This is a genomic window from Photorhabdus australis DSM 17609, from assembly GCF_000711895.1.
GTDB lineage: Bacteria > Pseudomonadota > Gammaproteobacteria > Enterobacterales > Enterobacteriaceae > Photorhabdus > Photorhabdus australis.
Window position 1 is genome coordinate 1 of record NZ_JONO01000006.1, and the last position, 57,671, is coordinate 57,671.

The window sequence follows — 57,671 nt, forward strand, 5'->3', positions numbered from 1 at the left end:
TCAAAGCTGCCTTCACGATCCCGTGGCGTGGTCAATTCAAACTCGCCATCATCGGTCAGTAACGTTTTAGAGGAATAGCCATTACGAGTATTAGAGCCTGATTTAGCTGCATTTTTTTCATGCCCTAAATGTTCAGTCAGCTCTGCATTTAATGCAGTTTCGACGGTAAGTTTAGTCAGCATTCGGGTGAACTGATTAAGGTCAGCTTCCGTTTTGATGCCTTTTGCAAATTCAGCTGCAAGTGCTTTAAGTTTTTTCTCGTCCATAATATGCCTGCTTTGTTGTTGGATGTAACATATCAAAAGCAGGCAAATACACAATTTAAATTACAGTCTCTAGCTGAATCATTGTTATTGTATGAACTTGATGAATGTTCGGGCTTTTGTCAGCAATTCTCGACTCACACCGTCTGCATCGCTATAATGTCGCGTCTAATTTTTAGAATGGTTTCGGGACGCTTCTGACATCAGGGATTCTCGGTTTTTAAATGCGACCGCCCCGGTTCTTAGAGAGTGTTGTGATTGGTACACAGAATGCGTACCTGTTGCATGGTCTCTGGAGTTGACCGAGCACTATGATTTTTTTGAGGTAAAAAGATGCAAGTTTCTGTTGAAACCACTCAAGGCCTTGGGCGTCGTGTGACAATCACCGTTCCTGCTGCCGATATCGAAAAAGCAGTTAGTAGTGAGTTGGTCAATGTAGCAAAAAAAGTTCGTATTGATGGTTTCCGTAAAGGCAAAGTGCCTATGAATATCATTAAACAACGTTATGGTGCTTCTGTTATCCAGGATGTTCTGGGTGATCTGATGCAACGTAATTTTATTAATGCAATCATCGAACAAAAGATCAATCCAGCTGGCGCTCCAAGCTATGCGCCGGAGCAGTTCAAAGATGGTGAAGACTTCACTTTTTCTGTTGAGTTCGAAGTTTATCCAGAAGTTGAGCTGAAAGATCTGGAAAACATTGAAGTTGAGAAACCTGTTGTTGAAGTAAAAGACGAAGATGTTGACGCAATGCTGGAAACTTTGCGTAAGCAGCAAGCTGACTGGAAAGAAACCGAAGAAGCAGTTAGTGCAGAAGATCGTATTACTGTTGACTTTAACGGTTCTATTGATGGCGAAGAGTTCGAAGGCGGTAAAGCATCTGACTTTGTTCTGGCTATGGGCCAGGGCCGTATGATCCCTGGTTTCGAAGAGGGGATTGTTGGGCATAAAGCAGGCGAAGAATTCACTATTGATGTGAACTTCCCAGAAGATTACCATGCTGAAAACCTGAAAGGTAAAGCCGCTAAGTTTGCTATCACTTTGAAAAAAGTGGAACAGCGTGAACTGCCAGAATTGACTGAAGAGTTCATCAAACGTTTCGGTATCACTGACGGTACAGTTGACGGTCTGCGTGCAGAAGTACGTAAGAATATGGAACGTGAATTGAAAAATGCAGTTCGTAACCGTATTAAATCTCAGGTTATCGATGGCTTGGTTAAGGCTAACGAAATTGAAGTTCCTGCGGCAGTTGTTAATAGTGAAATCGATGTTCTGCGTCGTCAATCTGCTCAGCGTTTCGGTGGCAATGAAAAACAAGCTCTGGAATTGCCTCGTGAGTTGTTTGAGGAACAAGCTAAACGTCGCGTTGTTGTTGGCCTGTTATTAGGCGAAGTTATCAGTAGCAATGAACTGAAAGCTGACGAAGAGCGTGTTAAAGGACTGATTGAGGAAATGGCTTCTGCTTATGAAGATCCTCAGGAAGTGATCGAATTCTATGGTAAAAACCAAGAATTGATGAGCAATGTTCGTAATATCGCTTTGGAAGAACAAGCTGTTGAAGTTCTTCTGGGTAAAGCAAAAGTTTCAGAAAAAGAAACTACTTTCAATGAGTTAATGAATCAGAATCAAATGGCATAAGTTTTAGCTTTGCCATGAGATAATGAATTCATTGTTTCTATAAGAATGGACCCGCAGATTTATCTGCGGGCCAATCTTGCTAAAGCTATGAAATTTTTGTATGACTTTTATTCCCAATAGATTTCAAGATGGATCGCGACGGCAAGGGAGCGAATCCCCGGGAGCATAGATAACTCTGTGACCGGGGTGAGTGAGTGCAGCCAACAAAGAGGCAACTTGAAAGATAACAGGTATATTGTTATTTTAAATATATAGTAAATATTACTTTAAATTTTGCGGTGGATTTAATATTTATTCGGTGGTGTTATTTGGAGAAATAGATTTATTGACAGCGATGTGAAAAATATCATTAAATCCAGTTGTAAGTATAATAGGAAAATGAAAATTTTTTTGTTAAATCAGTCAATAATAAAAATGGTTCTTTTTGATGACAGCCTGATTTTTATATCTAATAACCTATGGCAATCACGTAAGGCTTTATTTGCGAACCGTAATTATCACCATTTGGAATGACGGTTACACCATTTTTATCAAAATCGTAAATTTGAAAAAACATATCTCCATATGTTCGACTATTTATTTTGGCGGTAACCGATAGAGATAATGTTTTATTTGGGAATGGCATTGGAAATTTAATATATTGTCTTTCTTCTTCTCTTCCTACCCAAATACCATCAGACCATTGATAGATTAATCCCGTTCCTTCATCTTTCCACCATCCTTTTTCGGATAATTGGGCTGTTGTACCACCTGATTTACTCCATTTATCAGATTGGCAAGATAAAATAGCTCCTTCTTTATCTCGACTGATTAAACCCTTTGGAGAACACGGCGTTCCAACAACTGCAACTTTTTCTAATAACAGATATTCTTCGGTAGTAAGACGTTCTTTTGCTTTAATTTGTCCACCTGAATAAATCCCCTTATTGTTGACGCTACGTATCCAATCTTTATCTGACATATAAAAGCCACCTTCATAGGTACTGTTTATCCAGCCTTTATTGTTTTGTGTCACAAGCCAACCACTGTTACTTTTAATATCACCTTCTGATATCACATTTTTCGAAAATTGCCCCGTTTTTGCATTAACTTTATCGGCGTTGTCCAAATTATTACCATTCATATCAATAGACGTATACATACGATTTAGCTCAGGTCTATTGTTAACATTAAAACGATAAAGGCGGTCACTTTCCTGTAATGCTGTACCTAATACTTCCGATGAAAGTGCTATTGCAATATGCCCCTTTTTACAATCAATACCAAAATCTTTGGGCTGACTGCTCCAACCATTATAAGCTCCTGTCGCAATATTTTTTGCATCAATATATCCGCCTAACCCTGAAATTTGCGTTGATATCGCCCTTAAGCCTTTGTAGGTAATCTCTGAACCATTGACGCTGCATGTCAAAGCCTGAAGTTTGTTCTTAAGTTTACTGTTTTTAACTACGCCGGTTACATAGCTTTGACTAAAACTGTTTTTCTCCGAAAATCCTTTTTGAAGATAGCCTTCTTTTATCAGTAAGGAGGAAGTGATGCGAAATGGTAAGGGTTTAGTCAAGATTGTATCCGTGTTGTCAGCTATATATTGCTTAGCGGCTTCATTAAATGTGCTGGAGTGTGTAGCTGCTACACTCCATTCTTTTTCATTAAGATATTCACTGTACTTTTCAGCAGCATAAATTGTCCCTAATGAGATGATAGCCAGAGCGGCCAATACTTCCAGCGAGACAAAACCACGATGTGGCATCAATGTAGTAAGAGACTTTTTGTTCACTTTCTCAACCTCCGATAATCCACGGCAACCACGCTGCCGCGACTCCACATAAGAATGGTGCAAATGGTGCAGTTCGATAAGCTGCTTGTTCCTGCCACCGCAATGGGTCACGTATTTTTTTAATCAGCAGAAATAGCGTTCCTATCACCGCAGCGATCCCAATAATCCAAAATAAAAACAGCATAGAAAACCACATTCCTAATCCTGTTATTAGGTATACATCGCCAAGACCGAATAACTCCTGTTCTGCCCACTGGTTATAGGCCGCTCGTACATACCACAGCACGCCAAACAATATCAGTGAGGTGAATGTAGTGAAGAATAATGTGTCTGGATGTATCAAGGAACGATAAACGGTTCCTATCAGCCAGAATGTCACTGTAAAACACTGAGGCAAACAGCGACTGGCACTATCCAAAAAAATAAACAGTGATAGAAATCCGCTACAGATAATGAAGAATAAAAGATGAATTAAAGATATCTCATTCCAGGCCATCATCACGGAAAACAGAGTAAACATCGGAATGACATACTTTACAAAAGGCCAGACCGATGAAAGTGGAGATTCGTTATACATGGATAAAAAGCGTCTTGCTACATATGCAGCCAGCAGTTGCCACTGAATTGACAGAATGCCAGCCAGCACTATATAACCGAATGTTGTTTGCCAGTAATTCATCACTTTTTTTCCTGTAATGAGGGTAAATACAAGGCATATATCTTTCTGGCATAATTCATTCGCTTGCTATCATTATCTTTTTTAAATCCGGCGTTGTATGAACCAAGGCATGTCCAGTTAATTCCACATTTCTGTAGATGTTTTGCTAAAATCCAAGCGCCTATTTGTATATTCAGACACGAATTATTTAATAGATCATCTTTAGACTGAATTATTCCCAGAAGTTTTAATTCTGGAATATGCATAGAATTAATTTGCATCAGGCCATAATCGATACTAAGAATCTTGCCCTTTATATTGCGATTGATATTAATTTCTTGTGTGTTAAGGCCACTTTCCTGTGTTGCGATCGCTTTCAGTAATAAGGGATCAATTCGGTATTTTGCCCCTGCTTCATTAAAACAGAAGGCATGAGTACGAAAACAAAAAACAATAGCAGCAATCAACAATAATGCTTTTATTTTCATCTTTCCCGCCTAAAAAATAGAAAAGGGGAACTTCCCCTTTTCTGTCGGAAAAAGGGTGAATCTTTATAATTCAATTAACTGTTTGATTTAAAGATAATCGTGTTTATGCCAACTGAGCCATTGTCAGCTTTACATTGAGTACCTGCTTTTTCGGCGCTAATAGCACCAATATTATTGGTTCCTGAGATATTCACTTCATGGATCATGGCACTACCACTCAATTTAGTTACCATCATAGTGCAAGCTTCCTGAGGCACATTTTTATAGGTGATAGAAAACCCTTTATTGTTGGTTGAGCCTTGAATTTTTTCTGGTGAAACGATGACATCACCTCCCCAGCCATTGGCAATTTTGGCATTTCCTGAAGACTTATCTCCATTAATGGTCATGTTGCCGGGCACTCCACCAAACTGTACCAGAGTTCCTGTCATTTTGGCCGCACTCGTAAATGGATATTCACCTTGTGTTTTCAGCATTCCTCGTGATTGTGTGACCAGCATCTGTACATTAGATATCTCGTCATTAATTGTATTTTTGCTGAACATCCCAGATACAGCCCCTACAGACAGCACAATCGCAACTGCGATAATGGCCAGTACGCCCATCATTTCTATACTCAGGAATCCCCGGTGCAGAGGCATATTTCTCTGTTGTTCAGCTGCTTTTTCTGTATCAACCATCATTATGTGATCCTTTATGTTTACACTCATTATTTACCCCATTTGATTAACTAGATTATTCAAATCCTTCGTTGCCAGTAACAGTAGCAACATGTATGAAAACACCAACAAGAAGCACAGTGCCATTAAATACGCAGCCTTCTTCTTGACCTGTTTAATGGTTTGCTCCAGCCAGCGATCAGCATAATGTTCCAGAATATTTTCGGTGCCACTTCCCTCCGTTAATAACATCATTTGGTTAACACAATCTTTTGATGGAAAGTGGTAACCGGTACTCTTTAAAGCCAGTCCCAGATGTTGGCCCTGACTCATGTAACGCACGGTTTCGTTGATTCGAGTTTCTAGCCAGGGGCTGGCGGTTTCGCCCAACATTTTCACGGCATTTAATACCTGGATATTGACCCGCAATAATGCAGCAATGTTGAGCAAGAAATAGACACCCTGAACAGTTCGGTAAACAGACCAAGGTGGCAGGAGATCGGCAATTTTCCGATGCTGCCAATGTCCCAATGACCAATAAATCAGCCCTGAAAGCAGTAACAGAATGGAAATAATGACCACGCCATGATGAACAAAAAATTCCGAAATATCGGTCAGTTGTTTTAGTGGCCCTTGCCACTTCTCTCGCGGAACCAATTTCGCCAACTGAGGAATAAATTTGTCACACACCAGATTCATCATCAATACAACAAGGAAAAGCAAAAACGCGGGATACACTACCGCCCCTGTTAACGCTGATGTCATTTCACTTTTCCCTTGTACAATGCGGCTGGCACGACGCAAAGCATCGGCAATATTACCTGCCAACACCCCAGAACCTATTAAGGTAGCTTCCTGAACTGGAATCCAGTCCATCAGTATGGTTTCTAGCGCATCCTGACCTTGATCCAGCGCTTGAATACAATCCGTCAGTAGCACCGCAATTGGATGTTTTTTCTTGCCAAAGTCCGTTGCTACATTACGCATATCGACAAACGCCTGCCGCAGCGATTTATTGTTATCCAGCAGGAATGCCAGCATGTCGTAAAAGGCAATCCGATCTTTGGCTGAAAAAGTTTTACGGTATATCCAGCGAACAACCACAGACACCTGAACATCTACGGATGACGCATGTTCTCGCTGTTGCTTAAACACTAGTCCTCCTTCAACAGCGTGTAGCTGTCTTCATCAAGTGGGCAGATAGCATCAGCAGCCAAGGGATCGACCTCTCCGGCATTGATATAATGTAGGACATGCTGATTACGAGTGATTCCCCCTAATGAACGATGCCAGTAGGTTTTAGCAGCCGTCGGTCCATCAGTTCGATATAGTTTGTAAAACTGGGCATCTGGAGCAATTACCTCAGCCACAACAACACGTCCGATAATGCCTTTGTAGCAGTGTTCACAACCGTCGCCATGACGCATAAACACCTTTTCAGGTTGGCAGTTGCGTTCTATCAGTGTTCGCTCATCTGGGTTCAATTGAGAGACCACTGATGCGTAGGAACGCTTACAGTGCGGACAGATGCGTTGAACCAGACGTTGACTGATTAATCCCATCAATAGTTGAGGGTCGGCGATTAACTGGCCTGATACACCTTCGGTTTCCAGACGCTCAATAATGTTGATAGGGTTATTAGCATGCAGTGTGGTCATCATCAAATGCCCGGTCATTGCGGCTTTAATCGCCGCCATCGCCGAGTCATAGTCGCGAATTTCACCGTTCAGAATGGCATCTGGATCAGAGCGTAAGGCATAGGCAATGGAAAGTAACCAGGCGCGACTGACTTCCTGTACGTTCTTTTTATCCGCAATTATTGGTGTTTGAATGGCTCCGGGTATACGGCCTTCCGGGGGATCTTCAATGGTCAGTAACCGTTTCACCGGTAAACGGTTGGTGTATCCATTCATTGATAAATAGGCAGCAGATGCTGTGCGTAATGTGGTGGATTTCCCTGAACCGGTGGGACCTGACAGGATAATAATTCCTTCCGGTCGACACAGCAGCCTCTTAATGGTACTTATTTGCTGCGGTAGGAATCCCAGCGATTCAAAACTCGGCACCTGAGCACCATCATTTTTAATCAAGCGCATAACGGCATATAACCCGCCGACAGCTGGCATATGCGCGTAACGAGCGCCAAATATCCCTAGTGGTTTTACAAATGCTTCAGCGATCCGGCCATCCTGATGTTGGTTGGGGTAGAACTGTTTTTCCGTCACGTCACACATCGACAACACGATGGTTGATGCTAGTTCCCAACCTTCCTCTTTATCAATGCAATCTAGCACCTGCAATTCACCATGTACCCGTGCTTCGATATAGCAAAAATCGCTGTTATCGCGCCCTATAGTAAAATGCAAATCTGATGATCCAAGCTTAATCGCCTCCCGAAAGTAGTGTAGAACCTTGCTTTGAGTCGGTGAAAGTTGTGTCCCATTATTTTGCTGAGCGTCATTCAGTTGTACTACTTCATCTAACGAAACGGCTCTACAACGAGTCCGACCAGGGTTAGCTTTCTGTACACGACTAACATAGTTTTGTATCAAGAAATCCCCGCTACGATTTTCCGCGTAGCAAATATCCAGTATGTCACCTTCCCTTGGTGTGACGCAGATATAGCGAGCAATCTCCTGCGGCGGTGATTCAATGACAAAATTTGTCATACCATCCCTCTTTTAATTAAATGGTAAAGAGCGTTCATTTGAACCGTTAGATACTCGGACTTCGAGCGCAGTGATCGTTTTAATTTTGTATTCTGTACCTGGAATAAGTTGTCCTGTCGTGGCTTCGACCCAACTGCCATCAGGTAATCCTAAGCGGGCAATTAACCGGTTGCCTGTACCGTAGATTTCTTGAATATGAGGTAACTGCTGTATTCTGGGCATGACCGATGAATGTATTTCACTGCCAGTAATAGAAGGCATTGTAGTTGTCACATTTTCGCTGACATTTTCAGCAAGCTCTTTTTGCGCCCGAGCTCGAGCTGCTTGCGCTTCCAGGATCACTGTTTCAGCCTGAATTTGTTCCAGTTGATGCAAGGTATAGTTTGTCATCACTGGCGGTTTTGCCTCCTGTGTCGTTTCGTTTCCTGTTGTTGATGCTTTGGCAGGCAGGCATGTACTTGAGATTAGAACAACAATAAGGGATAAATACTTACTGTTTTGCATAGAGTTTTCCTTCAATTTTGTAGTTCAGTCGTCCCTGACTTAACACCAGAGTGATTTGATTGAGTCGAATACCGATATCATCTATCCCTTCAAACAATTGAGTGGGTGGGATAGTTGTATCGAGTGACAAACTAAATGTCCGCCAGGGCAATACCGATTCCTCTCCTGAGGGAGTCACAATGCGGTTATCCTCTTCCTGAAGAATGATAGGTAGTCGCATCTGTTGGGCGAATGTCGTTAACCGTTGGATTTGTACCTCCCCCTTTGGAAGTTCGCGCTTATCAGCTGGTATTTCAAATAAAATGGATTGGTTAAAACCACCAATATCGCCATTCCCCGGTAAATTGAAATAAGGATGTTCAGCAAACGTTTGTTTTACTCGATGGGCAAAATCTCCGACATTGCCGCCATCAGGTAAGGCATAGGCAAAACGGATGGAACCCTCCTGAGAACACTGTGCTTCCTTGAAGATCCAGCCAGCCAGTGATATAGGAGCGGCCTGCCAACGTGCGGCGCAGGTATCCACAAAATTTTTCAATCGCGGTTGGGTAATCCATGGAGGAATAATGACAGAACTCGCCGATATATTTTCCTGTTGTTGAGCTAATATCGCCTGACGGACAGCCTCCTGTCGAATCGCCTCCTGATAGTCACTGTAAAGCGTCCAACCGCAGTAACTGACCAGAACTACAATCCCGAATGCTGCCATGCTAAACAGCGTTTTTTTCATAGATGCTGAGTAAAAGCGGCTAGAAACAGGAAATCGACGTCCATTCAGGAATGAATCAAGATTAAATGGCTGGCTCCCGTCAATGTGCCAATCTGTCGGTGCAAAACATTGCCACCCATCTTTAGGTTCAGGGTTAAATTGCGTAAAGGTTTCTCGTGCTTGTTCGATATGGAGGCGACTGCTGACTACATCATTGATCAACACACCATCAATACTGCTGACAAAGGCAAACTTGTCCGTCTCTAATGGTACAATGGCATAGCCACTCTTAATCTGTTGAGAGGCTATCAACAAACCCAATGAGTAAAGTCCCTTTATTTTTCTAGGTAATGTCAGTGTTGATCGACGAACCAGTCCGGCCACAAACTGGGCTTGACCTTCATTGTCACGGTAACGATAAGTCACTACGTGATCGGCACCCAGCCGTCGCGCCAATCCCTTGATATTTTTGCGATCACGCGATGAAACTGGTTCCCAGGTAACGCCAGCAAGAAATGCAATATGCCCCCGAATGACAGGCGTGGCCATCATAGTGTTGTTGTGCTGTTGCATTATATTTCCTGTAAAATCACTGGCGTAATCAGGATCACTAACATTGTGTCTGCGTCTTCATTCTGTTGGCCACCGCCAAAACCAAAGAACCAAGGCTGCCCAACTCCTTCTTTCCCCGCTTTTCGGTTAGTCTGCTGGAATCCGGAAAGTACAATGGTTTGCCCTGATTTCATGTTGACGCGTTGATTGACGGTCTTCAATTTAGTGTTCAACAGTTCTACCGAACTTCCCCCACTAGTAAATGTCCTTCGGGTTGGTGGATCAGAAAGACTGATTGAAAATTGCAGTTGTAGGTTATTCGCATCCGGCATGATGTATGGCAGCAATGTCATGTTGAATCCGGTTGTAATTGTGGCTGGTTGGATAGAGGTCGATGTCCCGACATTGGCGGTAGACTCAGTAGTCACCTGCGCCACATAATCCTCTTGCTCAGCAACTTGTAGAGGCAGTGATGTCATATTGGTCGTTGCACTGGACTGTTGAGTGACTACACTGACCTTAGCTTGTTCAGAAAGCGCTTTGATAAAGCCTTTTGAACCAGCTAACTTACCATCAACAATAGACAATCCTCCTGTCATGGCGTTTTCAGCTGCTCTGGAAAATCCACTCGTTAACGTCATTCCAACACTGCCGCTGCTAAATATGGCATTCCAGTCAATACCAATTTGATCTTTATTGTGTTTTTCAATGCTCAAGACTTCCACATTCAGTACAACTTGACGGTTCAATTCTTTATTACGTTCCGCCACAAATTGTCCTACAGCATCCAGAACTTGCGGTGTATCAGTAACCGTCAAATGCCCGGACGAGAGGAACATTCGTCCAACGTTTGGAGTCAACATGGTTTTAATGGAATCCTGCAAGTCAGCATACAGAGAGGATTTAATTTCCATTGTGGTCGTCTGTGAGGTATTAGCGTCACCCGTAATGGCGTTTCCACTTTGACCACCACTGTTTCCCGCTGTTGATGTCGTACCACTGACGACTTTTGAATTGAATTCTGCTTTAGAATCCATAAACGCAATATTGAAAGATCGAGTTTCCAGGTAGTAGAGATAAATGCGTCCCTTTTCGTAACGCCATGACACCCCTAATCGGCTGGTCACGCTATCAAGCAGCCCTGATAGTGAGCCACTCCAATACAGCCCATTCAGCGTACCAGAAGGATTGGCGGGTATAGCTGGAAACGAATTTCCCATGGTAGCTAGAGGCACCATACCGTTCGCATCAGGCGGTGAAATATTGTTTGTCGGTTGTTGGGTTTTTCCTCCAGTACCACCTAATACCATTGAAACATCAGGGGTTACCGTCACCGGGATTCGACAAACACCGGCGATGCGTTGAGAGATTTCGTTGAGGGTGATATTGCCTTGCCGATTTAGTGTAATGGTGCAATCAGGTACGGACTTTTGAGTTTGGCGTTTTTCAATAATTGGAACAGGGTTAATCCACTGGCTTCTCGCTTCTCCAACCACCGGCCCTGTTGATTTCAGTTGGTTCATTTGCTCTTGTGCTCGGGCATAATCGTTATCAGCATGTTGCATATTGCTATTGATACGCTCAATACTGGCACAGCCGGATAGAACTAACGCCGCCAATATTGGCGTTAGAACAAATATTTTATTACGCATGCTTTTATCCTATTGATTAGTTCAGATAGACAACCGCGCCATCGGGAATTCTTGTCGGTACTGGTACGGTCATATCTTTGCCACTGTTGTCGATGAGGTGACGTTGCTTAACTGTGCCAAGCAACGCAGAAGATAGAGTTTGTGTTTTGAGAGCATTCATTAACCCACGCTCAGGTTTTTGCCATACATAAACACGCTGCTTAAAAATTACATGGTAGATTTCATTATTTGGCTTCATGCCGATCTGGTTAGGTTTTAATACCACCTCACTCGGTGTAGTGTTTACGTCGGGATGATCATAAAGGTAATCATTTATCGCATTGATATACTGAACAGTTTCAGTTGCTCGTTGTGTCATAATCGTTAAGGTTTCAACAACATCCTGCTGTGAATTCTGGCGATTTTCATAAAAACTTGTCAGAGTGAATATGACAAGGAAGAAGGAAAGCAGTAGATACCCCATTACTCCCCCTCATTGTTCCATAACCTGAATTAGACATTGTGGTGTATTGGTTTCTACATACAGGGGTTTTTGGGCGTTTCTATAGAGACTAAATATGCCATTGAGTGCTGATTTAAAATTACCTTTAAATTGCAACAGGGCATCTATACGATAATTAATCGGGGTTTCCCATATCACTGTCCAATTAATGGAATCTGCCGCTGAGCACACTTCTTTTACTGCCCAGGCCATAATGCCGTCCTTTAATGTCGTTCCTTTTTCAATACGCCATTGTTTCTCAACTGAGGTAACAAGGGGGGGATTCTGTGTTAAATTGCTTGGCTTTAGAGTCGTTGTGCTTTTAAGTGTATTCGATGATATAACTTCTGGCTTAAGAGCTTGCTTTGTGACTCCCATTTTTCCTGTATTTTGTGAAGCAATGACAGGTGTTTTTACGGTTATCATGGGGGGAGTTAAGGCAGCAATAGCTGTTTTATTTTCATGTCCTTTATCTAAGAAAGAGGAGGTGTTTGATTTAAACTCCTCCTCAGTCTTTTTCATCATCATATTTTTAGGTGATTTTGTGACACCTTCTACTCCAAGAATTTGTTGTTGCTCAGTAGCGACGGTTATTTCTGAAGGTACCTTGGGCGGATTATTTAAGACTTGGGTCTGACATCCAGCCAATAATAACACAGCCGCCGATCCAGCAAGAGAATAACGTTTCATGGGTATTCCTATGTCGTTGAGGATAGTGGGTTAGATTTTGTAGCTGATTGCTTAAAGCTTATTTTTTAATATTTGGTTATTGACCAGTTTATCTGCCGAAGCTTGCTTTGCTTTCGGAGTAGATACGGAACATTCAGATAAAAACACACTTGCAATATCACGGCGATCAGAAGAGATCCTTTATGTCCAGAACTACCTACAGTGATTGAAATTTCTTCTTGAATGTCATTAATAAGAGCTTGCTATTTTGATTACTAAATTGATTAATTAAAAACTGCAAAAGTACTCGGTTTGATATTATTTTTAGTTAATTAACTAATTTCACGGGCACGATGGTATTACTCTTGGTATCGGTGATGACCTACTCAATAACTATTGTTGTAGTGATTTCCCCCTTGGTTTTCGTTTTGACATGGAAAACGCCTATGAGAAAAAAACGCTAACATAAACGTTAGCGGTTAGATGATGAAAAGAAGTATCTTTTTTAAAAGAATCAGGCAACGCTATAACGGATTTCACGGTTTTCGAGAAAGCGTAAAAATGCGCATTGGCGTTCATGTACTGAAGTAATTTGCGCAATATGCTTAATTTCAGCAAGAAGTGAAGGATCAGCGCTAAGACATTCCACAGACTTATCTTGAAGATTTAATAGAACTTCTTTTGAATATTCCAATTCGTTAATAATGTGCTGTGGAACAATACAAGGTTCCCCTCCAAAACGGACAAATGCAATAGCTCCTGGAATATTAGTAATTGTTGTTGTGTGAACTTTATGGATATCAAACTGCAGAAAAAGATAATTTGGAAGCATGGGCTTCTGGGTATATCGGAAAGAATTGCAGTCCGTTCTAGGAGAGACTTTTATCAACATAGGTCGAAAGACATTGATATCTAATGCATTGACTCGCCGTGAAATTTTTTCGACATCCTGAACAGTGCAATAGAGCACATACCAGCAGTTCACTCTTTCCTCCTTAGTTTTTAGGGAAGCCGCCCCCATTTCCTATCCGCGAGGTAGGAATAGATAAATAAATTTTATGGTTGCGTGAATATCAAGTAATAATACAACAATTTACTTTATATTCAAGTTTTGCTTTCTAAGCGAACCTCACATTTTTGATTTAATCGTTATGCTATTGAAAAAGTGAGCGAGGAAAAAATGGTACCGAAACGTTTAAAAGAAGCACGATTGCACAGAGGACTGAGGCAGGTAGAGTTGGCAGAACTGCTTGAATTAGATGGTGTTGATATACGAAAAATGATCTCAAATTATGAGACTGGCCGCTATACACCATCCTTTAAAATTGTGGTTGCCATTGCTAAAAAGCTTAATTATCCGGAATGTTACTTCTACATTCAAGATGATATCTTTGCACAGAAAGTATTGAATCTTTTTTTATCGAATGCTGAAATTGAGAATCTTTACCATTTAGAAATTCAACATATAAAAGATTCAGTGTGCTCACTTTCTGACTTCCTGAAGAAAAATTTCCCTGAATCAAAATGAAGAGAGCGTGGCTTAATCCGCTCCTAATAAGGAAAGCTTTCTCCAACTGTCAGATGGTGTATGTAGGTTGATTATCATTCGTCTGATGTGAATCTCTATTTTCGATCAAGTGTTCTAAGGTATTGTTGTAATATGTCATAATCTTTCCATATGTTGGTTGCTTTATAGTTAATAGGATTGACAGCGATATGCATATGGAAGTTATCAGTATCACGATGAGTCGCAGGCAACATATTGATGCCTGCTCAGACTTAACTTACTATTTAGTTCGTGTTGACGACTATCAGAAAAATGCTTGTAAAACAAGTTCGGAATTTGGTGTTGCACTATGTTAGATATAATTGACCAGCTGGTGAAAGACAGCTTGTTTTGTATCGGTATTACGGAGATGAACTTTCTAACTCATCTGAATTTATCTGTTTAAAGAAACGAGCGGTAACCTAAAAAAATAACACTTTATCAGTAATAGGATTATATAATACTACAAATTAATAGTAAGGAAATCTGACCAGTTATCCAGTCAGATTTTATCAATTTGGTTTTACAGTTTTCCTGGTTGTACGTGCAATCGAATAATTAACTTTACAATAACGAAGTGGTTTATTTCTCGCAAATAGTATAAGTTTTTTATGACTCCATCTTCTAGTGGCTTGCCTGATTGGTCACAGGAAATAATCAGATATAATTGATTGAGAGAAAAATTAAGATATAACGGAAATGAGCAGTTTTTGTGTTCTGGTGTTAAATGTAGCAATATATTCAAATAAAAAATTTTTCATCATTGAATAGTGCTCATAAAGTAATTTGTCATTTTTCTGTTTTGCCAGGTTTTGGAAATATTTTAATGTATAATAAGTTACAGCTATTCCACACTGTTCAGAATTTAAATAACCTTTAAATTTATTTTTAAGAGAAACCACATAACCATCTGGAGGAGCTACAAAAAAACCGCCATTACTTAACTCAAATATTTCCCAAAATCCGCCTAGATATCCCTCTGCGTTTTCATCCATCCACGAATAAATATAAGTGTTACCTACAACAAATAATTCTTTAAGATGTTCGGAAAGAAATTTTTTTCTATCGAAATGCCAGGTTATTTTCTTTTTGGTTACGAGTGGAATATTTTCAATAGCGTTTTTTTTACCTACTACACTCGAGTTAATTTTTACGAAATTTTGATACATTAAAATATTTCCTTTTTCCTTTGATGACATCAATTCCAATCAATTAACAAGATTGAATAATTTATTGTTAATGAGAGGACCAAAGGAGAACTTATGACATTTTCTATGTTTTTCACCAGAAATATCAATCCATTATAAACGCAAGTGGCTAATTTTTAGCTTTTATCAAATGGAATAGTTTTTGCGTGATCTTAAACCACACCGGTAATCCTCGTTGAAAAACGGCTGAAACGAGTCCTTCTTGAACAGATAATTGTCCTGAAATTCAAAAATGAAGGTTTGGTTAATGGGGAGATGCCAGATTAGCTATTGATGGTATTCAGTGCATCTACTTTACTGACCAGATTGGTGCCAAGCGCCTACTCCCCATTCTTTGAGGGAGACCTTTTCAGGGATAAGTTGTGTAGAAGGTGATATCCTTAAACATGAGCATGGCAATCAGCTCTTTTTTTGTACGATATTTTATTGCAACAAAGTGATGGCTAAAAAAACAACGCTCTGTTAATAATCTAGCTCGTAGATTTATCTGTAGGTTTTTTTATTCTATATGAAGACGAGATTTTTCTTGAAAAAAGTGGATTTACCCCCAGATCCTTTTTCATATTATGTATATGATTGCAAAATTTTTCAGGGGTAGTCTTCCCTTGATTGGTTAACTTTGAATCATGGTCATCATCGCTTATCTCAAGTAGAATCAGTTATGAATGGCACCAACATGAATTCTATTAGGAGACGGAAATGTCATATAGCGACAAGCGGGATCAATATGTGCCTCATATGGCTTTGGTGCCGATGGTAATTGAACAGACTGCACGTGGGGAACGTTCGTTCGATATTTATTCACGTCTGTTAAAAGAGCGTATTATTTTTCTGACAGGTCAGGTTGAAGACCATATGGCAAACCTGATTGTGGCTCAGATGTTGTTTCTTGAGGCAGAAAATCCGGAAAAAGATATTTTCTTATATATAAATTCACCAGGTGGTGTAATTACTGCGGGAATGTCTATTTATGACACTATGCAGTTTATTAAACCGGATGTCAGTACTATCTGTATGGGACAAGCGTGTTCAATGGGGGCGTTTTTATTGACTGCTGGTGCAGAAGGAAAACGCTTCTGTTTGCCAAATTCCCGGGTCATGATCCATCAACCATTGGGTGGTTTCCAAGGGCAGGCTTCAGATATTGAAATTCATGCTCAGGAAATACTTAAAGTTAAAGGGCGTATGAATAGTTTGATGGCAAAGCATACGGGAAAACCTCTCGAAGAAATCGAGAAAGATACAGAACGTGATCGTTTCTTATCAGCAAGTGAAGCCGTAGAATATGGGTTGGTTGATAAGATTTTTACCCATCGCGATTAATTTATTATTCCCGGCAGCTATAATATAAATATTCGCCTTACCATTGCATTTGGTAAGGCAATGTTGCTCGGGGTAATAGCAGAAGTTTCCTGCTTTGCCAGATGAATCTGGGGTAGCAGTTGATAAAGTGAGGTTGTGACTGATGACAGATAAGCGCAAAGACGGTTCAGGAAAGCTGCTGTATTGCTCTTTCTGCGGGAAAAGCCAACATGAAGTGCGGAAATTGATTGCTGGTCCGTCAGTGTATATCTGCGATGAATGTGTGGATTTATGTAACGACATCATTCGCGAAGAAATTAAAGAGCTTGTACCACATCGTGAGCGTAGTGCATTACCAACTCCTCATGAAATCCGTCAGCATCTGGATGATTATGTGATCGGCCAGGAAACGGCGAAAAAGGTGTTGGCTGTTGCTGTTTATAACCATTACAAGCGGTTGCGTAATGGCGATGTGAGTAACGGTGTTGAATTAGGTAAAAGTAATATTCTGCTTATTGGACCGACAGGGAGTGGTAAGACTCTGCTGGCTGAAACGCTGGCCCGTTACCTTGATGTTCCTTTTACTATGGCAGATGCGACTACTCTGACTGAAGCGGGATATGTGGGGGAAGACGTAGAAAACATTATTCAGAAATTACTGCAAAAATGTGACTATGATGTGCAAAAAGCCCAGCGTGGTATTGTTTATATCGATGAAATTGACAAAATTTCACGTAAATCTGATAACCCGTCAATTACTCGAGATGTTTCCGGTGAAGGTGTACAACAAGCACTATTAAAACTGATTGAAGGTACGATTGCGGCAGTTCCGCCTCAAGGCGGGCGCAAACATCCTCAGCAGGAGTTTTTACAGGTAGATACTTCTAAAATCTTATTCATTTGTGGCGGAGCGTTTGCTGGTCTGGATAAAGTGATTGGTCAGCGTCTAAATACCAGTACTGGTATTGGTTTTGGTGCGAAGGTGGAAGGTGAGTCAGAGAAAGCGACTGAAGGTGAACTGCTTGCACAGGCTGAACCAGAAGATCTGATCAAATTTGGTTTAATTCCTGAATTTATTGGACGGTTACCTGTTGTTGCTACACTCAGTGAATTGAGTGAAGAAGCGTTGATTCAGATTCTAAAAGAACCTAAAAATGCGTTGACTAAACAGTATCAGGCATTGTTTAACCTCGAAGGCGTCGATCTGGAATTCAGAGCTGAAGCACTGACCGCTATTGCTAAGAAAGCGATGGTTCGTAAGACAGGTGCTCGTGGTTTGCGTTCAATTGTTGAAGGTGCATTGCTGGACACCATGTATGATCTGCCATCGATGGATAATGTAGGAAAAGTTGTTGTAGATGAATCTGTTGTCAATGGTCAATCTGCGCCATTACTGATTTACAGCAAGCCGGATGCTCAGGTTTCTGGTGAGTGATTGATATCAGGACAGGGAATTCACTGAATGGGATATTATTGAATAAAATGAGGGGGTTACCCTCATTTTGTTTTTATTAGCGTATCATACTATTGAATGTCAAATTCCTGTCCCCATATATTTTATATTCTATGATGTGAAACTCGTGATGACCGTGTTTCACGAGATTCCTAAAAACTGGCGAAAGCTAAACGAAGAGAGAGCTCTATGAATCCTGAGCGTTCCGAACGCATAGAAATCCCTGTATTGCCTTTGCGCGATGTGGTGGTTTACCCGCATATGGTGATCCCACTGTTTGTAGGGCGTGAAAAATCTATTCACTGCCTGGAAGCAGCAATGGATCATGACAAACAGATCATGTTGGTTGCGCAAAAAGAAGCTTCAACTGATGAGCCAGGGGTTAATGACCTTTTCTCCGTTGGTACAGTAGCTTCTATTTTACAGATGTTGAAATTGCCCGATGGTACTGTAAAAGTACTCGTTGAAGGGTTGAGACGTGCTCGTATTACGACTCTGACTGATAATGGTGAACATTTTTCTGCTCAGGCTGAGTATCTTGATTCACCAATAGTTGATGAGCGTGAGCAGGAAGTTCTGATAAGGACTGTTATTAATCAGTTTGAAGGTTACATTAAGTTAAATAAAAAAATTCCACCAGAGGTTCTGACCTCGCTACACAGTATTGAAGATGCAGCCAAACTGGCTGATACAATTGCTGCACATATGCCATTGAAACTCAATGATAAACAGACCGTTCTGGAAATGTCTGATGTTGTTGAGCGCCTTGAATATCTGATGGCAATGATGGAATCAGAAATTGATTTGTTACAGGTAGAAAAACGAATCCGTAACCGCGTGAAGAAACAAATGGAAAAAAGCCAGCGCGAGTACTACCTGAATGAACAAATGAAAGCAATTCAGAAAGAATTGGGTGAAATGGATGATGCGCCGGATGAGCATGAGACTCTCAAGCGTAAAATTGAAGCGGCAAAGATGCCAAAGGAAGCCCGAGAAAAAGCTGAAGCTGAGTTGCAAAAGTTGAAAATGATGTCGCCTATGTCAGCAGAGGCAACTGTTGTCCGTAGTTACATCGATTGGATGGTACAGGTTCCGTGGGTTAATCGTAGTAAGGTGAAAAAAGATTTGGTTAAGGCCCAGGAAACACTGGATACCGATCATTATGGCCTGGAACGAGTAAAAGAGCGTATTCTTGAATATCTGGCAGTACAAAGCCGAATCAGTAAAATTAAAGGGCCAATTTTATGTTTAGTTGGGCCGCCTGGAGTAGGTAAAACCTCTTTAGGTCAGTCTATTGCACGAGCAACAGGGCGTAAATATGTGCGTATGGCACTGGGTGGGGTTCGTGATGAAGCTGAAATCCGTGGTCACCGCCGTACCTATATTGGCTCTATGCCAGGTAAGTTAATTCAAAAAATGTCCAAAGTTGGGGTGAAAAACCCACTATTCTTGCTGGACGAAATCGACAAAATGTCATCTGATATGCGCGGTGATCCGGCTTCCGCATTACTGGAAGTTTTGGACCCGGAACAGAATGTAGCATTTAACGACCATTATCTAGAAGTTGATTATGATCTGTCGGATGTCATGTTTGTTGCTACATCCAACTCTATGAATATTCCTGCACCATTATTGGATCGTATGGAGATTATTCGTCTGTCCGGTTATACCGAAGATGAAAAACTGAATATTGCTAAACGTCATTTGTTGCCTAAACAGATTGAGCGTAATGCTCTGAAAAAAAATGAATTAGTTATCGATGACAGCGCTATCATTGGCATTATCCGTTATTACACCCGTGAAGCAGGGGTACGTAGTTTAGAGCGAGAAATTTCTAAGTTGTGCCGTAAGACCGTGAAGGCATTGCTAATGGATAAGAGTTTGAAACACATTGAAATCAATGCAGATAACCTGAAAGATTATCTGGGGGTTCAACGTGTGGACTATGGTCGTGCAGATACAGAAAACCGTATTGGTCAGGTTACAGGGCTAGCATGGACTGAAGTTGGTGGTGATTTACTGACGATTGAAACCGCGTGTGTTCCAGGAAAAGGTAAACTCACCTATACCGGTTCATTGGGTGAGGTCATGCAGGAATCAATTCAGGCCGCATTAACAGTCGTTCGTGCTCGCGCTGATAAATTGGGTATCAACTCTGATTTCTATGAGAAACGGGATATCCATGTCCATGTTCCGGAAGGTGCGACACCAAAAGATGGCCCAAGTGCAGGCATTGCTATGTGTACAGCATTAGTATCTTGTCTGACTGGCAATCCAGTTCGTGCTGATGTTGCTATGACCGGTGAAATTACCCTTCGTGGTTTGGTTCTGCCGATTGGTGGTTTGAAAGAGAAACTACTAGCTGCTCATCGAGGTGGAATTAAAACAGTCTTAATCCCGGAAGAGAATAAACGAGATCTGGAAGAAATTCCGCAGAATATTATTGTAGACCTGCAGATCCATCCAGTTAAGCGTATTGAAGATGTTTTAGCGATTACATTGCAGGACCCTGTGTTTGGAGCAGAACTGGTGTCGGTGAAGTAATACAAAATAGTACACTATCTTAATAGTTATTGTAGTTATTGGATGAAATATAAGCTGGCAAGTTAAAATTCAGGCTTGCCGGCTTTTTTGTATCGTTGACTGGAATGAACAGTCTGCTGTCTTACGATTTCTTGCTAATACTGGAAAGGATTGATATAACGGCACTGCTATCGGGTTATCCAATAGGATTCTGATACGATAGTAAAATACTATATGGGGATGATAAGAGTGAATAAATCACAACTGATCGACAAGATTGCTGCTGACTCTAATATTTCTAAAGCAGCTGCAGGGCGTGTGGTAGATGCATTCATTTCTTCTGTAACGAATGCATTGAAGGATGGCGATGATGTTGCTCTGGTAGGGTTCGGTACTTTTGCTGTTCGTGAACGTTCTGCTCGTACTGGTCGTAACCCTCAGACAGGTAAAGAGCTTAAAATTGCTGCGGCTAAAGTACCTGCTTTCCGTCCAGGTAAGAGTTTGAAAGATGCTGTTAACGGTAACACAAACTAAATATTGTTTGTCAGTGCTTGTGATGTCGTTAAAAACACAGACTGACGAGACAGATTTGGTAGGTTAAAATAGAAGCGTATCAATTGATTGGTGCGCTTTTTTTCTCTTAGCGCTTGAATTAGCGTAATATGATAGTTTCAATTTCACCAAAGCGGAGTTTTGCCTCTTTATGATGGACAACCTACGCACGGCGGCAAACAGTCCTGTGCTTAAAATCGTGCTGGCTCTCATTATCTTGTCTTTTGTACTGACAGGCGTTGGGGGCTATCTGACAAGTGGAACTGGTAGTTATGCTGCCGAAGTGAATGGCCAGACTATCAGTCGTGCTCAATTAGAGCAGGCGTTTCAGCAAGAAAGAAACATGTTGCAAGAACAACTAGGAGATAAATTCTCTGTGTTGGCAAGTAATGAACAAAGCATGAAGCAGATTCGTAGCCAGGTTTTGGAGCGTCTGATTAATAATGTATTGATTGATCAATATTCTCGGGAACTAGGTTTGTCTGCTAGCGATGAGCAGGTTAAGGATGCTATCCGAAATATTTCCTATTTTCAGATAAACGGTAAATTTGATAACAACAAATATTTGGATTTTTTGAATCGTTCGAATCTGAGTCCAGATATTGTGGCTGAGCAAACGCGTCAGAATTTAATTAATCAGCAATTAATTATGGTTTTTTCTGGTAGCGAAATCGTATTGCCTGGTGAAGTAAAACTCAATGCTGAATTGCTTCTACAACAAAGAGCTATTCGTTTGACTACCTTAGAGCTAAAAAAAGTTCATGTGCAGCAAGAGGTAACAGATAAAGATTTACAAGATTACTATAATCTGAATAAGAATAGTTTTATTGCTCCTGAAGAAGTAAAAATTAGCTATATCAGAATGGATGCGGCAGATGAAATGGATAAAGTTTCTGTCACATCAGTGGATATTGATTCTTACTATGAGCATAATCTGAAACGTTATACTCAGTCAGAGCAGAAAAAATACAGTTTGATTCAGCTTGCAACTGAAGCTGAAGCTAAAGTAGTGCTTGATGAGCTGAATAAAGGTGCTGATTTTGGTAAATTGGCGACTGAAAAATCTACAGATAAGTTTTCAGCAAAAAATAAAGGTGAGATTGGCTGGATAGAAGAGAATTCTCTCCCAGAAGAGATGAAAAAAGCTAATTTGCAAGAGAAAGGCCAAATTTCTTCCGTTATTAAGGTTCCTAATGGTTTTGCCATTTTCCATTTGGATGATATTAAACCTCAAATAATCAAACCTTTGTCTGAAGTTCGCTCTGAAGTTGAGAAGACGATTAAGCAGGAAAAAGCAGTAGATGCTTTTTATGCTCTGCAACAGAAAGTTAGTGACGCAGCTACTAGCGATAATGAATCCTTAACTTCTGCTGAGGAAGTTTCAGGCATTAAGATTGTTACAACGGGGTGGTTTGATCGTAACAATGTACCAGCAGAGATTAACTTTGGTCCTGTTATTCATGCAATTTTTGAAGGTAGTAATCTTGTTGATGGGCAAGGACCAACAGGTGCTAACTCTGATGTGATTTCTGCTGAAGGTGATCGTGCATTTGTTCTGCGTGTAGATAACTACAGGCCGGAAACAGTACAACCGTTTGAGCAAGTTAAAAAGCAGGTCACCGAACTTGTTAAACGTCAGAAAGCTGAAAAACAGCTTCAGGTTGAAAGTGAGAGATTGTTGACTGCCTTAAAAGAAGGCAAAGGTGAACAGGTTCTAAAAGACGCAGGCATTCAGTTTGGCGAACCTCAGGTTATTCAGCGCACATCTCAGAATAATGCACTGGTTGATGCAGTATTTGCTTTACCACAGCCAAAAGAAGGTAAAGTAGAGTATGGCTCAGTGAAAAATAGTTTGGATGATGTTGTTTTGATACAACTGGATAAAGTTACTCCAGGTGTTATATCGGAAGAGCAAATTAAAGGCATGACTGACGGTTACCAGAATGAGATAGGTAATGCTATGTTGGAGTCTTTACTGATTAACCTGCGTGAAAAGGCCGAAATTAATTTCGGTCATATCGAATAAAATTTGCGGGGAATATCGCAAATATCTTTGTAATTATCTTACTAATCAAGGCTGCTTTCGCGGCCTTTCGCATATCTGATACTTGTTCATTGTACTTAAATTTATCTGTGGCAATCTTTGTTTCGCCAAATAAAACATAGAGGGATTTATATGAAAAAATCAGGAGTTTTATCGGTTCTACTTGCCAGTTTGCTTTATGTGTGTGGAGGGCAATTTGCAGTTGCTGCCGAGCCAGTAAAAGATAAATTAGCTAAAGCAGTAAATACTACAAACAATTCTTCATCAGAAAAGCAGTTGCAGCAACAAGATGCTTCGAAAGTAGAAGAAAAGGGAATGGTGAATATCAATACTGCAAGTGCAGAAGAATTAGCAAAAGCACTGAGTGGTATTGGGGTAAAAAAGGCACAGGGAATTGTTGAATATCGTGAAAAGCATGGTGCATTTACTACGGTGGAACAATTACAGGAGGTTCAGGGAATAGGGCCAGTTTTCATTGAGCGAAACAGAAGTAAGTTGAGTTATTAGTGTATCATCCGGCATCCTCGGTCATAATTTACTTTGTGATTGAGGATGTTGTGATATAGATCACGAATAAATAACTTTAATTAGAGTCAATTTTTTGTTTTGCTATTGTTAAATCAATCTGGTCAGATGAGTGACGTTAACATTAAAGGCAATATTATGAGTTCAATTATAAAAGTCCATGGCTATCATATAGATTTATTTCAACATGTGAACAATGCCCGATATTTGGAATTTATGGAAAGTGCTCGTTGGGAATGGTTGCATAAATATTCTGTAGTGGAATGGATCCAGAAAAATGATGTTGGGTTTGCGGTAGTCAATATTAATATTAATTATCGTAGTTCGGCAGTGCTTGGTGATGAATTGGAAGTCGATTGCCGATTAACGGAGTTGAGAAATAGAAGTGGTGTATTTTCTCAGCAAATAATACGTAGAAAGGATAATCAACTCATTGCAGATGCGAAAACTACGTTTGTTTGGATTGATAGACAAACGCAGAAAGCACTCTCTATTGAAGGTGAACTACGCGAAATAATGGGAGCTTTGGTGAAAACAGGACAATGAGAGTGAAAGACTCCCATTGCCATTTGCATTAGGCTAGATGTGTTTTTGCTTTCATTTCAGTCATTATTTTTTCAGGCGCATCCAGATATTGTTCTAGTCCGCTAGTTCTGAGGTGGCAAGCTGCACATGTACCACAACCATTACCTTGAATGCCATTGTAACAAGTTAATGTCTGGCTACGAACGAAATCTAAATGTTGATAGTAGTCAGACAACGCCCAAGTTTCAGCTTTGCTGAGCCACATTAATGGAGTTTCAAAACGGATATCACGGGCAATGCCAAGACTAACAGCTTTATTCAGAGCCTTAACAAATTCGTCACGGCAATCAGGGTAACCGGAAAAATCAGTTTCGCATACGCCGGTAATGACTGTTTCAGCTTCAACTTGATAAGCATATATAGCGGCCAGAGTCAGGAATAAAATATTGCGCCCGGGGACGAATGTGTTGGGTATGATACTTTTTTCACTTTCATTGTAGTTGGGGACAGGGATGTTATTACGAGTTAGGCTGCTAAGAGCAAGTTCGTTAAGCAATGTGACATCCAGAATTTTATGTGCAACAACACCAAGAGAATGGCTGATATTACGTGCGACATCGATTTCAGCATGATGGCGCTGTCCATAATCAAAAGTGATGCAATGTACTTCGTCATATTGATTAATTGCCTGAATCAGGCATGTGGTGGAGTCTTGTCCACCACTGAACACAACAATAGCTCGTCTCATTGTAACATCCTCATTGAAATAAAACGGTTATGTTACTTATAACTACAGAGGTTGGGTAGTTGCTTGAGGTAAAGCGAGATATCGCCGATATTGCTTTTAACCCAATCTGGGTTGTAATAAGTATCAAGATAGCGTTCACCACTGTCACACAGTAAAGTGACTATCGATCCCTGTTCTCCACGTTCATGCATTTGGTTAGCGAGCTGGAGTACTCCCCAGATATTGGTCCCTGTAGATGCTCCAACTTTTCTGCCTAGTAATTTTTCTAGCCAATAAATCGTTGCGACACTAGCGCGATCTGGTACTTGTATCATGTTATCAATAACTGAGGAAATGAAAGAAGGTTCTGCCCGAGGACGGCCAATACCCTCAATTTTACTGCTACAATTGCTAACGATGTCACAACAATTTTGACGGTAACAGTCATAAAATACGGAATTTTCTGGATCGACAACGATCAGTTTGGTGTTGTGCCCCTGGTAACGAATATAGCGCCCTAAAGTTGCAGAAGTACCACCAGTGCCGGCACTCATAACGATGTAATCTGGTTCAGGAAATGGTTCCATTTGCATCTGGCGGAAAATACTTTCAGCAATATTGTTATTACCTCGCCAGTCTGTTGCACGTTCGGCATAAGTAAATTGATCCATATAATGACCGTTCAGCTCTTTCGCTAGTCGTTCTGATTCAGCATAAATTTGTGCTGAATGGTCGACAAAATGGCACTTACCACCATAAAACTCAATTTCCTGAATTTTACGTTTTGCCGTATATGACGGCATAACAGCAATAAAAGGTAATCCAAGTAGGCGGGCAAAATAGGCTTCAGATACAGCAGTACTACCAGATGAGGATTCAATAACTGGAGTTCCTTCCTTGATCCAACCATTGCTGAGTGCATAAAGGAATAAAGAACGGGCAAGCCGGTGTTTCAGACTACCAGTCGGGTGAGTACTTTCATCTTTCAGATATAAATGGATACCGGGAAAAGTTGGTAAATTAAGACGGATAAGATGAGTATCAGAACTGCGTTGATAGTCTGCCTGAATCTCTTTGATTGCTTTGGTAGTCCAGCTGTGTGACATAGATTACTAACTCTTGAGTAGAATATAATTGATGATGAGTAGATTAACTTTATACTGGGAGAAATGGATTATTATTTTTCTTAATATATGGGTTTTTTATGGAAAAATTTTCTATAAGAGGTGGATATGTTAGATAAAACAGACCGCAAATTGCTTAATTTGTTACAGAAAGATTGTAGTCTGTCTCTGAATGCATTGGCGGAAGCTGTTAATCTTACCTCTACACCGTGCTGGAAGCGGCTAAAACGACTTGAAGATGAAGGATATATTGTTGGCAAAGTTGCTTTGCTTGATAGTGAAAAGTTAGGATTGGGATTGACAGTAATTGTGATGATAAGAACGCAGCAGCATAACAGTAGTTGGTATGAGCAATTTGTTGCATTTATAAAGCAAATGCCAGAAGTTTTAGCTTTTTACCGTATGGCTGGTGAATGTGATTATCTAATGCATGTAGAAGTTGTGGATATGAAAAGTTATGATCTGTTCTATAAGCGTATGGTTAACGGTATCCCTGGGTTGATTGATGTTACATCTAGTTTTGCGATGGAAAAAATCAAATATACTACTGCATTACCGATACCAGAATAACTAATTGTTATTCAGTAAATTAGTTCAATTATTCTGAATATTATTCAATATTTATACTATCTATTTCGGGATATACACGTGTGAGATTATTTTCTCAATTAAGTTGGTACTTCCGCAGTGAGTGGCGTCGCTATTTTGGTGCAGTGACTCTGCTTATTATCATCTCTATTCTGCTACTAATTCCACCATATCTAGTAGGTGTAATTGTTGACGGTATTAGTACCAAATCTATGTCATCTTACCAATTGATAGTGTGGATTGGTGTTATGCTGGTCATTGCATTGATTGTCTATATCTTGCGTTATATATGGCGCTTATGGTTGTTTGGCGCGTCATATCAACTAGCGGTTAAATTGCGCAATAATTTTTATCGGCAACTTAGTTGCCAAAACCCCGAATTTTACCTGAGACACCGCACGGGGGATTTGATGGCCCGTGCCACTAATGATGTAGATCGTGTGGTGTTTGCTGCGGGGGAAGGTGTGCTTACTTTAGTGGACTCGTTGGTTATGGGTTGCGCCGTGCTGATTGTGATGAGTGTACAAATCAGTTGGCAGTTAACCCTGCTGTCTCTATTACCCATGCCTATTATGGCAATTATTATTAAACGATATGGTGATCAGCTTCATAGCCGTTTTAAGTCTGCACAAGGTGCATTTTCTGCTCTGAATAACCAAGCTCAAGAAAGTTTGACTAGTATTCGAATGATCAAGGCATTTGGTCTTGAAGATCTGCAATCAAATCAGTTTGAACGGGTTGCCGTGGAAGCTGGTCGTAAGAATATGTATGTTGCCAAAGTGGATGCCCGATTTGATCCGACAATTTTTATTGCGATCGGTATGTCAAATTTTTTGGCTATAGGTGGTGGCAGCTGGATGGTGTTGAATGGTGTTTTAACACTTGGTGAACTCACTAGCTTCGTGATGTATCTCGGTCTGATGATTTGGCCAATGTTGGCATTAGCGTGGATGTTTAATATTGTTGAGCGGGGAAGTGCTGCATACAGCCGTATCCGTAGTTTGTTGCAAGAGCCTCCAGTCATTGAGGATGGTACCCGCCATTTATCGCCGGAGCGTGGTACTTTGAATGTGGATATCAAAGCGTTTAGTTATCCGCAAAGTAACAAAACTGTTTTGAGTCAGATTAATTTCTGGTTATCTCCTGGGCAGTTACTGGGGATTTGCGGTCCAACCGGTTCAGGTAAGAGTACACTACTTGCACTGATACAGAGGCAGTTTGATGTAACTGATGGAGATATTCTTTTCCAGTCGATGAAAATTGCTGATATCCGGTTAGATGAGTGGCGAGCACGATTTGCTGTTGTTAATCAAACACCGTTTCTATTTTCAGATACAGTTGCTGGGAATATTGCTTTGGGATGTCCAGATGCAACACAGGAGCAGATCGAAGAAGTGGCCCGCCTCGCTAATATCCATGAAGATATTCTTCGTTTGTCTGAGGGATATCAGACGGAAGTGGGTGAGCGTGGTGTGATGTTATCTGGTGGACAGAAACAACGTATCTCTATTGCCAGGGCTTTACTTTTAGATGCAGAGATTTTAATTCTGGATGACTCTTTGTCAGCAGTTGATGGGCAAACTGAATACAATATTTTGCGAAATCTCAGCCAATGGAGACAACAACGCACTGTTATTATCAGTGCTCACCGTCTGTCTGCATTAACGGATGCAGATAATATTTTGGTGATGCAGCAGGGTGCTATTATACATCAAGGGCGGCATCAGCAATTGGTGGAACAGCCAGGATGGTATCGTGATATGTATCATTATCAACAACTTGAAGCAGCACTAGATAATGAGGAAGGAGTAGCAGAAGGAAATAAAGATGACTAAGGTTCGTCAATTGTGGCCATCGCTGAAACGTTTGTTAATTTATGGGAAAAATTATCGTAAACCATTGGGGATGGCAGTATTGATGCTGTGGGGGGCTGCCATTGCAGAAGTAAGCGGCCCAGTTTTAATTAGTTACTTTATCGATAATATGGTCGCGACGGGTAATATGCCTGCTGGAGTGGTCACAGGACTAGCCATAACCTTTGTGGTTTTGCAGCTAATTACAGCTACATTGCACTATTTTCAAGCTTTATTGTTTAATCAAGTGTCAGTTGATATAGTGCAACAGCTTCGTACTGATGTGATGAATGCAGCATTGCGCCAGCCTCTAAGTGCTTTTGATAATCAACCTGTTGGGCAATTGATTTCCCGCGTAACGAACGATACTGAAGTTATTAAAGATCTTTATGTCAATGTGGTTCCTGCGGTATTCCGTAGCATAGCATTAATTGGTGCGATGCTGATTGCTATGTTTATGTTGGAATGGCGCATGGCGCTGATTGCCATTCTTATTTTTCCTGTTGTGTTAATTGTCATGGCGATATATCAGCACCTGAGCACACCGATTGTTCGAAGGGTGCGTAGTTATCTTGCTAATATTAATGATGATTTTAATGAAATTATCAATGGAATGCATGTTGTTCAGCAATTCAGACAACAGGCCCGTTTTGGTGAGCGTATATTATTGACCAATCGTGCTCATTATAAAGCGAGAATGCAAGCGTTGAGATTGGATGGGCTTTTATTAAGGCCATTGCTGAGTTTATTATCGGCTATGGTGTTATGTGGTCTTCTTGTGCTGTTTGGGTTCAGTGGACCTGGAGTGATTGGTATTGGGGTATTATATGCTTTCATTAATTACTTAGGTCGGTTGAATGAACCACTCATTGAATTGACTTCTCAGCAATCGATCTTGCAACAAGCTGTAGTTTCTGGTGAGAGGATATTTGAGTTAATGGATAGTCCTCAACAAGGTTATGGCATAGATAGTCAGCCGTTATCTAGCGGTCGGATTGAAATAGAAAATGTGAGTTTTTCTTACCGAAATGACAAAGTAGTTTTACAAGATATCAATGTGCAGATTCCGGCCTTCGGTTTTGTTGCTTTGGTTGGGCATACTGGTAGCGGTAAAAGTACGTTAGCAAATTTGTTGATGGGGTATTACCCGTGGCAGAAAGGGGAAATTTACCTTGATGGACGGTCTGTATCATCCTTGTCTCATTCAGTATTACGTAACGGTGTGGCAATAGTTCAGCAGGATCCGGCTGTTCTTGCTGACTCTTTCTTTGGCAATATTACCCTTGGTAGAAATATCTCAGAAGAAAAAGTCTGGCAAGTACTGGAAACAGTGCAATTAGCTGAATTAGTACGTTCATTGCCTGATGGTCTCTATACTATCTTGGGAGAACAGGGTAATACGTTGTCAGCTGGGCAGAAGCAGTTGCTTGCTATGGCGAGAGTGTTAGTACAAACACCGCAAATTTTAATCCTTGATGAGGCGACAGCAAATATCGATTCTGGTACAGAACAAGCAATACAACAGGCTCTGAGATTAATTCGCCAGCAAACGACTTTGATTGTTATTGCTCATCGTTTGTCCACTATTGTAGAGGCTGATACTATTCTGGTGCTGCATCGTGGTGCAGTTATTGAACAGGGGCATCATCAGCGGTTATTAGCGAAACGTGGACGTTATTATCAGATGTATCAGTTACAACGAGTGGGGGAGACATTAAGTGAATGCGGGACAATTTCTGAGAAAGAGATATTGATTTAATTTGCCTTGCACTAATCTGGTGCGCTGACGGGAGAGTATATTTGTTGTTCTCCCTTCTTTCTTCTTTTTGCAGTTTTATTTTCTTTATTATTATTTGATTTTTATATATTTTTAATTCTTGGCACACCCCTTGCTATTGTATTAATTGTAAACACAATAGCCTAGTGGTAGGGGGATATATGAAGCTCATTACGACCATTGTAAAACCATTCAAACTAGAGGATATAAGAGAGTCTCTTTCTAGTCTTGGCGTTCAAGGGCTGACGATAACAGAAGTAAAAGGGTTTGGTCGTCAGAAAGGACATGCAGAGCTTTATCGTGGAGCTGAATACAGCGTCAATTTTTTGCCTAAAGTAAAGATCGATATCGCTGTTGCTGATGAATTAGTTGAGGAAGTAATTAATGCTATTCAGCAATCAGCTTTCACTGGAAAAATTGGTGACGGTAAAATTTTTGTTATTGAATTACAACAAGCTATTCGTATCAGAACAGGCGAAACTAATGATACGGCACTGTAAGCCACTGATAGAGACAATATATATGAAAAGACAATTCTCTGTGGCTGCCTGTGTTGCGGCCAGTTGTTTACCATCATTATCTCAGGCGGCAGAAGGTGTTGCCGATAAAGCAGATAATGCCTTTATGATGATTTGTACAGCACTTGTTTTGTTTATGACAATTCCGGGAATTGCTCTGTTTTATGGTGGGCTGTTGCGGAGCAAAAACGTTTTATCTCTGATGGCTCAGGTTATGGTGAGCTTTGCTCTGGTATGTGTGTTGTGGGTAATTTATGGCTACAGCTTGGCTTTTGAACCGGGAAATGGCTTTTTCGGTAGCTTTAGTCAGATGATGTTGAAGAATTTAGAACTGACTGATTTAAGTGGCAGTTTTTATCAATTAATTCATGTGGCATTTCAGGGGGCTTTTGCTTGTATTACAGTCGCCTTGGTTATTGGTGCCTTGGGTGAACGTATCCGCTTTCCAGCTTTATTAATTTTCAGTGTACTATGGTTGACATTTTCTTATCTGCCTATGGCTCATATGGTTTGGGGCGGTGGTGTGCTTTCACAAGATGGCGCGCTGGATTTTGCTGGTGGTACGGTTGTACATATTAACGCAGCTGTAGCTGGATTGGTTGGTGCTTACTTGTTGGGAAAACGTATTGGTTTTGGGAAAGAAGCATTCAAGCCACATAATTTGCCAATGGTTTTCATTGGTACAGCTGTACTTTATATTGGCTGGTTTGGTTTTAATGCAGGTTCTGCTGGTGAGGCTAATGAAATAGCTGCTTTGGCATTTTTGAATACAGTTGTGGCGACTGCGGCAGCTATTCTGTCGTGGGTTTGTGCGGAATGGTTCTTCCGTAATAGGCCATCACTTTTGGGGGCTTGTTCAGGTTGCATTGCCGGGTTAGTTGGTGTTACACCAGCTGCGGGAACGGTTGGTGTCGGTGGTGCTCTTATTATTGGCTTGATAGCAGGTTTTGCAGGGCTTTGGGGAGTGGTGGTACTGAAAAGATGGTTACGTGCTGATGATGTGTGTGATGTATTTGGTATACATGGCGTATGTGGGATAGTTGGTTGCCTTTTGACGGGAGTTTTTACAGCTAGGTCATTGGGAGGGACTGGTTATTCTGATGGGGTAACTATGTTGGAGCAAGTTAGTATCCAGGCTTTTAGCATATTAGTTTGTGTTGTCTGGTCAATAGTCGTTGCGTTTGTTGCTTTTAAAATCGCAGATCTATTGGTAGGGTTGAGGGTTTCTGTTGAAACAGAAAGAGAAGGATTGGATATTAATGCTCATGGCGAGAGTGCTTATAACTAATCTATAATAAATGGCAGCGGTAAAAGGCCATAAATGTGATATTGGCTTCTTATGGCTGCCTTTGTGACCGTATCTATCTGGTTTTCTTCCTGATCAGACCTTCCTGTACAGTTGAGGCGATAAGCACTCCTTCGCGGTTGTAAATTTGTCCACGAACAAAACCACGAGCACCAGAGGCTGATGGGCTGTCTATAGCATATAATAACCAGTCATCCAGTTTAAATGGACGATGAAACCACATAGAATGATCAATAGTTGCTATTTGGATATTTTTTTCAAGGAATCCAACACCGTGAGGCTGTAATGCTGTTGGTAGAAAGTTAAAATCAGAGGCATAGCCAAGCAAATATTGATGAATCAAAGGATTTGCAGGCATATCACCATTGCTGCGAAACCAGACATAGCGTGTAGGTTCCTCAGGAGGGCAATTAAATGGGCTGTAGTATTTTATGGGCCTCATTTCAAATGGGCATGGGAAGAGAAAAATGTTTTGCATTCTTTGTGGTAATAGATGAGATATTTTCTTCGCAATTTCATCTTGCGGGGTAAGCTCTTCAGGATATGGTACATCTGGCATTATATTCTGGTGTTCGAAACCTTCTTCATAGCTTTGGAATGAGACTGTCATATAAAAGATAGGCTTGCCATTTTGAATTGCGCTGACTCGTCGAGCGCTGAAACTTCCTCCATCACGTAAGATTTCAACGTCATAGACGATAGGTTTGCTACTGTCACCGGGACGTAAAAAATAGCTGTGAAAAGAGTTACAGATCCGGTTATAAGCAACAGTTTGTGTAGCAGCATAGAGTGCTTGACCGATAACTTGCCCTCCGAAAACTTGAGGAAAGCCTAGGTCTTTACTTTGACCCCGGTAAATACCTTCTTCAATTTTTTCTAGATTCATCAAATTGATGAGACTTTGTAATGACTTACTCATAATATGCCTTTATTTTTTACTGGATTATTTAGAGTACAACATGTGATTATTGTCCCATTAATGAATGATAAATAAATAACTAAATTGTAAATGTTTCAAGTCCTGATAGTAGCGCAATAAAGAATGTGGCATTTATTTGAGATTTATATTCATTTTTTTAATCTATAATTCAGGCGGTTTGGATTTAATAGTTTGATATTTAAATTTATTTTATTATTTATATAGATCATTTAAAAATGGAGAAGCATGTATGAAATTATGGCAGCTATCTACGGGTGTATTACTGGCAGTTGCTTTGATTGGGTGTCATAGCAAGGTTACTGAGGCAGTAAATGTCCAGGTGGAACAAATTGAAAATTCGGTAGAGCAGTATTATGTTAAAGGTAATATCAATATCTTACAGCGTATTGCATTACCGGCGGATGCTGTTCTAACAGTATCTTTATCTGATGTATCTCTGCTTGATGCTCCCTCAGTTACTTTGTCCCAAAAAAAAAGAGCGTTTAAACGGAAAACAATCACCTTTCCATTTTGTTCTACCTTATCGTCCAGGCGACATTAAGCCAAATGCGCGCATTACCGTCAGTGCTTCTGTCTCTTTACATGATCGTTTGATGTTTGTGACAGATACCGCATATGAAGTGATTAATAACGGGAAGACTAAAGATATTGAAATCATACTAAAAGCGGTTAGTTAGATAACGCATTTTCTTAAGTATTTATTCGTTATGTGTAAGAAACCATCATTCGAACCTGCTTGTCTTGCTATTTAGACAGGTATGAATGATAATGGCGCCGCTTTGAAGTCAAAGCAACAAGTCAATGGGGGCTCTGTTGGTTCTCCCGCAACGCTAACTTGTTAACTTGGTCAGGTCCGGAAGGAAGCAGCCATAGCAAGGGATGTGTGTGCCGGGATGTCGCTGGCAGGGCCCTCGCCAGTTTTATTGACAGCTAACCTGATAAGCCGATAGCACTTTACCGGCCCGGATCATTTTTTGTTTGATGAAGACTACTTTAGCGAACGTATTTCCATACCGAAGGTGGAATTCTGTCATACAGTTTATTCATGGTCAGCTCAGCCAGACGATGATCCGCAGCAGAGTAGAATAGTTCAAGTTCGTCTCCTGAAAGTTCATATTTGTTCTTTTCAATCACACGTTCCAGTGTATCAATCGTGGTGCATTTTCTTAAACGCATCAGATAATCAGTTTTAGTCATAGTCGCCTTTCTTATTTAACATATATAAAAAATTATTTAAGGAAATATTCAACCAAATCTTGCCCAGGGAACAATTTAAATCATGCAACCGTATGCTGGTTAAACGTTCATTGGTTTTTCGGTATTCTGTAAGTTTAGAAAAGCTAATCTCATCGCTTCCAAACAAAGTATATGTATCATCAAAATATTCATCAATTCAAGCGGGAAGGCTGAAATTGTCAGAATATTTGATTTTAAAGTGCCAAACGAAAGTTGATATGTACTCAATCAATTCATTTAGCTTTAAATTATCCTGAGACGTAAAGATTATTTATACAACTAGTCTCAGTGTACTCTAACACTGAAAAGTAGCATCTTGTCTTAGATTCTCACATAAGCATTTCAATTCAGCAATATCATATCATTCTAGTGAATTATTCATCCATGCCATGTTAAACTCCCTGTATATGCCATGACTTAATTTAAGTCAAAGGCTAAACATATATATGCATTATAGAAACTCTTTTTCTAGAGATTATTATTATGTGTCTATAATCGTTCTTTGGGATTATTTATCTTTTTCACAGACAATTCTAGTTTGCTTTTGGTAAAGCAAAATCAGCTCTTAACAAAAATTCATACCTTTAACACAATAAACTATAAATATCGGCCAGTATATGTGAGTTAATATGCAGGCTTATATAAAACAGTATTACCTACCCTCAGATGCTAGTAACAGCAGATTATAGCTTGATGGCTACAATAATCAACGAATATAACATCATTATTGCATAAGTCACTATGCGCTGGTATTGTTTTTTGTCATTTAATGTAAAAAAGATAAAACAATTCTTACCCAACAACTTTTCTGTTAATTTTATTAAAGCCAGTAATACTCGGATTTTTAAAGCTATTTTTTACTCATGGGTGGTGATTTTAATTAAATTTGAACGAAACTATGTAAAAGTTAAGCGGATAGGTTGGTGATCAAAATCTGCTGAATGTGAAGCAACTATTATATTTAAGAAGGCCGTTTAACGGCCTTCCGATTATAGTTAGTTGCATTAGTGAGATTCTGACGCCGGTTCAATCTCCTCTACTTTCTTACTGAAACGTCGTTTTATAACCACAAAGAATACTGGTACGAAAAAGATAGCCAGAGAGGTAGCCGCAATCATTCCTCCTAATACCCCGGTACCTACTGCGTTTTGCGAGCCGGAACCTGCCCCGTTACTCAGTACCAGAGGGATGACACCCAACATAAATGCTAATGATGTCATCAGGATTGGGCGAAGACGCATTCTTACAGCATCTAACGTAGCTTCTATCAGCCCTTTGCCTTCTTTTTCCATCAAATCTTTAGCGAACTCAACGATTAAGATAGCGTTCTTCGCTGATAAGCCAATGGTAGTTAACAGGCCAACTTTGAAGTAAACGTCGTTATCTAGACCACGGAATGTCGTTGCTAACAAAGCACCAACGATACCCAATGGCACCACCAGCATGACTGAGAATGGAATTGACCAGCTTTCATATAGCGCAGCCAGGCAGAGGAATACCACTATCAATGATAATGCATATAGAGCGGGGGCTTGATTACCTGACAGGCGTTCTTGATAGGACATGCCTGTCCAGTCAAAACCGATGCCATTTGGTAACTGGGATGCGAGTTCTTCCATCAAGGCCATTGCATCACCAGTACTTTTGCCAGGTGCTGCTTCACCCAGAATTTCCATTGATGGCAAACCGTTGTAGCGTTCCAAACGTGGTGATCCATAGGTCCATGGTTCTTTAGACATATCTGCAAAGGCAGAGAATGGAACCATTTCACCTTGTTTGTTACGGACATATAATTTATAGATGTCACTCGGTAGCATACGATAAGGAGCTTCCGACTGAATGTAAACTTTTTTGACTCGACCACGGTCGATAAAATCGTTCACATAGTGACTACCAAACATTGTACTCAGTGTCGAATTGATATCAGCGATGGAAACACCTAAAGTCTCAGCCTTTTCCTGATCAATCCTAACTCGATATTGAGGGGTATCTTCCTGACCGTTAGGACGCACACCCACTAACATATCTGGGTGTTTTTGTATCATGCCAAGCAGTTGGTTACGGGCTTCGGTTAATTTGTCATGCCCAAGGTTTGCTTTGTCAATTAATTCAAAATCAAAACCAGTTGCTGAGCCTAATTCTACAATTGCTGGTACGTTGAACGCAAAAACCATGCCTTCTTTGATTTTCTGGAAGTGAGCGCTTGCCCTGGCAACAATAGCAGGAACTTTATTCTCAGCGCCAGGACGTTCACTCCAGTCTTTCAAACTCATAAATGCCAGGCCAGTATTTTGCCCCTGACCACTGAAACCAAAGCCACTTACTGTAAATACAGAAACTACACGATCTTTTTCTTCAGTGCTGAAATAGTGATTTACTTCATCCAGAACTTTCTGCGTCTGTTCTTGTGTTGCGCCAGCAGGCAGTTGAACCATTGTCAGCAATACACCTTGATCTTCTTCAGGAAGAAAAGAGGATGGTAGACGAGTGAACATGACAGCCATACCAGCAACCAGTAATACATAAATCACCAGATAACGACCTGTATTGCGTAGAATGCGGCCGACACTGTCAGTATAGTGGTGGGTACTTTTATCAAATAAACGGTTAAACCAGCCGAAGATTCCAGTCTGTTTACCGTGACTACCTTTAGCAATTGGTTTCAGCATGGTAGCACACAGAGCAGGTGTCAGGATTAATGCAACAAGTACAGATAGTACCATTGCAGATACGATGGTGATCGAGAACTGCCGATAAATTGCACCGGTTGAACCGCCAAAGAAGGCCATTGGAACAAACACAGCAGATAGTACCATAGCAATACCAACCAAAGCGCTCTGGATTTGCCCCATTGATTTCTTAGTTGCTTCCTTAGGCGATAACCCTTCTTCTTGCATAACACGTTCAACGTTTTCTACCACGACAATGGCATCATCTACCAGTAAGCCGATGGCGAGTACCATAGCAAACATGGTTAACGTATTTATTGAATAGCCAAATGTGGCGAGTATCGCAAATGTTCCCAGTAGTACGACAGGAACTGCGATGGTAGGAATAAGCGTTGCACGGAAGTTTTGCAGGAACAGGTACATTACCACGAACACCAGCATAATTGCTTCAACTAGTGTTTTAACCACTTCTTTAATAGAGATTTTAACGAATGGGGTGGTGTCATATGGATATACGATTTTCAGTCCATGAGGGAAGAAAGGTGCCATATTTTTTAGCGCTTCTTTTACCGCTTTGGATGTATCCAGAGCGTTAGCGCCTGTTGCTAATTTGATACCGATACCAGCAGCAGGTTTACCGTTAAAGCGGCCAATGAGGTTATAACTTTCTGAGCCTAATTCCACTTTTGCTACATCTTTCAGACGAACCTGAGAACCGTCGGTATTAACGCGCAGAAGAATATTACTGAACTCTTCAGGAGAAGTTAGACGTGTTTGGGCAATAATTGAAGCATTTAGCCGTTGACCTGGAACCGGAGGGGTTCCTCCTAATTGACCGGCTGCTATCTGGTTGTTTTGCGCTTTGATTGCATTTATTACATCCAGAGTTGTCATTTTGTAGTTAATGAGCTTGTCAGGATTTAACCAGATACGCATTGCATACTGGTTACCAAACAGCATTGCATCACCTACGCCAGTTACACGGCTTAGTGGATCTTTAACGTTTGTGCCAACATAGTCAGCGATATCCTCCTGTGACATGCTTCCATCTTCAGAGGTGAATCCAGCGACCATTAGGAAGGCATTAGTGGACTTATCTACACGTATCCCTTGCTGTTGTACTTCCTGAGGTAACAGAGGCATAGCGAGTTGCAGTTTGTTCTGCACCTGCACTTGGGCAATATCAGGATTAGTACCTGCTTCAAAGGTTAACGTGATGTTCATGTTACCAGCAGAGTCACTGTCGGAAGACATATAAACCAAGTTATCGATACCATTCATATTTTGTTCGATAACTTGGGTAACTGTGTTTTGCACAGTAGTTGCATCAGCACCGGGATAAGTTGCGGAGATAGAAATCGCCGGCGGTGCGATTGTAGGGTACTGCGCCACAGGTAATTTCATAATTGCCAGCAGCCCAGCCAGCATGGTGATAATTGCGATTACCCATGCAAATATTGGCCGATCTATAAAAAACTTAGGCATGAATCACCGACTCCTTAATTAAGACTTTTTCGCAGGCTCAGTTTGGTTCGCAGCAGATTTCGCATTTAAATCCACTTCTTCTGCTTTGACCGGTATGCCAGGTTTAATCTTTTGTAAACCAGTGACGATAACCCGATCACCTATTTTCAAGCCGGAATTGACCAGCCATTTATCACCAATAGCCTGACTTACATTGATAATTCGTAGTTCGACTTTTTCGTCTTTACCAATCACCATGGCAGTAGCTTCGCCACGAGGTGTACGGGTGACTCCTTGCTGAGGAACCAGTATTGCGTCTCGGCGAATGCCATCTTCCAGTTTTGCGCGAACAAACATACCTGGTAGTAATTTTTCATTCTGATTAGGGAATATTGCACGGATGGTAATAGAACCGGTTGTTTCATCTACAGTGATATCAGAGAATTCCAGATAGCCTGTTTCACTGTATTCTTCACCGTCTTCCATGATCAGATGAACTTTAGTTTTACTATTCCCTTTCTGCACAATACCCTTAGCGATTTCATTTTTCAGGCGCAGATAATCATCACTTGACTGAGTGACATCCACATAAATTGGATCTAACTGTTGAATAGTCGTCAGTGCTGTTGGTTGGCCAACCGAGACCAGAGCACCTTCAGTTATGGTCGACTTGCCGGAACGGCCACTAATCGGTGCTGTCACTTTGGTATATGCCAAATTGATGCGGGCAGTTTCTACAGCAGCCTTTGCTGACTGCACTGCTGCATTTGCTTGTGCATAATCAGCGTTAGCTTTATCAAATTCCTGCTGACTAATATAGTTTGTTCCTAACAGTGAATTATAGCGGTTTACTGTCAGGCGCATAATCTCTGCATTAGCCTGAGCTTTCGCCAAATCAGCTTTAGCACTGTCATAGGTAGCCTGATAAGTCGCAGGGTCTATTTGATATAAGGAAGTTCCTGCTTTTACATCGCTTCCTTCTTCATAGTTTCGTTTCAGAATTATACCGCTTACTTGCGGACGCACTTCTGCAATACGGAAGGCTGATGTTCTACCTGGCAATTCAGTCGTGACCATCAGAGGTTCAGTTTTCAGCGTCACGATACCGACTTCAGGGGCTTGTTGGTTCCCAGCTGCTTGCTGAGAGTCTTTGTCGTTACATCCTGAAAGAGCTAAGCTGCCTGAGAGTACCAGCACTGCAGCCAGAGGCAAAACTCCCCTGTTTATTCGCATAAGTAAACCTCGATATTTTTAAATGTTGATCTTTCAATCCGTAAAACCATTACTCCATTGATAACAGCATGCTATAATACAAACATACATGAATGTATGTAAATCAACTTCAGGCTAAAAACAGAGTATATGGCACGAAAAACTAAACAACAGGCTGAGGAGACCCGGCAACAGATTATAGACGCGGCTATAAAAGAGTTCTCTGAACGCGGTGTCTCGGCTACTTCACTGACAGATATTGCCACAGCGGCTGGGGTAACCCGAGGGGCAATTTACTGGCACTTTAAAAATAAAGTAGACCTGTTTTCTGAAGCTTGTAAAATATCAGACTCTAAGATTGATGAATTAGAAAAAGAGTATCAAGCAAAATATTCTAATAATCCACTCCTGATTTTAAGAACTTTAATAATTCATATTTTGACGTCGGTTGTTGACGACCCGAAAAGTCGACTATTGATGGAGATTTTTTTCCACAAATGTGAATTTGTTGGTGAAATGTCTGCTTTGGTAGAAGCGCGACAGGAATTATGTATTGCAGACTATGTTCGTATTGAAGGGTCACTTTCTGACTGTATTGCATCAGGTCAACTTCCTTATAATCTGAATCTAAGGCGAGCCGCTATCATGTTAAGAGGGTTGATAACTGGTTTACTGGAGAATTGGTTGTTTGCACCAGATAGTTTTGATATTCAGAAAGAAGCTGAATCGTTAACGGATAGCTTTATCGATGTGCTTAAATATAGTGAGTATATGAAAATTGTTGAAAAATAAAGAATCAGAATTATAAAGGAATTCTATTCTGGTAATTGCAAATAACGTGACTAATGGTCAAAAGTCATTATCTTGTGCTCTTCGTTTATCTATAAAAAGAACAATACCCAGAAACTAGGCCGAAATTATATTTAAAATATTAGATACTGTTGCTATTGGTCTTAAGGGCGTTCACCTTAAGGTAAAGTGATAACCTAAAGTAAATGCTGATGATTCTGACTGCATAAAATTACCGGTAGAATTCGGCAAGATAGATACAGATGCTTGTGATATCAGCAACTGGAAATTTGTTGGTGGTGCTGAAATCAGTACATTAGTTGGACTTGTCTAGGAGCTTTGTAGTCAAGCGGAATTCTGGATTGATACAGTGTTTCACAGCGGTCGCAACTGTTGAGGGAAAACTTCTATGCTGGAAATACAAAATGTAACGCATGCTTACGGTGAGCGTGTGATATTGAGAGACTTAAATTTGCAGCTGAAGGAAAAAAGGATTGCCATCATAGGTAGTAACGGTTGTGGCAAGAGTACATTCGTGCGTCTTCTCAATGGACTATTGGTACCGAAAAGTGGTGATGTTCTGGTGGATGGTTTGAACACGAGATCAGATGGAAAAGCGATCCGGCGTAAGGTCGGTTTCGTATTCCAGAATCCTGACAATCAGATCGTTTTTCCAATTGTTGAAGAGGATCTGGCTTTTGGAATGAAAAATCTCGGTTTTACCAAGGACACGATTCAACAAAGAATTCAGGAGGTGCTTTCACGATATGATTTACTTCAGTTTAGAGAGCATCCTGCCCATCTTTTAAGTGGTGGTCAGAAACAACTTCTTGCAATCTCTGGTGTTCTTGTAATGGACCCTGCTTACATAATTTTCGATGAACCTACAACTTTGCTTGATTTGCGGAACAAGCGTCGCGTTACTGAAGCGATCGATAGCTTATCTCAGACGGTGATTGTAGTGTCTCATGACCTTGAATTTTTGGCGGGATTTGATCGCGTGCTTGTTTTCGATGATGGCCGTGTGGTTATCGATGACATTCCCTCCATTGCGATTCCTGAATATGTAAGGATGATGTCATGAGCTTGTCTGGACATGAGCATGGTTCATCATTTGTACATCGGGCCAGTCCAGGATTCAAGATTATTTCTTTGGTTATTCTGGGAACATTACTCTTTATTGTTCCCCGTATTGATCTTTCAGTTGCAGTTTTGGCAGGCATTATACTTTTATATTTGTTGGCCAGAATTTCATTGAAAACTGCTTGGGCGCAACTACGGCCAGCTATATGGATTCTCTCACTTATTTTTATAGTTCAAGTGTTTTTGCATCATTGGACTATTGGTGTTCTTGTGATAGTTCGCCTTGTTTCACTTTTGCTGCTGGCTTCGCTTGTTACTTTCACTACTCGCACCTCTGATATGATTGACGCATTGGAAAAGGGCTTTGCGTGGCTGTGCTATCTTGGTGTTAATCCTGGAAAAGCTAGTCTGGCACTATCGCTTGCTTTACGATTTATCCCTGTTCTAGTGTCAATTACAAGGGAAGTACAGGAAGCGCAGAAAGCAAGGGGCCTTGATAAGAGTGTCATTGCAATTGCAGTGCCCGTTATCGTAAGAACACTTAAGATGGCAGATGATATTTCTGCTGCTATTGACGCTCGGTCCTATGATCCTGGGTTTGAGCGAAAGAAATCAATCAGTAAATAAAGCACAATTTGTAGCTTTATCTAAAAGAAAGGGGAGCAAATGTCCACGAAAGATATTGTTTATGTAGCACTATTTGCTGCACTAACTGCTGCATTGGGTTTATTCCCGCCATTGGCACTTCCTGTTGTGGGTGTTCCGATAACAGCCCAATCAATGGGGGCAATGCTTGCTGGCGCTATTGTTGGTGCGAAACGGGGAGGATTAGCGTTATTGCTTTTTTGTGTACTCGTAGCCGTTGGATTACCGGTAATGGCTGGTGGTATGGGGGGATTGGGGGTATTTTTCAGTCCGAGTGGTGGTTTTGTTTTGGCATGGCCGATTGCAGCTTTTGTTATCGGTTACTTGTATAAGCAGAACATTGCGAAACTGAATGTCTTCAAAGAGGCTGGATTTCTTGTCTTTGGTGGGATAGTGCTTGTTTACGTGATTGGTATCCCATGGGTTGCAGCATTTGCCAACATTAACCTCTGGCAAGCAACCGTAGGATCGCTTGGATTCATACCGGGAGATATTATCAAAGTCGTACTGGTTATCTTGATTGCGAAAACTATTCGCCGGGCTTATCCCATTTATGAGTAACAATCGCAGCTTTGCTGCATACTACGCTGTTCTTCCCATAGAGGATCGTCACGATGTACAGGACAGCAGTAGGGCCAAGAAAAGAGGCTTTAATGTTCAGGCTCCAGTGTCTTATAAAAATGCATTACGACCATAGGATCAGATTCTTTTCATTTAACAGTCCGATAAAAGAGCCTGTTGTAATTCGATTACCTCCCGCAGGTAAGACGATATGAGGATTACTAGTATTGAAAATGACGATGGAGCCAACTTGAGGTTCGAAGGTGAAGGATTCGCAATCAACCAATAGCGAACTATCATATGGCTTATATGTTTTATCCATAACAGTATTCTTGAATGGTTGATTATAGATCACTGTTTCTCCTCCTTGGGAGGGAGACGAAACATAGAGGTTCCAAGCGAGTTGAGTTGACACATCTCCGATAGCCAGGTTTCCCTTCGCAAAAGTGGGTGCATAGTCCACATGTAAGTCCGAACCACTGGAGATAATGCGGATGATACCGGCAAAATAGGGACCTAATCCCGGCTCTTCTGCGACCGAAATGTTGAAGTCTGTATCATGTTTGATACATCGTATGAATCGAACAACGGGATCGAAAGCTTGATTGATGATTTGGGTACGTTCTTGCTCAGCCGCGCTGACTTGGGAAAAGTACTCTTCTTTGGGGCGGTTACGATAATGAGCTAACGGATTTCCCAGATAAAAGCCAGGTCTTCCGAATTCATAGGGTTTTGGCTTCATGCTTAGTATTGCAGTTGAAAGCTGTTCACATTCCTTTGTCGTTGCAAAATCATTTATCACTGCTGCCGGAATCTTGTTATCTATGATTGCTTGCAAGCTTTCCGATGATAATTTGATAAGTTTGTTTGATGCCCACCTTGACGACATGATAGCCAATTCCTGGTTTATTTAGTTACATTAGAAAAATTGATCTATTTGAAGGCTGTAATTGCTCATATAACATTGATTGTATAATAATGCAACACTCGGTCACACTCAGGAACGCGATAATGACAATATCTCTGAGAGGTCATCACCTTCTTTGTATGCTTACCTACGCCGGCAACGGATATACCCCTGGTTTTATTGAAAACTACAATACAATTATTCCCCGAATTCAGAACGAAGATATTCTGATTGTGGCGGGGCCGGATGACGTATGCGCCCCTTTGCTTGGGGAAGATAATCCTCATTGCTTGGGAGAGAGTGTCATTATTCGCGATAGCTATGCTTTAGAGTCTGTTGGTACTCTTATGGGGCGGTCTGTCGAAGTAGGTCATAGATTAAGACTTGATTCAGCTTATTTTAGACAGGCTCGATGGGCTTTCAGTCGTGGGATTGTAAGAGCTGCCTGTGTAGGTTGTGAATGGGAGCAGCTTTGCACTCGAATAGCTGCTGATGACTATTCTTCAACGTTTCTTAAAGTAAGCGAAGGGAAGAATTAAAAGATGCAATGAACATAAGGCTGCTCTGGTAGTGGATATACCCGGAAACAGCTGTTTCTTAATATATGCCATTGGTCGTGCCTGTAGTGTTATACAAACCATGACCGCGTGACATTAATACGGCACGAAATATTAAATTATCGAGTTGACAGTGTTAGCCCATGGAGATGAAGGTAAGCCCTGATTTGTGTCACTGGGGTAAGGTTCGTCTCTGGGGAGTCTTCTGTTTTAAGAAGAAGAGCAGTCAATCGTAGATTGTGGTTGTTTCACTAATTTTGCTTGATAATCATGTTTGACTATTTCCAGTGCGGCGAGTGCGATTTCAGGAGTGATTTCATTGCACTCCAGTAAATAGATTAGATCAACAGCAAGCTGAACTTCAGGTGGTGCATGTTCTACGGACATAAAATATTCCTCATTTGAGTCGTTAATCCATGTTTTCTTTATATTCGATTGATTTTTCAATTCGCATCATGGACTGGCGGCAACGTGCCAGTCTTCCGGCTAAGGCTGCAATTTCTTTCTGTACTTTTTGCTGATTACTAAGTGTAGTCTGTTGGTTCAATCTTAGTTCTCTATCATTGATCATTGCGAGTAAGCGGCGTTCATAATCCTGATGCTCAGCCAGTTTGTGATACAGGTCAGTAGCCTGTTGTTTATGCTCGAACTGACTCTCTTTTTTTCTCAGGGACTGGGTAGATGACTCACGCTTTAATGCTTCTATTTGGACAATTAAACGTTCAGCCAGAAATGCGACTTGTTCTGCCCGGTTATCCTGAACACACTCTTTTAGTTGTTCCATGTTATGCTTTACTTCTTGCAAATAGCCACGGAGCTTATCGCTGTGTCGGTTAAATAGAGCCTGATCAAACCGGGCAGTGGAAAATGGAGTGTCTGCTAGTGGAGCAAGCTCTTTTGCCAGTATATCGACCTGTTTTTCGAGCAAGTTTAATAAATTTCGTGTACTCATTTATACCTTAAAGTGGTTATGTGTTGTGAAGTAGAATTGATTTTGAACGACAAAAAATAGGCTGATGAATGTTCATTGGTTGCTTTTTTCTATCAGTTTGCATAGATTTTAGCACTTTCGTGTTCTACTCACTGGCACCGATTATGATCACAAACGCGCAGCAACTGCAATTTATTAAAGACAGCATAGAAACTATTCCAAATTACCCGAAACCTGGAGTCCTTTTTCGTGATATCACCACTTTATTGGATAATCCTCTTGCCTACCAGGCAACAATTGATCTTCTGGTAGAGCGATATCGAGGCAAGGGCATAACAAAAATTGTTGGCACTGAAGCTCGTGGTTTTCTATTCGGGGCGCCAGTTGCGTTGCGTCTCGGTGTTGGTTTTGTCCCTGTGCGTAAAGCCGGTAAGTTACCTCGCGAAACATTGAGTGAAACTTACGATCTAGAGTATGGCACCGATACATTGGAAATGCATAAAAATAGTATAAGAGAAAACGATAAAGTGCTGGTTGTTGATGATTTATTAGCAACCGGTGGTACTGTTGAAGCAACTGTTCACTTAATCCGCCGTTTAGGGGGTGAAGTTTCTGAAGCTGCCTTTGTTATTGGTTTACCAGATTTGGGGGGCATTGAACGCTTGCAAAAACAAGGCGTGAATAGTTTTACTTTGCTTGAATTCCCAGGTCATTGATCTGCTTATTTTCGCATTACTAACATATCGGCCTCGCTGTCTGTAGTGGGGCTGTGTTAGCATGGTACCCAATCATATTTAATTTCTCCGGTATCAATGAGCTATCAGGTACTTGCCCGTAAGTGGCGCCCACAAATATTCTCTAATGTGATTGGCCAGGAACACGTCCTGACTGCGTTAGCTAATGGCCTTGCCCATGGTCGGCTTCATCACGCTTACTTGTTTTCTGGCACCAGAGGCGTCGGAAAAACGACAATTGCCCGTTTGTTTGCCAAGGGATTGAATTGCGAAACAGGTATTACTGATAAGCCTTGTGGTAAATGTGCTAATTGTCTTGAAATTGAACAAGGGCGGTTTGTTGATCTGATTGAAATTGATGCTGCTTCCCGTACCAAAGTTGAAGATACGCGTGAATTGCTGGATAACGTGCAATATGCTCCAACTCACGGGCGTTTCAAAGTCTATCTGATTGATGAAGTGCATATGCTTTCTCGTCACAGCTTCAATGCATTATTGAAAACGTTGGAAGAGCCACCTGAGCATGTGAAATTTTTACTGGCTACAACTGATCCGCAGAAATTGCCAGTGACCATTCTATCTCGTTGTTTACAGTTCCATCTCAAAGCGTTGGATATTGCTCAAATAAGCGATCAGCTTGAGCGTATACTTAAAGCTGAACATTTAGAGAGTGACAGCCGCGCCCGCCAGCTTTTGGCTCGTGCTGCTGATGGTAGTATGCGTGATGCCCTAAGTCTGACCGATCAGGCTATTGCTATGGGACAAGGGCAAGTAACGGCTGAAATAGTCAGCCAAATGCTGGGGACGCTAGATGATGAACAGCCTTTATCAATTATTGAAGCATTGGTTCGGGCTGATGGTCAGCAGGTTATGGCATTGGTGGAGCAAGTTGCTTTACGGGGTACTGATTGGGAAAATTTGTTGGTAGAAACTCTTTCATTGCTACATCGTATTGCAATGATTCAATTGTTACCTTCTCAATCAGAGATCGGTCCTTCTTCAATTGAAGGTCGTTTGCGGATATTAGCAAAGGCTATCTCACCGGAAGATTTGCAACTTTATTATCAAACGTTACTGATTGGTCGTAGAGATCTGGTGTATGCGCCAGAGCGTAGAATGGGTGTTGAAATGGCTTTACTCAGGGCTTTAGCATTTCATCCAAAGACAATCATAGAAGAAGTTTCTGTACCGGTGGTACAACCTGCGGTTACGCCGTCCACCGTAGCACAGCAGCAACATGATCACCAGAAGGAGATACCTTCTACTAATCATGTTAGTGAACAGTTACAGATGGATAGAACTTCTCGGAAAGAATCTCAGATACCCCAGGCACTTGTATCTAGCCCGACTGCGCAACTATTGAAAGCAAGGAATGCGTTATCCCGGCAACAAGAGCAAATACCACCAAAAAAGCCTGAACCGGCTACGTCTGTTAAGACGAGGCCGGCGACTTCGGCACTGGAACGGCTTGCCGCAGTGTCAGGGCAACGACCTCAATCATCAATTGCTAAAACTCAGGAAAACAAGCCCGAGAAAAAAGAGGCTTACCGTTGGCGTGCTAAGAATATTGAGCAAAAACCAGAAACTTATGTGGCGACACCAAAAGCTTTAAGGACAGCGTTGGAACATGAGAAAACACCAGAGCTGGCAGAAAAATTAGCGGAAGAATCTAAACAAAGAGATGCATGGGCCGCGGAAGTTGATAAACTTAAAATTCCTAAGCTGGTGCAACAATTAGCATTAAATGCGTTCAAAGAGCAGGTTAGTGGTAATCAGATCTGCCTACACTTACGTTCGAGTCAGCGTCACCTTAATTCCGCTTTTGCACAAAAGTCATTAACGGAAGCGTTAAGCGAGTTGTATGGTGCAACGGTTGAATTAAGCATTATTGAAGATGATAATCCGGCGGAAAAAACCCCGTTGGAATGGCGACAAGCCATTTATGAAGAGAAGTTGGCACAAGCTCGCCAATCAATTATTGCGGATAAAACTATTCAGACATTGCAGCAGGTATTTGATGCTGAACTGGATGAAGAGAGTATCCGACCGGTCTAACCGCTGCAATCTGTACCTGTTGTACGATGTAGCTATAGCGAAGAGAGAAAACTATGTTTGGTAAAGGTGGTTTGGGCAATTTGATGAAACAGGCCCAGCAAATGCAAGATAAAATGCAAAAGATGCAGGAAGAGATCGCCAATTTGGAAGTGACCGGTGAATCTGGTGCAGGTTTGGTTAAAGTGACTATTAATGGTGCTCATAATTGTCGTCGTGTTGATATCGATCCAAGTCTGATGGAGGACGACAAAGAGATGTTGGAAGATCTCATTGCTGCTGCATTCAATGATGCAGCCCGCCGTATCGAAGAAACTCAGAAAGAGAAAATGGCAAGTGTTTCCAGTGGAATGCAACTGCCACCAGGCTTTAAGATGCCATTCTGATGCAAACCAGTCCTCTCCTTGAATCCTTGATGGAAGCATTGCGCTGTTTGCCAGGAGTTGGCCCTAAATCTGCACAGCGGATGGCTTTTCATTTGTTACAGCGTGATCGCAGCGGTGGAATGCGTTTGGCTCAGGCATTGACAAAAGCGATGTCGGAAATTGGACATTGTCAGTATTGCCGTACTTTTACTGAACAGGAACAGTGTACGATTTGTGCCAACTCACGCCGTCAGCAAAATGGTCAAATTTGTGTGGTTGAAAGTCCCGCGGATATTCATGCTATTGAGCAAACTGGTCAGTTTGCTGGTCGCTACTTTGTGTTGATGGGACATCTATCTCCGCTGGACGGTATTGGCCCGATGGATATTGGGTTGGATCGTCTTGAGGAACGTCTTTCTACTGAAGTGATTTCAGAGGTCATTCTGGCGACCAATCCGACAGTGGAAGGAGAGGCAACTGCTAATTATATTGCAGAGATGTGCGCCCAGTATGAGGTAACTGCAAGCCGTATTGCTCATGGTGTACCGGTTGGTGGTGAACTGGAAATGGTAGATGGCACAACTTTGTCACATTCACTTGCTGGGCGGCAGAAGATTACTTATTAATTTTCTGCTAATGTCTTACGGTTTTATCTGGCTGGAAAAATATTGTTGTGTATCCTGTTATACATCAAACCGTAAAGACTTTAAGGCGCTGCATTTATGCAGCGTATCCTATAACTTGTTTAAATAATTAACTTATTCACTCTATTTCACACTCTTTTGAATAACCTAACTTGAAATTTAGTTTATTTATCCCCATCTGAATTTCATCGTCTGATTTTATCTATACCCAATAGATTTCAAGATGCATCGCGACGGCAAGGGAGCGAATCCCCGGGAGCATAGCTAACGATGTGACCGGGGTGAGTGAGTGCAGCCAACAAAGAGGCAACTTGAAAGATAACAGGTATATCTGAACTGGATTTAGATTGAGGTAACAAATGAGTATGAAAGGTCAGGAAACCCGTGGATTTCAATCTGAAGTAAAACAACTTCTGCAATTAATGATCCATTCACTCTATTCCAATAAAGAGATTTTTCTTCGTGAGCTAATCTCAAACGCTTCTGATGCTGCTGACAAATTACGTTTCCGCGCATTATCTGCCCCGGATCTTTATGAAAACGATGGTGAACTGCGTGTTCGCCTCTCTTTTGATAAAGAAAAGAGAATTATTACGATTAGTGATAATGGTATTGGTATGACCCGTGATGAAGTAATTGATAATCTTGGGACTATTGCTAAATCGGGCACAAAAGCTTTTCTGGAATCTATTGGTTCAGATCAGGCGAAAGATAGCCAGCTAATTGGTCAATTTGGTGTTGGTTTTTACTCTGCGTTTATTGTAGCGGACAAAGTCACTGTGTGTACCCGTGCGGCAGGTGCTTCAACCGATCAAGGCGTATTCTGGGAATCGGTTGGTGAAGGCGACTACACTATCGCTGATATTGAAAAAGAAACTCGCGGTACAGAGATCACTCTTCATTTACGTGAAGGGGAAGATGAATTCCTGAATGACTGGCGTTTGCGTTCTGTTATCAGCAAATATTCTGACCATATTGCTCTGCCAGTTGAAATTGAAACTAAAAATAAAAGTGAAGAAGAAGGCGAAGAAGACACCGTAACCTGGGAGAAGATTAATAAAGCCCAGGCTTTATGGACCCGTAGTAAATCTGAAATTACAGATGAAGAATACAAAGAGTTCTACAAACACATCTCTCATGATTTTGCTGATCCGATGATCTGGAGTCATAATCGTGTAGAAGGTAAACAGGAATATACCAGCATGCTCTATATTCCATCCCAGGCTCCGTGGGATATGTGGAACCGTGAGCATAAGCACGGATTGAAACTGTATGTCCAACGCGTGTTTATCATGGATGATGCAGAACAGTTCATGCCAAACTATTTGCGCTTTGTTCGTGGTCTGATTGATTCCAATGATTTGCCGCTGAATGTTTCTCGAGAAATTCTACAAGACAACTCTATTACCCGTAATTTGCGTAATGCGTTGACCAAACGTGCATTACAGATGCTGGATAAATTGTCAAAAGATGATGCAGAGAAATACCAGCAATTTTGGCAACAGTTTGGCTTGGTGATGAAAGAAGGTCCGGCAGAAGATAACACTAACAAAGAAGCTATTGCTAAATTGCTACGTTTTGCTTCTACCCATAATGATAGCTCTGCCCAGACAATTTCTTTGGAAGAGTATGTTAGTAGAATGACGGAAGGTCAGGATAAAATCTACTACATCACTGCGGACAGTTATGCTGCGGCGAAAAATAGCCCGCACTTGGAATTGTTCCGTAAGAAAGGTATCGAAGTCCTGCTACTGTCAGATCGTATAGATGAATGGATGATGAGCTATCTTACTGAGTTTGATAGTAAGAAATTCCAGTCAGTCAGTAAAGCTGATGAATCTTTGAATAAACTGGCAGATGAAAACAAAGCTGAGCAGGAAGAGGCTGAAAAGCAACTAGAGCCATTTGTTGAACGAGTGAAAACATTACTTGGCGATCGGGTAAAAGAGGTCAAACTAACTTACCGCCTAACTGATACTCCGGCAATTGTGACAACAAATGCGGATGAAATGAGTACACAGATGGCGAAATTGTTTGCTGCGGCTGGTCAGCAGGTACCGGAAGTTAAATACAATTTTGAACTGAATCCTGAGCATCAATTAGTAAAACTAGCGGCTGATATTAGTGATGAAACTCAGTTTGCTGATTGGGTTGAATTACTGTTTGATCAGGCATTATTTGCTGAGCGTGGCACATTAGAAGATCCAAATCAGTTTATCCGTCGTATGAATCAGCTATTACTGTCTGGAAAAGCTTGATTTAGTTATATTCTGGTAACGATTGTAAACCACGCCTTCGGTAGTGAGATGAGGCGTGGTTTATTTTTTGCAAAAAAATATCACGAAATCGTTTACCTGTTTCCTTGAGCGAACCCCATGCCAAATGGTATGGTGATTCGTTTTCTTAAAATATAAAAACTAACTAGCAAGGGGATTTGCGCAATGCGTATTATTCTGCTGGGCGCTCCGGGCGCCGGTAAAGGGACTCAGGCGCAATTTATCATGGAGAAATATGGGATCTCTCAGATTTCTACCGGTGACATGTTACGTACTGCAGTTAAGGCTGGCACAGAATTGGGTTTAAAAGCAAAAGAGCTGATGGATAATGGCAAGCTAGTTACCGATGAACTAGTTATTGCTTTGGTAAAAGAGCGCATCAAACAAGATGATTGCCGCAATGGATTCTTGTTGGATGGGTTCCCTCGAACCATTCCTCAGGCTGATGCAATGAAAGAAGCCGGTATTAAGGTTGATTATGTTCTGGAATTCGATGTACCTGATGAGTTGATTATCGAACGTATCATTGGGCGCCGTGTACATGCACCATCTGGGCGTGTTTATCACATCAAATTTAATCCACCGGCAATGGAAAATAAAGATGATGTTACTGGTGAAGAATTAACAATTCGTAAAGATGATCACGAAGATATCGTGCGTAAGCGTTTGGTTGAATATCATCAACAGACTGCACCTTTGGTTTCTTACTATCAGAAAGAAGCTGAAATAGGTAACACTGAATACTTCAAAATTGATGGTACTCGAAAGGTATCGGCAGTTAGTGAAGAATTGACTAAAATTTTGATTAATCAATCTGAGTGATTCTTAAAAGGCGGCTTTAAGCTGCCTTAATCTTATATTATTTCTTTACTATTTCAGCTAATTAGCTGGTTTTTATTTAGTGTTTTCGTAGATAAACATGATTTTCATCCGTATTTTATTGTGTTAGGGTTCTCACTAATGAAAACAATAAGGAATCGGAATCGGCATAATGAGCAGCAGCGATAGGTATGGCGTTTTATTAGTTAATCTTGGCACTCCTGATCAGCCGACAACTGCGGCTATAAAGCGTTACTTAGCCGAGTTTCTTAGTGATAAAAGAGTTGTAGATGTTTCCAGACTAATTTGGAAGCCAATATTATATGGTGTTATTTTGCCTTTACGTTCCTCACGTGTGGCAAAGTTATATCAGAAAATCTGGACTGATGAAGGTTCTCCTCTGTTAGTATATAGCCGTCGTCAGCAGAAATTATTGGCGGAAAAATTGGTCGATATTCCTATTGAACTAGGAATGAGTTATGGTTCTCCATCTATTGAACAAGCAATTGACAATCTGCTCAGGCAGGATGTTGAACAATTGATTGTTTTACCACTTTATCCCCAGTATTCTTGTTCCACATCTGCGGCTGTATTTGATGGTATCAGTCTGGCATTACAGAAGTACCGTACTATTCCTGGAGTCCACTTTATTCGCAGCTATGCTGATCACCCGGCTTATATTTCTGCACTGAAGGAGACAATTGAGAAGAGTTTTTATGAGCATGGTCAACCGGATAGATTATTGCTTTCCTATCATAGTATTCCGCAACGTTTTGTTGATACTGGTGATATTTATGCCGAGCAATGTAAGTTAACAACACGATTGCTAAAGCAAGCTATTCATTATCCGGCAGAACAAGTCATGATGGCTTATCAGTCGCGTTTTGGTCGAGAACCATGGTTGATGCCATTCATGGATCAGACGATGAAATCATTGCCTGATCAGGGAATAAAACATATTCAGGTACTTTGTCCCGGTTTTTCATCTGATTGTTTGGAAACGCTGGAAGAGATAAAGCAGCAAAATAAGGAGATATTTCTTGATGCGGGTGGAGAGAAATTTGAATATATTCCTGCGCTTAACGACAACAGCGGTCATATTGTGCTGTTTGAAGCATTAGTGAACAGCATTGTCAGAGGTAAAGTTGAGTCGTGATGGAATTAATCTATCATTAGGATGAATTGATTCTTTAGTGGTATATTCTTACGTAAATGCCCATCTATCTGAACTGCTTGCTTTAGGATAAATGAAATTAACCATAAAGGTGCAGTGGGATGATGTTTTGTAGAGCAATGAGTAACACAGCCATATTTGAATTTGGATATAAATAATGATTAATAAACCGGTTAAAAGCACTAACTTCAATGAAGAATACTTTAATTATTACAATTCAAAACAAGACGATGAAATCGATTTGTTTGAGTTATTTTCTGTTTTATTTCAATCAAAGTTATTGATTATTGCTGTTACTATCGTTTTTGCTGTTATTGGTTTTGTAGCGACATCATTGATGCCACAAAAATGGACTAGTTCAGCTTCAGTTATTCAACCTCAACTTGAAGAAATACAGCCACTTAAAAATATCCTGACTACGTTAGAGGTTTTAAATTTACAACCATCGGTAACTTCATCATCGTTGTATCATAATTTTTTGAATAATTTTAATTCACGGGTTTTACGGGAAGAATATCTGATTAATACGGAATATTTTAAAAATCTGGTAGCTAAATCAGATGATCATTCACCACTTGCAAAAAGAAAACTTATTGAAAAAATTGTAAATGATAATATTTCATCTGCTTCAAAAGTGGAAAAAGATAATGACGATGGTGAGGTTAAACTGGCTTTCAGTGCAGAGACTGCTGAAGATGCATATAACCTGCTAAATGGTTACATTAACTATGCATCGTCTATTGTCCGTGACCAAGTGAAAAACGAATTGGGTGATATGGTTAAACAGAAGCTTGCTTACTCTGATGGTTTATATCAGCTTGATTTAAACCGCGTGAGTAATATACAGAGAGCTAATATTGAGCGACTGAAACATGCATTGTCCATTGCTAATTCAGCGGGAATTAAAAAACCTATTTCTAGTGAAGGTGCAATGATCAAAGACGATCCAGATTATTCTATTGCTTTAGGTTCTGATGCATTGCAGAGGAAGTTAAAAATTACGGAAGAAATTAAAGATCCAGCCTCAGTTGATGCTGATTTACGTAACCGTATGTTCTATATACATGAACTTAAATCACTTAAAATAGATAAAGTTGATTTCCAACCGTTCAGATATATGCAGGCTCCTTATGAACCAACAGCGAAGGATTCGCCTAAGCGCTTACTTATCTTAGTAGGTAGTGCCTTTATCGGACTGATCCTGTCTGTAATTTTCGTTATGATTCGTCACATGGTGCGCAGTCGTCAACAAGTGGCTTAAATGTTCTCTGGCAGCAAGTGTCATTGTGACACTTGCTGCTTGTCTGTTTTTATTATGCTAATATGCTGCATCTTTATGTCCCTCATAGCATCAATCAAATATGAAATTCCCTGGTAAACGTAAATCAAAACACTATTTTCCTGTCAGCCTGCGTGATCCCTTACTCCAGCCAATTAAAGACATGATGGATAGTGAGAATAATCGGGCTTATATCGTTGGTATCGATCAGACATTAGTGGATATTGAAGCGAAAGTAGACGAAGATTTTATCCGGCGTTATAACCTTAGCCAGGGGCACTCATTGGTTATTGAAGATGATGTAGCTGAAACCTTGTATAAAGAACTTACTGATAATAATCTTATTAGCCATGAATTTGCTGGTGGAACTATCGGTAATACCCTCCATAATTACTCAGTTCTTGCTGATGATCGCTCCGTTTTACTGGGAGCTATGTGTAACAATATTCAGATTGGCAGCTATGCTTATCGCTATTTATGTAATACCTCTAGCCGTACTGATCTAAATTATTTGCAAGGTGTAGATGGAGCAATTGGCCGTTGTTTTACTTTGGTAACAGAAAATGGTGAACGGACTTTTGCCATCAGTCCCGGACAAATGAATCAACTTAAGCCTGAGAGTATTCCTGAACAGATTATTGCTGAAGCTTCAGCTTTGGTATTGACCGCTTATTTGGTTCGTTGCAGACCAGGAGAGCCGATGCCTGAGGCAACAATGAAAGCTATTGAATATGCGAAAAAACATAGTGTTCCTGTCGTTTTGACTTTGGGGACAAAGTATGTGATTGCTGATGATCCACAATGGTGGCGTGATTTTCTGGCTGAGAATATTTCTGTTCTGGCAATGAATGAAGATGAAGCTTATGAGCTTACTGGTTTCAGTGATCCGTTACTGGCTTCAGATATGGCATTAAATTGGGTAGATTTAGTTTTGTGTACTGCTGGCCCAGCTGGATTATATATGGCAGGTTATACCGAAGAAGATTATAAGCGTCAGACAACTCATCCATTGTTACCGGGTGCGATTGCTGAATTTAACCGTTATGAATTTAGCCGTGCTATGCGTAAATCTGATTGTCAGTCTCCTATGAAGGTTTATTCTCATATTGAACCTTATATGGGGGGACCAGAAAAAATTATGAATACCAATGGTGCAGGTGATGGTGCTCTATCTGCTTTATTGCATGATATAACGGCTAACAATTATCACAGAACGAATGTGCCGAATTCCAGTAAGCATGTTCGTACTTACTTGACATATTCATCTCTTGCTCAAGTTTGTAAATATTCAAACAGGGTCAGTTATCAGGTATTGAGTCAGCATTCTCCACGATTAAGTCGTGGTTTGCCGGAAAAAGAAGATAGCCTGGAAGAGTCTTACTGGGAAAGATAATTTAATAATATTAGCGAAATCTGCTATAAATCCTGGCCCTATGTCCGATAGGGCCAGGAGCATTTTCTTACAAGAAATTTGTTGGCACGAACACCTCGGTGGATTCAGCACCGAGGTCTTTAAGCAGGTTTATTTGTGAACACTGGACACGTTCACTTCTGGGGACTGCCCAGTATAAGAAGACTTTTCTAGCACCAATATGATAGTGAGCTCGCTCCTATGTTGATCTGGTTTAATCGATAAGTTTACTTATGTGAAAAATTCATTAATAATCAATGAACTAAGGTAAATCCCTACCCCAAAACTAGTGTGTGCGACCAAACTGCGCAGACGGGCTACATTAGGCTGTGGTGTTTTAGCCGCAGCAAATCCAAACCCAAATCCAGGCTGCATCAGAAAAAATGGGGCGATTGTGCTAATGATCCCCATGGCCAGGGCAGGTAAAAGGGTCGGATTTTCCAGCCAGGATTGACCTATTATGATAATAAATAGTAGGGAAAAAAATACGCCAATAATATAGTGCGCTGTCCAGCCGAGGACTTTTTCACCTCTGATTGGGGTTGCTTGAATAATGGTATGGTGAACAAATTTGCCGCCCGGCATGTGTCCAAGCCAGCGTCCAACCAGTTGATAATTAAGGGAGGGAATATTGAATAGGCGTTTTTGTACTATTGCCCAAAGATCCATAATCAAGGTAGCACCGATTCCTATTATCACTGCGTGCAGTAGTATATCCATTTGACACTTCCAGGTAATTGAAAGAAATATAGAACATGCTTTGTAATAAACTAGGTTGAAAAATAGCAGAAAAAAATGACCACACGCTGGGTAGCTCGAGCAACCTTTGATATGATCATGTTCAACTATTATATTGAATGATGGAGCAATGAAAACAGTATGTCAATATTCAATGATAATGCTCAACGACAGCTCTTTGACGAGTTGGCGGAGGTAGCCCGAATTCTGGGAAATACGCACCGTCTGATGCTATTGGAACATATTGCTCAGGGAGAAAGGCCGGTAGAACGGCTGGCAGAGCTAACTGGACTGACAATAGCTAATTCGTCACAACATCTTCAGCATCTTAAGCGAGCAGGTTTTGTGCAGTCACGTCGGGAAGGTAAGAACGTTTACTATCGTTTGAGTAACGGTCCGGTACAAAATCTACTGGTGGCGCTCCATCAGTATGTTGAATATAGGAATAGTGAGATAGCAGCATTTATCGCCGATACGTTTAACCGACAAGAGCATTTGGAGTCGATTTCACGTGAAGAATTGTTTCAAAGACTTAATCTGGGGGATGTTACCTTACTGGATGTTCGTCCTACGGAAGAGTTCGTTTCTGGGCATCTTCCTGGGGCTATCAATATTCCAGCTGAAGAACTTGAGGGGCGTTTGTCAGAACTGCCTAAAGAGCAAGAAATTGTGGCTTATTGCCGCGGACCATATTGTGTACTTTCCCTTAATGCAATGAAGATGCTGCGATCAAAGGGGTTTCTTGCGCGTCGTTTGGAAGAGGGATTTCCAGCCTGGAAAGCAGCTGGGTTCGAGGTACAGAATGACAGGTAGGTAGCTTTTCACGTTTACCCGCCTGTCATGGCACTGAATCCTGGTGTACAGGATTCAGTGATTGGAAAGGTTAGTTTTATTG

55 protein-coding genes, 1 other RNA gene and 2 pseudogenes are annotated in these 57,671 nt (G+C 41.0%); 32 read left to right on the top strand and 26 right to left on the bottom strand.

The annotated features are described in order from the left end of the window. Nucleotides 1–266, bottom strand: a 266-nt coding sequence (locus tag BO26_RS02560) for a transposase (protein ID WP_036768521.1), incomplete at its 3' end; no start/stop codon positions are given. Between the two features lie 330 nt (nt 267–596). Here BO26_RS02560 and tig point away from each other — a divergent pair. Then, the gene (tig, locus tag BO26_RS02565; protein WP_036768523.1) at nt 597–1,901 is read left to right on the top strand and encodes a trigger factor; all 1,305 of its coding nucleotides are present in this window, start codon (nt 597–599) and stop codon (nt 1,899–1,901) included. Nucleotides 1,902–2,349: 448 nt separating this feature from the next. Here the strand turns inward: tig and pilV are convergent, their stop codons facing one another. The 12 genes from pilV to BO26_RS21840 all read right to left on the bottom strand — a co-directional run bounded on the left by pilV (nt 2,350) and on the right by BO26_RS21840 (nt 13,740). After that, nucleotides 2,350–3,678 carry a shufflon system plasmid conjugative transfer pilus tip adhesin PilV gene (gene pilV, locus BO26_RS02570; RefSeq protein ID WP_157835520.1) on the bottom strand — a complete coding sequence of 443 codons (1,329 nt, stop codon included), beginning with the start codon at nt 3,676–3,678 and terminating at the stop codon, nt 2,350–2,352. Nucleotides 3,679–3,682: 4 nt separating this feature from the next. Next, on the bottom strand, nt 3,683–4,357 hold the full coding sequence (locus BO26_RS02575) for a prepilin peptidase (RefSeq protein WP_036768524.1): 675 nt from the start codon (nt 4,355–4,357) through the stop codon (nt 3,683–3,685). After that, nucleotides 4,357–4,824 (bottom strand): lytic transglycosylase domain-containing protein, encoded by a 468-nt coding sequence (locus tag BO26_RS02580; protein WP_051690844.1) that lies wholly within the window; start codon nt 4,822–4,824, stop codon nt 4,357–4,359. Before BO26_RS02580 ends, BO26_RS02575 begins: the two co-directional genes overlap by 1 nt. Nucleotides 4,825–4,898: 74 nt before the next feature. Beyond that, a complete protein-coding gene (locus BO26_RS02585; protein WP_236637237.1) occupies nt 4,899–5,507 on the bottom strand; it encodes a type 4 pilus major pilin in 609 nt (202 codons plus the stop codon). Nucleotides 5,508–5,537: 30 nt separating this feature from the next. Continuing rightward, a complete protein-coding gene (locus tag BO26_RS02590; protein WP_036768526.1) occupies nt 5,538–6,638 on the bottom strand; it encodes a type II secretion system F family protein in 1,101 nt (366 codons plus the stop codon). Next, the gene (locus BO26_RS02595) at nt 6,638–8,152 is read right to left on the bottom strand and encodes a GspE/PulE family protein (protein ID WP_036768528.1); all 1,515 of its coding nucleotides are present in this window, start codon (nt 8,150–8,152) and stop codon (nt 6,638–6,640) included. The genes BO26_RS02590 and BO26_RS02595 overlap by 1 nt, the downstream gene beginning before the upstream one ends. Nucleotides 8,153–8,164: 12 nt before the next feature. After that, the gene (gene pilP / locus BO26_RS02600; RefSeq protein WP_051690845.1) at nt 8,165–8,656 is read right to left on the bottom strand and encodes a type IV pilus biogenesis protein PilP; all 492 of its coding nucleotides are present in this window, start codon (nt 8,654–8,656) and stop codon (nt 8,165–8,167) included. Next, nucleotides 8,643–9,938 carry a type 4b pilus protein PilO2 gene (gene pilO2, locus BO26_RS02605; protein WP_036768530.1) on the bottom strand — a complete coding sequence of 432 codons (1,296 nt, stop codon included), beginning with the start codon at nt 9,936–9,938 and terminating at the stop codon, nt 8,643–8,645. The genes pilP and pilO2 overlap by 14 nt, the downstream gene beginning before the upstream one ends. Further along, nucleotides 9,938–11,569: a PilN family type IVB pilus formation outer membrane protein gene (pilN, locus tag BO26_RS02610; RefSeq protein WP_036768532.1), complete on the bottom strand. Its 1,632-nt coding sequence runs from the start codon at nt 11,567–11,569 to the stop codon at nt 9,938–9,940. The genes pilO2 and pilN overlap by 1 nt, the downstream gene beginning before the upstream one ends. A 16-nt stretch (nt 11,570–11,585) precedes the next feature. Beyond that, nucleotides 11,586–12,032, bottom strand: a complete 447-nt coding sequence (gene pilM / locus BO26_RS02615) for a type IV pilus biogenesis protein PilM (RefSeq protein WP_036768533.1) — start codon at nt 12,030–12,032, stop codon at nt 11,586–11,588. 9 nt (nt 12,033–12,041) lie between these two features. Then, nucleotides 12,042–12,740 carry a toxin co-regulated pilus biosynthesis Q family protein gene (locus tag BO26_RS21460; protein ID WP_051690846.1) on the bottom strand — a complete coding sequence of 233 codons (699 nt, stop codon included), beginning with the start codon at nt 12,738–12,740 and terminating at the stop codon, nt 12,042–12,044. 493 nt (nt 12,741–13,233) lie between these two features. Continuing rightward, entirely contained in the window at nt 13,234–13,740 is a 507-nt protein-coding gene (locus BO26_RS21840; RefSeq protein WP_036768535.1) for a transcription termination/antitermination NusG family protein, read from the bottom strand. Nucleotides 13,741–13,899: 159 nt separating this feature from the next. On the opposite strand from BO26_RS21840, the gene BO26_RS02630 reads away from it, so the two are divergent. Beyond that, complete coding sequence (locus tag BO26_RS02630; RefSeq protein WP_036768537.1) at nt 13,900–14,247, top strand: helix-turn-helix transcriptional regulator; 348 nt, start codon at nt 13,900–13,902, stop codon at nt 14,245–14,247. Between the two features lie 95 nt (nt 14,248–14,342). On the opposite strand, the gene BO26_RS24580 is transcribed toward BO26_RS02630, so the two are convergent. Beyond that, on the bottom strand, nt 14,343–14,480 hold the full coding sequence (locus tag BO26_RS24580; protein WP_110882653.1) for a relaxase/mobilization nuclease domain-containing protein: 138 nt from the start codon (nt 14,478–14,480) through the stop codon (nt 14,343–14,345). Between BO26_RS24580 and BO26_RS23660 the strand changes: the two genes are divergently transcribed. Continuing rightward, on the top strand, nt 14,442–14,582 hold the full coding sequence (locus BO26_RS23660; protein ID WP_477707001.1) for a hypothetical protein: 141 nt from the start codon (nt 14,442–14,444) through the stop codon (nt 14,580–14,582). The genes BO26_RS24580 and BO26_RS23660 overlap by 39 nt on opposite strands. Before the next feature lie 366 nt (nt 14,583–14,948). Here BO26_RS23660 and BO26_RS02635 read toward each other — a convergent pair whose 3' ends face one another. Beyond that, nucleotides 14,949–15,464 carry an antirestriction protein gene (locus BO26_RS02635; protein WP_081861820.1) on the bottom strand — a complete coding sequence of 172 codons (516 nt, stop codon included), beginning with the start codon at nt 15,462–15,464 and terminating at the stop codon, nt 14,949–14,951. A 708-nt stretch (nt 15,465–16,172) separates the two neighbouring features. Between BO26_RS02635 and clpP the strand changes: the two genes are divergently transcribed. The 7 genes from clpP (at nt 16,173) to BO26_RS02670 (ending at nt 24,418) form a co-directional block, all read left to right on the top strand. Continuing rightward, nucleotides 16,173–16,796: an ATP-dependent Clp endopeptidase proteolytic subunit ClpP gene (gene clpP / locus BO26_RS02640; protein ID WP_036768540.1), complete on the top strand. Its 624-nt coding sequence runs from the start codon at nt 16,173–16,175 to the stop codon at nt 16,794–16,796. A gap of 142 nt (nt 16,797–16,938) precedes the next feature. Beyond that, entirely contained in the window at nt 16,939–18,210 is a 1,272-nt protein-coding gene (gene clpX, locus BO26_RS02645; RefSeq protein ID WP_036768541.1) for an ATP-dependent protease ATP-binding subunit ClpX, read from the top strand. 207 nt (nt 18,211–18,417) lie between these two features. Further along, a complete protein-coding gene (gene lon, locus BO26_RS02650) occupies nt 18,418–20,772 on the top strand; it encodes an endopeptidase La (protein ID WP_036768542.1) in 2,355 nt (784 codons plus the stop codon). Nucleotides 20,773–21,000: 228 nt separating this feature from the next. Then, nucleotides 21,001–21,285, top strand: coding sequence for a nucleoid-associated protein HU-beta (hupB, locus tag BO26_RS02655; protein ID WP_081861821.1), 285 nt, complete (start codon nt 21,001–21,003; stop codon nt 21,283–21,285). Between the two features lie 169 nt (nt 21,286–21,454). Further along, nucleotides 21,455–23,329: a peptidylprolyl isomerase gene (gene ppiD / locus BO26_RS02660; protein WP_036768545.1), complete on the top strand. Its 1,875-nt coding sequence runs from the start codon at nt 21,455–21,457 to the stop codon at nt 23,327–23,329. A gap of 150 nt (nt 23,330–23,479) precedes the next feature. Next, nucleotides 23,480–23,854 carry a ComEA family DNA-binding protein gene (locus BO26_RS02665; protein ID WP_036768546.1) on the top strand — a complete coding sequence of 125 codons (375 nt, stop codon included), beginning with the start codon at nt 23,480–23,482 and terminating at the stop codon, nt 23,852–23,854. 156 nt (nt 23,855–24,010) lie between these two features. Continuing rightward, the gene (locus BO26_RS02670) at nt 24,011–24,418 is read left to right on the top strand and encodes an acyl-CoA thioesterase (RefSeq protein ID WP_036768548.1); all 408 of its coding nucleotides are present in this window, start codon (nt 24,011–24,013) and stop codon (nt 24,416–24,418) included. Between the two features lie 28 nt (nt 24,419–24,446). On the opposite strand, the gene queC is transcribed toward BO26_RS02670, so the two are convergent. After that, the gene (gene queC / locus BO26_RS02675; RefSeq protein WP_036768550.1) at nt 24,447–25,145 is read right to left on the bottom strand and encodes a 7-cyano-7-deazaguanine synthase QueC; all 699 of its coding nucleotides are present in this window, start codon (nt 25,143–25,145) and stop codon (nt 24,447–24,449) included. Between the two features lie 32 nt (nt 25,146–25,177). Further along, nucleotides 25,178–26,230 carry a PLP-dependent cysteine synthase family protein gene (locus tag BO26_RS02680; protein WP_036768552.1) on the bottom strand — a complete coding sequence of 351 codons (1,053 nt, stop codon included), beginning with the start codon at nt 26,228–26,230 and terminating at the stop codon, nt 25,178–25,180. Nucleotides 26,231–26,356: 126 nt separating this feature from the next. Between BO26_RS02680 and BO26_RS02685 the strand changes: the two genes are divergently transcribed. The 5 genes from BO26_RS02685 (at nt 26,357) to amtB (ending at nt 32,272) form a co-directional block, all read left to right on the top strand. Next, complete coding sequence (locus BO26_RS02685; protein ID WP_015835526.1) at nt 26,357–26,818, top strand: Lrp/AsnC family transcriptional regulator; 462 nt, start codon at nt 26,357–26,359, stop codon at nt 26,816–26,818. Between the two features lie 80 nt (nt 26,819–26,898). Next, complete coding sequence (locus BO26_RS02690; protein ID WP_036768553.1) at nt 26,899–28,671, top strand: SmdA family multidrug ABC transporter permease/ATP-binding protein; 1,773 nt, start codon at nt 26,899–26,901, stop codon at nt 28,669–28,671. Next, nucleotides 28,664–30,448 (top strand): SmdB family multidrug efflux ABC transporter permease/ATP-binding protein, encoded by a 1,785-nt coding sequence (locus tag BO26_RS02695; RefSeq protein ID WP_036768555.1) that lies wholly within the window; start codon nt 28,664–28,666, stop codon nt 30,446–30,448. Before BO26_RS02690 ends, BO26_RS02695 begins: the two co-directional genes overlap by 8 nt. A 179-nt stretch (nt 30,449–30,627) precedes the next feature. Further along, nucleotides 30,628–30,966 carry a P-II family nitrogen regulator gene (gene glnK / locus BO26_RS02700; protein ID WP_036768556.1) on the top strand — a complete coding sequence of 113 codons (339 nt, stop codon included), beginning with the start codon at nt 30,628–30,630 and terminating at the stop codon, nt 30,964–30,966. Nucleotides 30,967–30,988: 22 nt separating this feature from the next. Next, nucleotides 30,989–32,272 carry an ammonium transporter AmtB gene (gene amtB, locus BO26_RS02705; protein ID WP_036768668.1) on the top strand — a complete coding sequence of 428 codons (1,284 nt, stop codon included), beginning with the start codon at nt 30,989–30,991 and terminating at the stop codon, nt 32,270–32,272. A gap of 73 nt (nt 32,273–32,345) precedes the next feature. Here the strand turns inward: amtB and tesB are convergent, their stop codons facing one another. Further along, nucleotides 32,346–33,209 carry an acyl-CoA thioesterase II gene (tesB, locus tag BO26_RS02710; RefSeq protein ID WP_036768557.1) on the bottom strand — a complete coding sequence of 288 codons (864 nt, stop codon included), beginning with the start codon at nt 33,207–33,209 and terminating at the stop codon, nt 32,346–32,348. Nucleotides 33,210–33,459: 250 nt separating this feature from the next. Between tesB and BO26_RS02715 the strand changes: the two are divergent. Both BO26_RS02715 and ffs read left to right on the top strand, forming a co-directional pair. Beyond that, nucleotides 33,460–33,907, top strand: a pseudogene (locus BO26_RS02715) (YbaY family lipoprotein). A gap of 134 nt (nt 33,908–34,041) precedes the next feature. Then, an RNA gene (ffs, locus tag BO26_RS21850) (signal recognition particle sRNA small type) lies at nt 34,042–34,138 on the top strand. A gap of 85 nt (nt 34,139–34,223) precedes the next feature. Here ffs and BO26_RS02720 read toward each other — a convergent pair. From BO26_RS02720 to BO26_RS02730, 4 genes and pseudogenes are all read right to left on the bottom strand, one after another. Then, nucleotides 34,224–34,427: an HHA domain-containing protein gene (locus tag BO26_RS02720; RefSeq protein ID WP_011147992.1), complete on the bottom strand. Its 204-nt coding sequence runs from the start codon at nt 34,425–34,427 to the stop codon at nt 34,224–34,226. Then, a pseudogene (locus BO26_RS22615) lies at nt 34,420–34,737 on the bottom strand (Hha toxicity modulator TomB). Before BO26_RS22615 ends, BO26_RS02720 begins: the two are co-directional and overlap by 8 nt. A 733-nt stretch (nt 34,738–35,470) precedes the next feature. Then, entirely contained in the window at nt 35,471–38,620 is a 3,150-nt protein-coding gene (locus tag BO26_RS02725) for an efflux RND transporter permease subunit (RefSeq protein WP_036768558.1), read from the bottom strand. Between the two features lie 18 nt (nt 38,621–38,638). Further along, nucleotides 38,639–39,832, bottom strand: a complete 1,194-nt coding sequence (locus BO26_RS02730) for an efflux RND transporter periplasmic adaptor subunit (RefSeq protein WP_036768560.1) — start codon at nt 39,830–39,832, stop codon at nt 38,639–38,641. Between the two features lie 129 nt (nt 39,833–39,961). Here BO26_RS02730 and acrR point away from each other — a divergent pair, with 129 nt between their 5' ends. From acrR to BO26_RS02750, 4 genes are all read left to right on the top strand, one after another. Further along, the gene (acrR, locus tag BO26_RS02735; protein WP_036768561.1) at nt 39,962–40,603 is read left to right on the top strand and encodes a multidrug efflux transporter transcriptional repressor AcrR; all 642 of its coding nucleotides are present in this window, start codon (nt 39,962–39,964) and stop codon (nt 40,601–40,603) included. A gap of 406 nt (nt 40,604–41,009) precedes the next feature. Beyond that, the gene (locus BO26_RS02740) at nt 41,010–41,684 is read left to right on the top strand and encodes an energy-coupling factor ABC transporter ATP-binding protein (RefSeq protein ID WP_036768563.1); all 675 of its coding nucleotides are present in this window, start codon (nt 41,010–41,012) and stop codon (nt 41,682–41,684) included. Next, nucleotides 41,681–42,310 carry an energy-coupling factor transporter transmembrane component T family protein gene (locus BO26_RS02745; RefSeq protein ID WP_036768564.1) on the top strand — a complete coding sequence of 210 codons (630 nt, stop codon included), beginning with the start codon at nt 41,681–41,683 and terminating at the stop codon, nt 42,308–42,310. The genes BO26_RS02740 and BO26_RS02745 overlap by 4 nt, the downstream gene beginning before the upstream one ends. Nucleotides 42,311–42,349: 39 nt before the next feature. Next, a complete protein-coding gene (locus tag BO26_RS02750) occupies nt 42,350–42,889 on the top strand; it encodes a biotin transporter BioY (protein WP_036768566.1) in 540 nt (179 codons plus the stop codon). 124 nt (nt 42,890–43,013) lie between these two features. On the opposite strand, the gene BO26_RS02755 is transcribed toward BO26_RS02750, so the two are convergent. Continuing rightward, on the bottom strand, nt 43,014–43,778 hold the full coding sequence (locus BO26_RS02755) for a 2OG-Fe(II)-dependent halogenase WelO5 family protein (protein ID WP_036768567.1): 765 nt from the start codon (nt 43,776–43,778) through the stop codon (nt 43,014–43,016). Nucleotides 43,779–43,936: 158 nt separating this feature from the next. Here BO26_RS02755 and BO26_RS02760 point away from each other — a divergent pair, with 158 nt between their 5' ends. Continuing rightward, a complete protein-coding gene (locus BO26_RS02760; RefSeq protein WP_236637238.1) occupies nt 43,937–44,335 on the top strand; it encodes a DUF1284 domain-containing protein in 399 nt (132 codons plus the stop codon). Nucleotides 44,336–44,563: 228 nt separating this feature from the next. Here the strand turns inward: BO26_RS02760 and rsmS are convergent, their stop codons facing one another. Both rsmS and priC read right to left on the bottom strand, forming a co-directional pair. Continuing rightward, the gene (gene rsmS, locus BO26_RS21855; protein WP_065823297.1) at nt 44,564–44,740 is read right to left on the bottom strand and encodes a pleiotropic regulatory protein RsmS; all 177 of its coding nucleotides are present in this window, start codon (nt 44,738–44,740) and stop codon (nt 44,564–44,566) included. A 22-nt stretch (nt 44,741–44,762) separates the two neighbouring features. After that, complete coding sequence (priC, locus tag BO26_RS02765; protein WP_036768570.1) at nt 44,763–45,305, bottom strand: primosomal replication protein PriC; 543 nt, start codon at nt 45,303–45,305, stop codon at nt 44,763–44,765. Nucleotides 45,306–45,448: 143 nt separating this feature from the next. On the opposite strand from priC, the gene apt reads away from it, so the two are divergent. The 9 genes from apt (at nt 45,449) to BO26_RS02810 (ending at nt 56,020) form a co-directional block, all read left to right on the top strand. Then, complete coding sequence (gene apt, locus BO26_RS02770) at nt 45,449–46,000, top strand: adenine phosphoribosyltransferase (RefSeq protein WP_036768571.1); 552 nt, start codon at nt 45,449–45,451, stop codon at nt 45,998–46,000. 96 nt (nt 46,001–46,096) lie between these two features. Further along, complete coding sequence (gene dnaX, locus BO26_RS02775) at nt 46,097–48,073, top strand: DNA polymerase III subunit gamma/tau (RefSeq protein WP_036768573.1); 1,977 nt, start codon at nt 46,097–46,099, stop codon at nt 48,071–48,073. A 53-nt stretch (nt 48,074–48,126) separates the two neighbouring features. Next, nucleotides 48,127–48,456, top strand: a complete 330-nt coding sequence (locus BO26_RS02780) for a YbaB/EbfC family nucleoid-associated protein (protein WP_015835506.1) — start codon at nt 48,127–48,129, stop codon at nt 48,454–48,456. After that, a complete protein-coding gene (recR, locus tag BO26_RS02785) occupies nt 48,456–49,061 on the top strand; it encodes a recombination mediator RecR (RefSeq protein WP_036768575.1) in 606 nt (201 codons plus the stop codon). Before BO26_RS02780 ends, recR begins: the two co-directional genes overlap by 1 nt. Nucleotides 49,062–49,444: 383 nt before the next feature. Continuing rightward, entirely contained in the window at nt 49,445–51,337 is a 1,893-nt protein-coding gene (gene htpG, locus BO26_RS02790; RefSeq protein ID WP_201771240.1) for a molecular chaperone HtpG, read from the top strand. A 183-nt stretch (nt 51,338–51,520) separates the two neighbouring features. Next, entirely contained in the window at nt 51,521–52,177 is a 657-nt protein-coding gene (gene adk / locus BO26_RS02795) for an adenylate kinase (protein ID WP_036768578.1), read from the top strand. Between the two features lie 169 nt (nt 52,178–52,346). Beyond that, a complete protein-coding gene (gene hemH, locus BO26_RS02800; RefSeq protein ID WP_036768579.1) occupies nt 52,347–53,330 on the top strand; it encodes a ferrochelatase in 984 nt (327 codons plus the stop codon). A gap of 175 nt (nt 53,331–53,505) precedes the next feature. Next, the gene (gene wzz(fepE), locus BO26_RS02805; protein WP_036768581.1) at nt 53,506–54,609 is read left to right on the top strand and encodes an LPS O-antigen length regulator Wzz(fepE); all 1,104 of its coding nucleotides are present in this window, start codon (nt 53,506–53,508) and stop codon (nt 54,607–54,609) included. A 100-nt stretch (nt 54,610–54,709) separates the two neighbouring features. Continuing rightward, complete coding sequence (locus tag BO26_RS02810) at nt 54,710–56,020, top strand: inosine/guanosine kinase (RefSeq protein WP_036768582.1); 1,311 nt, start codon at nt 54,710–54,712, stop codon at nt 56,018–56,020. Between the two features lie 249 nt (nt 56,021–56,269). Here the strand turns inward: BO26_RS02810 and BO26_RS02815 are convergent, their stop codons facing one another. Then, nucleotides 56,270–56,758 carry a DUF2938 domain-containing protein gene (locus BO26_RS02815; protein ID WP_036768584.1) on the bottom strand — a complete coding sequence of 163 codons (489 nt, stop codon included), beginning with the start codon at nt 56,756–56,758 and terminating at the stop codon, nt 56,270–56,272. A gap of 159 nt (nt 56,759–56,917) precedes the next feature. On the opposite strand from BO26_RS02815, the gene BO26_RS02820 reads away from it, so the two are divergent. Then, on the top strand, nt 56,918–57,589 hold the full coding sequence (locus tag BO26_RS02820) for an ArsR/SmtB family transcription factor (RefSeq protein WP_036768585.1): 672 nt from the start codon (nt 56,918–56,920) through the stop codon (nt 57,587–57,589). Nucleotides 57,590–57,671 lie beyond the last annotated feature (82 nt).

Bases quoted from the DNA above. Each gene is read 5' to 3' on its own strand.
- tig (WP_036768523.1), top strand. From the start codon at position 597: ATGCAAGTTTCTGTTGAAACCACTCAAGGCCTTGGGCGTCGTGTGACA.
- BO26_RS02575 (WP_036768524.1), bottom strand. From the start codon at position 4,357: ATGAATTACTGGCAAACAACATTCGGTTATATAGTGCTGGCTGGCATT.
- BO26_RS02580 (WP_051690844.1), bottom strand. From the start codon at position 4,824: ATGAAAATAAAAGCATTATTGTTGATTGCTGCTATTGTTTTTTGTTTT.
- BO26_RS02585 (WP_236637237.1), bottom strand. From the start codon at position 5,507: ATGATGGTTGATACAGAAAAAGCAGCTGAACAACAGAGAAATATGCCT.
- BO26_RS02595 (WP_036768528.1), bottom strand. From the start codon at position 8,152: ATGACAAATTTTGTCATTGAATCACCGCCGCAGGAGATTGCTCGCTAT.
- pilP (WP_051690845.1), bottom strand. From the start codon at position 8,656: ATGCAAAACAGTAAGTATTTATCCCTTATTGTTGTTCTAATCTCAAGT.
- pilO2 (WP_036768530.1), bottom strand. From the start codon at position 9,938: ATGCAACAGCACAACAACACTATGATGGCCACGCCTGTCATTCGGGGG.
- pilN (WP_036768532.1), bottom strand. From the start codon at position 11,569: ATGCGTAATAAAATATTTGTTCTAACGCCAATATTGGCGGCGTTAGTT.
- pilM (WP_036768533.1), bottom strand. From the start codon at position 12,032: ATGGGGTATCTACTGCTTTCCTTCTTCCTTGTCATATTCACTCTGACA.
- BO26_RS21460 (WP_051690846.1), bottom strand. From the start codon at position 12,740: ATGAAACGTTATTCTCTTGCTGGATCGGCGGCTGTGTTATTATTGGCT.
- BO26_RS21840 (WP_036768535.1), bottom strand. From the start codon at position 13,740: ATGGGGGCGGCTTCCCTAAAAACTAAGGAGGAAAGAGTGAACTGCTGG.
- BO26_RS02630 (WP_036768537.1), top strand. From the start codon at position 13,900: ATGGTACCGAAACGTTTAAAAGAAGCACGATTGCACAGAGGACTGAGG.
- BO26_RS23660 (WP_477707001.1), top strand. From the start codon at position 14,442: ATGGAAGTTATCAGTATCACGATGAGTCGCAGGCAACATATTGATGCC.
- BO26_RS24580 (WP_110882653.1), bottom strand. From the start codon at position 14,480: ATGTTGCCTGCGACTCATCGTGATACTGATAACTTCCATATGCATATC.
- BO26_RS02635 (WP_081861820.1), bottom strand. From the start codon at position 15,464: ATGTCATCAAAGGAAAAAGGAAATATTTTAATGTATCAAAATTTCGTA.
- clpP (WP_036768540.1), top strand. From the start codon at position 16,173: ATGTCATATAGCGACAAGCGGGATCAATATGTGCCTCATATGGCTTTG.
- clpX (WP_036768541.1), top strand. From the start codon at position 16,939: ATGACAGATAAGCGCAAAGACGGTTCAGGAAAGCTGCTGTATTGCTCT.
- lon (WP_036768542.1), top strand. From the start codon at position 18,418: ATGAATCCTGAGCGTTCCGAACGCATAGAAATCCCTGTATTGCCTTTG.
- ppiD (WP_036768545.1), top strand. From the start codon at position 21,455: ATGATGGACAACCTACGCACGGCGGCAAACAGTCCTGTGCTTAAAATC.
- BO26_RS02665 (WP_036768546.1), top strand. From the start codon at position 23,480: ATGAAAAAATCAGGAGTTTTATCGGTTCTACTTGCCAGTTTGCTTTAT.
- BO26_RS02670 (WP_036768548.1), top strand. From the start codon at position 24,011: ATGAGTTCAATTATAAAAGTCCATGGCTATCATATAGATTTATTTCAA.
- queC (WP_036768550.1), bottom strand. From the start codon at position 25,145: ATGAGACGAGCTATTGTTGTGTTCAGTGGTGGACAAGACTCCACCACA.
- BO26_RS02680 (WP_036768552.1), bottom strand. From the start codon at position 26,230: ATGTCACACAGCTGGACTACCAAAGCAATCAAAGAGATTCAGGCAGAC.
- BO26_RS02685 (WP_015835526.1), top strand. From the start codon at position 26,357: ATGTTAGATAAAACAGACCGCAAATTGCTTAATTTGTTACAGAAAGAT.
- BO26_RS02695 (WP_036768555.1), top strand. From the start codon at position 28,664: ATGACTAAGGTTCGTCAATTGTGGCCATCGCTGAAACGTTTGTTAATT.
- glnK (WP_036768556.1), top strand. From the start codon at position 30,628: ATGAAGCTCATTACGACCATTGTAAAACCATTCAAACTAGAGGATATA.
- amtB (WP_036768668.1), top strand. From the start codon at position 30,989: ATGAAAAGACAATTCTCTGTGGCTGCCTGTGTTGCGGCCAGTTGTTTA.
- tesB (WP_036768557.1), bottom strand. From the start codon at position 33,209: ATGAGTAAGTCATTACAAAGTCTCATCAATTTGATGAATCTAGAAAAA.
- BO26_RS02720 (WP_011147992.1), bottom strand. From the start codon at position 34,427: ATGACTAAAACTGATTATCTGATGCGTTTAAGAAAATGCACCACGATT.
- BO26_RS02725 (WP_036768558.1), bottom strand. From the start codon at position 38,620: ATGCCTAAGTTTTTTATAGATCGGCCAATATTTGCATGGGTAATCGCA.
- BO26_RS02730 (WP_036768560.1), bottom strand. From the start codon at position 39,832: ATGCGAATAAACAGGGGAGTTTTGCCTCTGGCTGCAGTGCTGGTACTC.
- acrR (WP_036768561.1), top strand. From the start codon at position 39,962: ATGGCACGAAAAACTAAACAACAGGCTGAGGAGACCCGGCAACAGATT.
- BO26_RS02740 (WP_036768563.1), top strand. From the start codon at position 41,010: ATGCTGGAAATACAAAATGTAACGCATGCTTACGGTGAGCGTGTGATA.
- BO26_RS02745 (WP_036768564.1), top strand. From the start codon at position 41,681: ATGAGCTTGTCTGGACATGAGCATGGTTCATCATTTGTACATCGGGCC.
- BO26_RS02750 (WP_036768566.1), top strand. From the start codon at position 42,350: ATGTCCACGAAAGATATTGTTTATGTAGCACTATTTGCTGCACTAACT.
- BO26_RS02755 (WP_036768567.1), bottom strand. From the start codon at position 43,778: ATGTCGTCAAGGTGGGCATCAAACAAACTTATCAAATTATCATCGGAA.
- BO26_RS02760 (WP_236637238.1), top strand. From the start codon at position 43,937: ATGCTTACCTACGCCGGCAACGGATATACCCCTGGTTTTATTGAAAAC.
- rsmS (WP_065823297.1), bottom strand. From the start codon at position 44,740: ATGTCCGTAGAACATGCACCACCTGAAGTTCAGCTTGCTGTTGATCTA.
- priC (WP_036768570.1), bottom strand. From the start codon at position 45,305: ATGAGTACACGAAATTTATTAAACTTGCTCGAAAAACAGGTCGATATA.
- apt (WP_036768571.1), top strand. From the start codon at position 45,449: ATGATCACAAACGCGCAGCAACTGCAATTTATTAAAGACAGCATAGAA.
- dnaX (WP_036768573.1), top strand. From the start codon at position 46,097: ATGAGCTATCAGGTACTTGCCCGTAAGTGGCGCCCACAAATATTCTCT.
- BO26_RS02780 (WP_015835506.1), top strand. From the start codon at position 48,127: ATGTTTGGTAAAGGTGGTTTGGGCAATTTGATGAAACAGGCCCAGCAA.
- recR (WP_036768575.1), top strand. From the start codon at position 48,456: ATGCAAACCAGTCCTCTCCTTGAATCCTTGATGGAAGCATTGCGCTGT.
- htpG (WP_201771240.1), top strand. From the start codon at position 49,445: ATGAAAGGTCAGGAAACCCGTGGATTTCAATCTGAAGTAAAACAACTT.
- adk (WP_036768578.1), top strand. From the start codon at position 51,521: ATGCGTATTATTCTGCTGGGCGCTCCGGGCGCCGGTAAAGGGACTCAG.
- hemH (WP_036768579.1), top strand. From the start codon at position 52,347: ATGAGCAGCAGCGATAGGTATGGCGTTTTATTAGTTAATCTTGGCACT.
- BO26_RS02810 (WP_036768582.1), top strand. From the start codon at position 54,710: ATGAAATTCCCTGGTAAACGTAAATCAAAACACTATTTTCCTGTCAGC.
- BO26_RS02815 (WP_036768584.1), bottom strand. From the start codon at position 56,758: ATGGATATACTACTGCACGCAGTGATAATAGGAATCGGTGCTACCTTG.
- BO26_RS02820 (WP_036768585.1), top strand. From the start codon at position 56,918: ATGTCAATATTCAATGATAATGCTCAACGACAGCTCTTTGACGAGTTG.